Origin of the sequence: Sulfitobacter sp. CB2047, assembly GCF_000735125.2 — a bacterium.
GTDB lineage: Bacteria > Pseudomonadota > Alphaproteobacteria > Rhodobacterales > Rhodobacteraceae > Sulfitobacter > Sulfitobacter pontiacus.
Genome location: NZ_CP072613.1, coordinates 859516 through 915550, shown reverse-complemented (window position 1 = coordinate 915550; position 56035 = coordinate 859516). Strand labels below are relative to the sequence as shown.

The window sequence follows — 56035 nt, the reverse complement described above, 5'->3', positions numbered from 1 at the left end:
AGTAAAGAACACGTTCCAGATCGCGCAGGGTCATGTCCAGCATCAGGCCGATGCGCGACGGCAGCGACTTGAGGAACCAGATGTGCGCAACAGGCGACGCCAGCTCGATGTGGCCCATACGCTCGCGACGGACCTTTTGCAGCGTGACTTCAACACCACATTTCTCGCAGACAACGCCGCGATACTTCATGCGCTTATATTTACCGCACAGGCATTCGTAGTCTTTGATCGGGCCAAAGATACGCGCGCAGAACAGGCCGTCACGCTCTGGCTTGAACGTCCGGTAGTTGATGGTTTCTGGTTTCTTGATTTCACCGAACGACCACGACAGGATCCGCTCTGGCGATGCCAGAGAGACCTTGATTTCGTCGAACGTCTTCATCGGCGCGACGGGGTTGAACGGGTTGTTTGTCAGTTCCTGGTTCATCTTAAATCCTTAGATAAGTCTCGAAAGCGGAGGGAGAAAGGTGTTTCCTGCTTCAGGAAACGGTCCGGGGTTTATGAAAACCCCGGCGCGTGCCTCACTCGTCTTCCTCCGCATCCAGGAGTTCCATGTTCAGGCCAAGACCGCGTACCTCTTTCACAAGTACATTGAACGATTCCGGAATACCGGCTTCGAAGTTGTCTTCGCCTTTGACGATGCTTTCATAGACCTTGGTCCGTCCGGCCACGTCATCCGATTTCACAGTCAGCATCTCCTGCAGGGTGTATGCAGCGCCGTAAGCTTCCAGAGCCCAGACCTCCATCTCACCGAAGCGCTGACCACCGAACTGCGCTTTACCGCCCAATGGCTGCTGGGTGACCAGCGAGTATGGACCAGTTGAACGCGCGTGAATTTTATCGTCCACAAGGTGGTGCAGTTTCAGCAGGTATTTGACGCCGACGGTCACCGGACGTGCAAACTGCTCGCCCGTGCGGCCGTCAAACAGGACCGACTGACCGGAGCTGTCGAAACCGGCCCGTGTCAGGCTGTCGTTCACATCCGCTTCTTTGGCACCATCGAATACCGGCGTGGCGATTGGGACACCGCGCGCGACGTTCTTGGCTGCGTCCAGCAATGTTTCCTCGTCCATACCCGAGATGCCTTCTTCGTAGACATCGTCGCCATAGGCGTGGTGCATTGCTTCGCGCACAGGTGTCAGATCACCGGAGCGTTTGTATTCCTGCAGCGCCTCGTCGATGTTGATGCCCAGGCCACGTGCGGCCCAACCCATGTGGGTTTCAAGGATCTGACCGACGTTCATACGCGACGGAACACCCAGCGGGTTCAAACAGAAGTCGACCGGCGTACCATCCGCGAGGAACGGCATGTCTTCCATAGGTACAACCTTGGAAATAACGCCTTTGTTGCCGTGACGACCGGCCATCTTATCGCCCGGTTGCAGCTTGCGCTTCACCGCAACGAAAACTTTGACCATCTTCATCACGCCCGGGGGCAGATCGTCACCACGACGGACTTTTTCGACTTTGTCCTCGAAACGTGCATCCAAGGTCCGTTTCTGGATCTCGTACTGCTCGTTCAGGGCTTCGACGATCTTGGCATCATCTTCGTCGGCCAAAGCCAACTGCCACCACTGACCGCGCGACAAGGATGCCAGCAGGTCTTCGGTGATCTCAGAGTTTGCCTTGACGCCTTTCGGGCCTTTGACAGCCGTCTTGCCGATGATCATCGACTGCAGACGCGCGTAGATGTTGCGGTCAAGAATGCCAAGTTCGTCGTCCCGGTCACGGGCCAGACGTTCGACTTCTTCACGTTCGATCTGCAGCGCACGTTCGTCTTTTTCAACGCCGTGACGGTTGAACACGCGGACTTCAACAACGGTACCGAAATCACCGGGCTTCACACGCAGCGATGTATCGCGCACGTCCGAGGCTTTTTCACCGAAGATGGCGCGCAGCAGTTTTTCCTCTGGCGTCATCGGGCTTTCGCCCTTGGGTGTGATCTTGCCGACGAGAATGTCACCGGGTTCAACATCCGCACCGATGTACACGATGCCCGCCTCGTCGAGGTTGCGCAGCGCTTCTTCACCGACGTTCGGAATATCGCGTGTGATTTCCTCTGGCCCCAGCTTTGTGTCACGGGCGGCGACTTCGAATTCCTCGATGTGGATCGAGGTAAACACGTCGTCACGCGATACACGTTCAGAGATCAGGATGGAGTCTTCGTAGTTGTAGCCGTTCCAAGGCATGAACGCGACGACCACGTTCTTACCAAGCGCCAGTTCACCCATGTCGGTCGATGGACCGTCCGCGATAACCTGACCCTTTTGAACCGTCTCGCCCACTTTCACCAGCGGACGCTGGTTGATGCAGGTGTTCTGGTTCGAACGCTGGAACTTGCGCATGCGGTAGATGTCTACGCCCGCGTCGCCCAGTTCAAGGTCTTCGGTGGCGCGGATAACGATACGGCTGGCGTCGACTTGGTCGATGATACCACCGCGTTTCGCCATATAGGCAGCACCGGAATCCCGTGCGACGACTTCTTCGATACCTGTCCCCACCAGTGGTGCTTCGGCTTGAAGCAAAGGCACCGCCTGACGTTGCATGTTCGAGCCCATCAAGGCCCTGTTCGCATCGTCATTTTCAAGGAACGGGATCAAGGACGCAGCGACCGAGACCAACTGTTTCGGCGAAACGTCGATCAGATCGACATTCTCGGAAGGCGACAGCGTGTAGTCACCGGATTTCCGTGTCGACACCAGATCGTTGACGAACTTCATGTTCTCATCAAGGTTCGCGTTCGCCTGCGCCACGGTGTGACGCATTTCTTCGGTCGCGGACATGTACTGCACGTCATCGGAAACAACACCGTTCGTTACTTTACGGTAGGGTGTTTCGATAAAGCCGTATTTGTTGACGCGGGCGAATGTTGCCAAAGAGTTGATCAGACCAATGTTCGGACCTTCGGGCGTTTCAATCGGACACATACGACCGTAGTGGGTCGCGTGAACGTCACGCACCTCAAAGCCGGCACGTTCGCGTGTCAGACCACCTGGCCCAAGCGCGGACAGACGACGCTTGTGCGTCACCTCGGACAGCGGGTTGGTTTGGTCCATGAACTGCGACAGCTGGCTGGAGCCGAAGAATTCACGTACCGCAGCAGCCGCTGGTTTCGCGTTGATCAGGTCTTGTGGCATGACAGTGTCGATCTCGACCGAGGACATACGTTCCTTGATCGCGCGCTCCATCCGGAGCAGGCCGACGCGGTACTGGTTTTCCATCAGTTCGCCAACGGAGCGTACACGACGGTTCCCAAGGTGGTCGATGTCGTCGATGTCGCCACGGCCGTCACGCAGATCAACCAGCGCCTTGATACAGGCGACGATGTCGTCACGGTCCAGCGTGCGCTGCGTGTCTTCTTTGTCGAGCGCAAGACGCATGTTCATCTTCACGCGGCCAACCGCCGAAAGGTCATAGCGGTCCGCATCAAAGAACAGCGTGTCGAACAGGTTCGACGCGGCTTCGACTGTGGGCGGCTCGCCCGGGCGCATCACACGGTAGATGTCCATGAGCGCGGTGTCGCGGTTCATGTTCTTATCCGCCGCCATGGTGTTACGCATGTAGGGGCCGACGTTGATGTTGTCGATGTCGAGAAGTGGGATCTCGGTGATGCCCGCGTCGATCAGCTCTTTCGCTGTACCGCCGATGAGCGTGCCGTCTTTATCGTGCTCGAGCGTCAGCTCGTCGCCCGCTTCGACATAGATCGCGCCGGTTTCTTCGTTGATGATGTCACGCGCGGCGAATTTGCCAACGATGTGACCGAAGGGCAGCAGCAGTTCTGTCACTTTGCCTTCGTCGATCAACTGCTTAACGGCACGAGGTGTAACCTTCTTGCCCTTCTCGAACAGGATCTCGCCTGTTGCGGCGTCAACCAGATCATACGATGGACGTGTGCCCCGCACACGGTCAGGGAAGAAAGGTGCAACCCAGCCTTCGCCGTCTTTCAGCGTATAGTTCACGGTGTTGTAATACGCGTTCATGATCGCTTCTTGGTCAAGGCCAAGCGCGTAGAGCAGCGTTGTTACAGGCAGCTTACGACGACGGTCGATGCGCGCGAACACGATGTCTTTGGCGTCGAATTCGAAGTCGAGCCACGACCCGCGGTATGGGATGATGCGGCAAGCAAACAGCAGCTTACCCGAAGAGTGGGTTTTGCCTTTGTCGTGGTCAAAGAAAACGCCGGGCGAACGGTGCATCTGGGATACGATAACACGCTCTGTACCGTTGACAACAAAGGTACCGTTTGGCGTCATCAGGGGCATGTCGCCCATGAACACGTCTTGTTCTTTGATGTCTTTCACCGATTTCGCACCGGTGTCTTCATCCACATCAAATACGATGAGGCGCAGCGTCACCTTCAAAGGCGCGCTGTAGGTCATGTCGCGTTGCTGACATTCCTCGACATCGTATTTGGGTTTTTCGAGCTCGTACTTGACGTATTCAAGCACCGACGTCTCGTTGAAGTCCTTGATCGGGAAAACCGATTGGAACACGCCTTGGATGCCGTCACCGTCTGTCGGTGTTTCCGCATCGCCGGAGCGCAGGAACAAATCATAAGAGGATTTCTGAACCTCGATCAGGTTCGGCATCTCCAGCACTTCGCGGATTTTGCCATAGTATTTACGTAGACGTTTCTGGCCAAGGAAGGTTTGCGCCATGTGTCTGTCACCTTTCGTATCTCTTGCCGAGCTCGCCATCACCGGGGCCGTGATGCGCGCCCATAAGAGCGGTAAATCCTGATCAATTCTTGAGGCACGTCCCACCGTACCTCTTCCGACCACTAGGACCTATCCAGAGAAGTATTTCGCGCGAAATACTTTTCAAAACAGATCAGGCTGGACAGGGAATTCCCCGTCCAGCCTTAATTTTTATGGGCTTGCCCAAAGCTTTACAAACTTCGGTCTGCTTTCATCAAGCAAAAACAGCACCCAGATCTAATGGCTTAGGCCAGTTCGATCTCTGCGCCAGCTGCTTCCAGCTTGGCTTTGATGTCTTCGGCTTCGGCTTTGTCGATGCCTTCTTTGATCTTGCCGCCAGCTTCAACCAGATCTTTGGCTTCTTTCAGGCCCAGACCGGTGATGCCGCGAACTTCTTTGATCACGTTGATTTTGGATGCGCCGGCGTTCTTCAGAACGACGTCGAATTCAGTTTTCTCTTCAGCAGCCGCGCCTGCATCGGCAGGGCCAGTCATCATCACTGCGCCGCCAGCTGCGGGCTCGATGCCATACTCGTCTTTGAGGATGGTTTTCAGTTCTTGTGCTTCCAGCAGTGTCAGACCAACGATGTCTTCTGCCAGTTTTTTCAGATCAGCCATGTTTAGCTCTTTCCGTTAACGATATGTGTGTTCCAACGCGAGTGTTCAACCCTGCGCCAGCTTGACGATATTGCTTTACGCAGCCGCCTTGTCCTCGATGGTGGACAAGATGGAAGCGATGTTGCTTGCAGGTGCGCCAATGGCCCCGGCGATGTTGGAAGCAGGTGCGCCCAGCATACCCGCGATGGTGGAGATAAGCTCCTCCCGCGAAGGCATCTTGGACACGGCTTCAACACCGGCGACATCCAGTGCGTTCTCACCCATTGCGCCGCCGAGAATGACAAACTTTTGATTCTCTTTAGCGAATTCCTGAGCGACCTTGGCAGCTGCCACGGGGTCTTCGGAATAGGTCAGAACGGTCATACCCGTCAGGAGATCTGCAATGCTTTCGCATGGCTTTCCGTCTAGGGCAATTTTGGCGAGCCTGTTTTTGGCAACACGCACGGCCCCGCCCGCAGCGCGAGCGCGCGCACGAAGGTCCTGCATATCAGCAACTGTCAGGCCGACGTAGTGGCTTACCACAACGACGCCAGAGCTTTCGAAGATTTGGCCGAGCTCTTCGACCAACTGTTCTTTCTGGGCTCTATCCACAGTTTCACTCCAAATCTGGGGGTTACCCCCCGGCTCAATTAAGTCCGCTTACGCGAACAGTCTTGGTCCATTTTACGGGAATAAGCCAAAATAGCCCCACGCTTACGCGAACGGTAATTCTTGCATCTCCCATCTCAGAAAGGAATTAAGGCTTGCGCCACCCTTCGTCTCGGACAGAAGACTCACCATGCGATGCATAGTGAATCGAGGGCTTCTTAGGGAATGCAGCGCGGAATGCCAAGGGGAAACTCGACTTTCTTGCGCCGAGTTTAGGCTAATCTGTTTCAAACGCCGTCAGACCGGGTTTATCCGGCCGGTTTGCGCATAAAAAAATCCCCGCATCGGATGACCAATGCGGGGACCTGATAGCAAGCGCAGGACTGCGCCTATCGCTGAACCTTACTCGGTTACAGCGTTGTCGACTTCTACAGTCACACCTGGCCCCATTGTGGAGCTCAGCGCGATCTTTTTCATGTAGGCACCCTTGGAGCCGGTAGGCTTGGCTTTGGACACAGCGCCAACAAAGGCACGTACGTTTTCAACCAGCTTGGCTTCGTCAAAGGACAGTTTGCCGATGCCAGCATGCACAACGCCGCCTTTTTCAGCTTTGAACTGAACCTGACCGCCTTTAGCAGCTTCAACAGCTTCTTTGATGTCCATTGTAACTGTGCCGACTTTTGGGTTTGGCATCAGGTTACGTGGGCCGAGAACCTTACCAAGACGACCAACGATGGGCATCATGTCAGGTGTCGCGATGCAGCGATCAAAGTCGATCTTGCCGCCTTGGACAGCTTCCATCAGGTCTTCGGCGCCAACGATGTCGGCACCTGCTGCTTGTGCTTCGTCAGCCTTGGGGCCACGGGCGAATACAGCAACGCGAACGGATTTGCCGGTGCCGTTTGGCAGGCCGACAACGCCGCGAACCATTTGGTCGGCGTGACGGGGGTCAACACCTAGGTTCATCGCGATTTCGATGGTTTCGTCAAATTTCGCGGTTGCGTTGGCTTTGATCAGGGCGACTGCTTCTTCAACGGTCAGATCTTCTTTGCCTACGAATGCTTCGCGTGCGGCGCGGGTGCGTTTTCCGAGTTTTGCCATCTTACTTAACCTCGATGCCCATGGAGCGGGCAGAGCCCAGAATGATTTTCATCGCGGATTCAACATCCACAGCGCTCAGATCGGCCATTTTGGCTTCTGCGATTTCGCGCAGTTGCTTGGTGGTCACGGTGCCGACGGTCTCGCGGCTTGGTGTTTTCGCGCCGGAGTTAACCTTGGCAGCTTTCTTCAGGTAGTAGGACGCAGGAGGCGTCTTGATGTCCATGGTGAAGGACTTGTCCTGATAGTAGCTGATCACGGTCGGGCAAGGGGCACCTGGCTCCATGTCCGCTGTCTTGGCGTTGAACGCCTTACAGAATTCCATGATGTTGATCCCGCGCTGACCCAATGCGGGGCCGACGGGTGGGGATGGGTTCGCTTGACCCGCTTTAACTTGCAACTTCATCGTACCGACGAGTTTCTTGGCCATTGGCCTTCTCCTTTTAATGTCGGTGAACTTTCGTTCACCCTATACAACCACATCGCGATGTGGCCGCTTGCTAGCGTGGTGCGGTTGGGCGGCGCGCCGCTATCCCCTCCCACAAACGAACGGTGTTGCCACCGTATGGCGGGTCGCCCCGCCGATCGCTCAGACCTGTTTATTGACCTGAGTGAATTCCAATTCGACCGGTGTTTCCCGGCCAAAGATCGACACAGACACCTTGAGGCGCTGGTTCTCGTCGTCGACTTCTTCGATCATACCGTCGAAGTCTTCGAACGGGCCGTCCGCCACTTTGACCTTCTCACCCACTTCGAAGTGGATCAGCGTGCGTGGTGCTTCTTCGCCCTCTTGGACGCGGCCCAGGATCGCGGTGACCTCGGCGTCACGCATCGGCATCGGACGGCCCTGCGGACCCAGGAAACCGGTGACGCGGTTGATCGAGTTGATCAGGTGATACCCGCGATCAGACATCTCCATATGAACCAGGACATAGCCGGGCATAAAGCGACGCTCTGTCGTGACTTTCTTGCCGCGCCGGACCTCGATCACCTCTTCGGTGGGGACCAGCACTTCGTCGATTTGGTCCTCAAGCTCTTGCTCGGCGACCGTGGTGCGGATTTGCTCGGCAATCTTCTTTTCGAAGTTCGACAAAACACTGACCGAATACCATCTTTTCGCCATCTGAACTTGGTCCCTGTCTTGTGATGCAGCAACGGCCACATCTAATTCTCGTAAAAACCAGCCTGTCGCAACATGCCGGCGGTGAACAAAAAATCGGCGCGCAACACGAATCGCCGCACGCCCCTCTTGATCAGGTCTGCGGGATAGCCCGCAATCGCACATGTTTCAAGAGGGCCACGGCGTTTTAAGGTGCCGCGCCCCTGGATCAGCCGAAGGCGGCCAGGATGTACTGCAATCCGCCACGAATGAGGATATCGACAATCGCAAAGAACACCGCTGTCAACGCGGCAAGGATGAACACCATAACCGTGGTGAGCATGACCTCGCGACGGGTGGGCCAGACGACCTTGGATACTTCGGAACGCACTTGCTGGATGAACTGAAGCGGGTTGACTGTGGCCATGTCGGTTTTCCTGTATACGAACGATTGTGGGGATGTATCTGTCAAAAGCGCTGAATTCAAGGCTTCATATCAAGCTCGCCTACTGGCGAAGCTGGTACACCAAAGTGCGCGTTCTCACATGTGTTGAGATTGGCAGGGGCTGAGGGACTCGAACCCACGACCCTCGGTTTTGGAGACCGATGCTCTACCAACTGAGCTAAACCCCTATGCCGAGTGGTGAGGTAGTCGATATTCGCTGGGGGATCAAGGGCAGATAGACGCATTGCGCAGGAATAATGTCGCCCGCCCCCAAGCCACGAAAAAGGCCGCCCCGATTGGGAGCGGCCTTCGTCTTGTTGCCGGTGCGCGGGGTGACCCGCGGGTTGGCTTACTCGGTGATTTTGGAAACCACGCCCGCGCCAACGGTACGACCGCCTTCGCGGATCGCGAAGCGCAGACCGTCTTCCATCGCGATGGGGGCGATCAGTTCCACGTCGAACTGCAGGTTGTCGCCAGGCATAACCATTTCAGTGCCTTCTGGCAGCTGAACGGTACCGGTGACGTCTGTGGTCCGGAAGTAGAACTGTGGACGGTAGTTCGCGAAGAACGGCGTGTGACGGCCACCCTCTTCCTTGGTGAGGATATAGGCTTCGGCTGTGAACTTGGTGTGCGGCTTGACCGAACCTGGCTTACACAGAACCTGACCACGCTCAACGCCTTCACGGTCGATACCGCGCAGCAGGGCGCCGATGTTGTCGCCAGCTTCCCCACGGTCCAGCAGTTTGCGGAACATTTCAACGCCGGTACATGTGGTTTTCTTGGTGTCGCGGATGCCAACGATTTCGATTTCGTCGCCAACGTTGATCACGCCACGCTCAACACGGCCGGTCACAACTGTACCACGACCGGAGATCGAGAAGACGTCTTCCACAGGCATCAGGAACGGCTGGTCAACAGCGCGCTCTGGTGTCGGGATGTAGTTGTCGACTTCTTCCATCAGCTTGCGGATGGAGTTCTCGCCGATGTTCTCGTCACGGCCTTCCATCGCCGCCAGAGCGGAACCTGGGATCACAGGGATGTCGTCGCCTGGGTAGTCGTAGGAAGACAGCAGTTCGCGGATTTCCATTTCAACCAGTTCCAGCAGCTCTTCATCGTCCACCTGGTCTACTTTGTTCATGTAGACAACCATGGCGGGGATGCCGACCTGACGGCCCAGCAGGATGTGCTCGCGGGTCTGTGGCATGGGGCCATCAGCAGCGTTCACAACCAGGATCGCGCCGTCCATCTGCGCCGCACCGGTGATCATGTTTTTCACATAGTCAGCGTGGCCTGGGCAGTCGACGTGGGCGTAGTGACGGCCTTCGGTCTCATACTCAACGTGTGCGGTCGAGATGGTGATGCCGCGTGCTTTTTCTTCGGGCGCGCCGTCAATCTGGTCATAGGCGCGGAAGTCGCCGAAGTACTTGGTGATCGCCGCGGTCAACGTGGTTTTGCCGTGGTCAACGTGACCAATGGTACCGATGTTAACGTGTGGTTTATTACGTTCAAACTTTGCCTTAGCCATGGAGCAGCCCTTTATATTAATGAGGGCCTGAACCCAGACCCAAACCTATCTGGCGGGCGATGTATTGGGTCTGGCGCATAAAATCAAGCACCTGTTCGCCTCACACCGCCGCAGAATTCATGTAAATGCGCACTAGTTCGCTGTTACCGCCGGCGCAGAGGGGATTTCAGCGCGCTCGATGACCGCGTCCGCCGGGCGTTCGAACCAGCCTTCGGCCTTATTTTGCTTGACCAAATAGGTCTCGATCGACTTTGCCGCATTCTGGCTGAGGTTCTTAAGCTGTTCTTCAGCAGTCTTGGTGTAGCCAGACCCCACGATAGGCCCCTGATCAAGGGATTCGAAAACGGTGATCTGGTGCGGTTCGTCCGTAAGCTTCTTACCCGCGGCGTCGTCCCAAACGGTAAGGTTCAGGATCATGATCGACTTGGGCGCAAGCACAAGCGGAATACCCGGAGGGGCAAGAACATAGCCTTCGACACTGACGCCAAAGTGGTAATTGCGCGCGCCTTCATAGCGGTCAAAACGTTCGGCAATGGCTTCTTTGACAGCCGTCGTCAGCACCTCTTCACTGACTTCACGGCTGATCGGCAGTTTCTGTACCTTCGGCGCGACGACGATGTTGTGGTATAGATTAAAGTCACCCAAAGGCACCGCCGGCTTGTCGAGGTCGGATGCCCCGTTACACGCAGAAAGGACCACGATACTGATCAAAGCTGATAAAATTCGAACCATTTCATGCCTCCTCGGCGCATTTATGCCCTTTGCGATACCCTAAGGCTGAATAGGGTGCAACGTTTGCTAAAGTGGCACGCACGGGGTGGCGTGCTACCCTATATCCGTCTGATGAAGGATAATTGCCATGGATCGCCCCCTGCCCGCCCGCGTGGCCTTGGTTAACCAACCCCTAGGCCTGTTTCGCAGCCTCGCTATGGCGCGACGTAATGTGCTTAGCATTATTCCTGAAATAGCTGTCAAACAGCCGATGGTCTCTGGTAAAATGGGCAAGCGTTGGCACATGGTTATGGACCCGACTGCCATCCGCGAGATGCTGTTGGATCGGGTTGACGACTACCCTAAATCCTTGGTGACAAAAAACCTTTTGCGCCCCGCGATCGGAGACTCCCTTTTCATTGCGGAGGGTGCGCATTGGCGCTGGCAACGCCGCGCGGTGGCACCGGCCTTTTCGCACCGCAATATGCTGAACCTGTCGCCCATCATGACCGCAGCAGCGCAAAGGTCGGCCGACCGGATCGCCGCCGCTGGCCCGCGGGCCATCAATATGCTGGACGAGATGGTCACGTCGACATTCGACGTCATCTCGGATGTCACATTCTCGGGCGGCGATGGATTTGACCGCGACGCCGTGCACCGCGCCATTGACGACTATATCGCAGAGGCCGGGAAACTGAGCCTTTTCGATATTCTTGGCTTGCCAGACTGGCTTCCGCGCCCAGGACGGGCGATGTCGGGCCGTGCCCTGAAAGACATGAAACGCATTGCCGACGGCGCGATAGATGCGCGGGCCGAACGGGGGCCCAGCGATACGCCGGACCTGCTGGATCTTCTCCTTGACGGCACCGACCCCAAGACCAAACGTCAGATGAATACGGCCGAGCTACGGGACAATCTGTTAACCTTCATCGTCGCAGGGCATGAGACGACGGCCCTTACCCTGTCTTGGGCGCTCTATCTGATGGGCTTTGATCAGGCCGTGCAGCAAAAGGCCCGCGCCGAGGCGCAAACCGTGTTGCAGGGCCGCGCGGCGACGGGTGCAGACGTCGAAAACCTACCATACATCCGCCAAATTATCGACGAAACCCTGCGCCTGTACCCGCCGGCGGGGGTGATTTCACGCACCGCGCAGAGAAACGACACCTTATGCGGCAGGGAAGTTCGGCCCGGCGATACTGTCATGGTGCCGATTTATGCGCTTGGCCGCCATCAGCAGCTTTGGGATCAGCCCGACGTTTTCGATCCCGACCGTTTCAAAGATCGCAAAGCGATCGACCGATACGCCTACCTGCCCTTTGGCGATGGCCCGCGTATCTGCATCGGAGCGTCCTTTGCGCAGCAAGAGGCGGTGATCATCCTTGCGACCTTGCTTTCGCGGTTTCGTTTCACACCTGTCGCCGGGAAAAGCCCTGAACCGGTTATGATCCTGACCCTACGCCCCGAAGGCGGAGTATGGTTAACCGCAACGCCTGCCTAGTCGCAAATCCGCCGCAAGTCGCCCCAGGCGTCCGCGTCGACAATAGTTGAGTATTCAGACTGCGCGCGCGCCGCATCTTGCGCGGCAGTGATGCGGTCATCGAATGATGGATGGCTCAGGAAATGGGCCATCAACGGGTTCGCTTCGCCTTGGGTCTGGCGCATGCGCTCGAACATGGCCCCCATCGCTTTCGGAGACACGCCCGCAGTCGCCAGAAGTTTATGCCCGAACGCGTCTGCCTCTGTTTCGGCCTGCTGGGTATAGGTCGCGCTGATCAAACGCTCTGCCAGAAACAACACCACGGCACCGCCTGCGAAGTCACCGAACAAAAGCCCCAACACGCCAATCGATCCGGCGGACCGCAACGCGTGGCGTGTCGGGTCACGACTGACAACGTGACCAATTTCATGCGCCAACACAGCGGCGACCTCATCCGGGGACTGGGCTTGTTGGATCAGTCCGTCGAACAGCACGACAATCCCGCCGGGCAGCGCAAAAGCGTTAACCATCGGGTGGTCCAGCACCAGGACATTCAAATCCTGCACCGCCCCCTCGCCCGCGTTAAGCGCGGTGATCATGCTGGTGAGCGCCGCTTCGCCCGCCGAGGCGTCGCAAATGGCGAGGGGCTGCATGCCGGTTTCGTCCAAGGCCCTGCGAATTTGGCCCAATGTCGCCTCACCCAAGGCGGCCTCTCCTGCTGGTGGGATGAAATTCGCCAAGCGGTCCGCCAAAAATGGCACCAGCACTGTAATCTGAAGCGCAACAGCCGCGACAGCTGCCATCGCCCAAGCGAACAACCTGCGTCGCCCTCGGGCCGGCGCAGGGCGGCGAGCGGCAGGAAGATGTCGTAGCAGCGTCTTATCCGCAACGATAAGCCGCGCCAGCGGATCGGTAACCGAGCGCAGGGTATAGTCTTTCCCACGCGACTGATCGGGCACCAACCGAATATCGCCAAGCCGCCAGAAGATAATATCTTCGCTATCCAGTCCAATCTGCAGATTATCGTTCGCAATATGCAGGCTGACATCTTCGGCGACCGGACGATCACCGTCAAAATATGCCGCCCCCATGCCGTCAAATCCGACGCTCATATCGCGGCTCCCAGGTCCAACGCCTCTGCAAACCCTTCGGCTTCGGCGAAGTCATCCCGCCCTGACTGGCTGATGCTTTGCAAACCGTCATACCGCGGAAGCGCACAGGTTATGGCCATGTGACGCATTAACGGAAAGGTGACGAATGTGTTGTAGCAAACGTTCCACATCAAAAAGACCGAGAGGTAAAAACCCGCCAACACCACGATCGCCAAAGCCCGAGGGATCGGAAGCGTTTCAATGTCGATCCCCAAATCAAACCCCATAAAGGCGCTTGGTCCAATCACGACAAATGCCCCTAACACTAGCAAAATCACCCCCAGAACGAGGACCGAATATGCGATAAAGCTGCCGAAGACGTAGATGAACGCGATACGCGGTGCGCTTAGCCTCGACGTTATGGCGATACCATTCGTTGACTTGTGGTTTGCCATTAGCCTTTTCGAAACAAAGCGATAGTGCACTGCACCGTAGACCATGCCTAACAGGCTCACGGGGAAAAGGAGCAACCACCAAGCGCCTTGCATAGAAAATGGTGCGCCTTGCCCGTCAGCCAGCGTTTCGAGCATCTTCGAGGCAAAGCCAGATGTGTCGAAAGTCTGGGACGCGGCAGATATGTACGCGTGGGCCACGCTACCAAGAAGCAGCAAGGTGAATAAAGCAAACGGAATCGCGGCACGATAGAGCATGCCCCAACGCCCCCCTTGATGCAGCTGTGCCGATCCGAAAAAGGTGCGGTCGGTCGTGTATTTCTCAAGGTAGAAGGTCATACGTGGCCAAAGCAGCCCTAGCGAGAAAATGGTGACCAGCCAATGCAGCATAGCGCGCCAGACATACCCCCATGCACCTTTATCAAGGCCAAACCGCACCCCGCGCCATCGCGTCCGTCCCAAGACGTACCGTCGCGCACGATATCGGGCATAGAACCACAAAGGAACAACCCCGAATCCCGCTGCGAAGTACCCTAAGGTCGCGCTCGAAAACACCGAGAAGCTGACGAACATCAGAATCAGATTAATGATTCCGATGTAGAAGGTGAGGATCACAACGGCGATGAAGAAGCCCAATAGCTTTTCAATCGGATCGCCGACGTATTCCATCGGATGCCCGCACGGCCGGATTGCGGACCAATACCATCGCCGCAAACGGGTCTTCATCCAGAACCGGTAGAACCCAAGCGTCATAATCGTGAGAAAACCAGTTTTGAACGCCAACCAAAAGAGCGCGCCGCGCCCCCCGACGAATTGAACCGACATCGCGGGTGCCGAACCACTGGGGTATGACAGCTCGGCGTCATTCACGTCGTTTGCGATCAACCGAAGCGGTTATCACGCGGGAACCCACGCGGTGCCATGCGCCCCGCTGTCGCGCGCTTGCCAGTCCATTCGGTCAGGTCAGCTTCGGTACGTGTCCGTCCCGCGGGATCCAGCCAGCTTAGCCCGTTCTCGCGGCTAAACGTGATCGCATCAGACATGCCCCCGTCTTTGTACTTTTGCAGCCGCACACCTTTGCCGCGTCCCATTTCGGGAAGCTCGTCCAAGCCGAACACCAAGACTTTGCGATTCTCACCCACAACGGCAACGGCATCCGCATCGCCGGTCACCGGCGCGCAAATCATTGCTTTCGCGTCGCCGCGCACGTTCAGCACCTGTTTACCGCTGCGTGTCTGCGCCAGAACATCATCCTCCGGCACGATAAATCCATCCCCGGCCGAGGAAGCCACCAAGAGCTTGCGCCCCGCCTTGTGGATCAAAATATCGACAATTTGAACTTCGTTGGGCAGATCCACCATCAATCGCAATGGCTCCCCCATGCCGCGCCCGCCAGGCAAGGTCGATGCAGACACCGTGTAAAAGCGCCCGTTCGACCCGAAAACCAGCAGCCTGTCTGTTGTCTCTGCATGGAAAATAAAGCGGGGGCCGTCGCCATCCTTGAACTTCAACTCGCGGTTCAGATCGATATGTCCCGTCATCGCACGGATCCAGCCCATCTGCGAACAGACAACTGTAATCGGTTCGCGGTCGATCATCGCCTCCAGCGGGACTTCCTCGATCACGCCGGCTTCGGAGAAGCTCGTTCTACGACGACCGATATTCTTACCGTCCAGCGACCAGTCCTTGCCGAACTGCTTTTTCGTCTCGCGCAGCTGGTCGATGATCGTATCCCATTGGGTACCTTCATTTTCCAGCAGATCTTCGAGGCCCGAGCGCTCCTCCATCAAGGCGGCTTGCTCGCGCAGCAATTCGATTTCTTCCAACCGGCGCAACGACCGCAGGCGCATGTTCAAAATCGCGTCCGCTTGAACTTCGGATAGCGCGTTTTCTGTGGAGGGCGCTGGCGGTACATAGCTTGCCTCGTCCATCGCGCGCACGTGATCCTTACCCCAATCCTCGGCCATCAACGCCGATTTCGGGTCCTCATCATAGCGAATGATATCAATCACGCGATCAAGGTTAAGAAACGCGACGATAAAACCTTCCAAGACCTCTAGGCGGTGGTCGATCTTCTCCATCCGGTGGGTCGAGCGCCGCTGAAGCACCTCGCGCCGGTGATCAAGAAATGCGCGCAGCACTTCCTTCATCGAACATACTTTAGGCGTCACCCCGTCGATCAAGACGTTCATGTTCAACGAGAATCGCACCTCAAGATCAGAGCTGCGATACAGCATCCCCATCAGGACCTCGGGATCAACGTTCTTGGAACGCGGCTCTATGATCAGGCGAATATCGTCGGCCGATTCGTCGCGCACATCGCCCAGAATCGGAATCTTCTTGGTCTGAATAAGCTCTGCGATCTTTTCGATCAGCTTGGATTTCTGCACCTGATAGGGAATTTCAGTGATGACAATTTGCCAAGCACCGCGCCCCAGATCCTCTGTTTCCCACCGACAGCGCAGACGGAAACCGCCCTTACCCGTACGATAGGCATTCGCAATGTTTTCAGGGGGTTCAACGATAATACCGCCGGTCGGAAAATCGGGACCGGGAACGTATTTAAGCAAAGTATCATCGCGGGCATCGGGCGTTTTGATCAGGTGGATACAGGCGTCCACCAGTTCCGAGATATTATGCGGCGGGATGTTGGTGGCCATACCGACAGCAATACCCGACGACCCGTTTGCCAGAAGGTTCGGGAACTGCGCGGGCAGAACGGCAGGCTCGGTCAGTGTGCCGTCGTAATTCTCTCTAAAATCGACAGCATTTTCATTCAGACCTTCCAGCATGGCCTCGGCCACGGCGGTCATGCGCGCTTCGGTATATCGGCTCGCAGCGGGGTTATCCCCGTCGATGTTGCCAAAGTTCCCCTGCCCGTCAACCAACGGATAACGCACGTTAAAATCTTGCGCGAGACGCGCCATCGCATCGTAAATCGCAGCGTCGCCATGCGGGTGATAGTTCCCCATCACGTCGCCAGAAATTTTCGCAGACTTCCGGAATCCCCCGGTGCTGTTAAGCCTCAGTTCACGCATCGCGAATAGAATCCGACGGTGAACGGGCTTTAACCCGTCGCGCGCATCGGGCAGCGCGCGGTGCATAATAGTAGACAGCGCATAGGTCAGATACCGGTCGCCCAATGCACGGCGCAAAGGCTCTGACGAATTGCGAGAATCTGGATCGGCGGGGGTGGTTACATCTGACATCTTCATTGTTTAGCCAAGGCCGCGAGACGCGGCAAGCGACTGTTTGGGGCGCAGCGCCCCAGCACGGCGTGCGGTGTCTCTGTCATGCAACTTTGCAAACATATTGGAACGATTAGGCAGCATTTTATGTTATACTTGATATTACAGCCTTGGGGAGACCTGCTGCGGGTCTAGGCTGTCTGCTATTTCGAGGAATGTGTGATGAAGCGGTTTATTTTGTTAACCTTCGGGTTTCTTGGTTGGGCATTCTACGAGATGAGCGGCGGGGCCGATTTTCAACCCGCGAGCGCTCGGATGGCTGCGAATGCAGACCAGATGCCAGCACAAGAGAATGAAATCACCGCTGAAACCTCAAACGAACCAGTCGAGACGGCAAAGGTCATCCCGGCGGTCGCGACGGCTCCGGTTGATACGACCCCGCCGGGTTTTGAAAGCACCGCGCAAGCTGATGATGCCGAACGCGTTTCTGTCACCCTCACCACCGCATTGAATACCGCGGACACCGGTGCTGCGACTGACGTATCGTATGTGCCTGTCGCCCAGAATATCGCGGCGAACGGGGCGGACACGCCAGCAATTATTCCCAGCCTGATCGTTCCGAACGACAGCGGTGCCGCGATCGTAGAAGCCCGTGCTGAAACGAACCTGAGCAGCGAAGCGGATATTCGTTCTGTATCCGGCAACCGTGTGAATGTCCGTGGTGGCCCGGGCACCGAGTTTCAGGTCGTGACCAAGCTAGGTCGCGGCGATTCGGTCGAGATTATTCAGGATAACGGCGATGGATGGGTAAAGATGCGCCCCGTGGACGGTGGGCCAGAAGGCTGGATGGCCGATTTCCTGTTGTCGAACGGGTAACTCACCCAACTTTTTCCGAGACCGACTGTTAATGCAACAACGTACAATTTTAATTACCGGCTGCTCCTCCGGGATCGGCTACGCGGCTGCGCATGCCTTGCGCGAACGCGGCTGGAGGGTTTTCGCCTCATGCCGCCAATCACGCGATTGCGAGAGGCTAGCCGCCGAAGGATTTGATGCGCCCCAGCTCGACTATACGGATGCCAGCAGCATCGCCGCTGCGGTGGATCATGTACTTGAGCAAACCGGTGGCACGCTCGATGCCCTTTATAATAACGGTGCCCATGCGACACCCGGTGCCGTCGAAGACCTTCCCACCGGCGCGCTGCGCGAGATATTCGAAAGCAATTTCTTCGGCTGGCACGAGCTTACGCGCAAGATCATCCCTGTGATGCGGGCACAGGGTCACGGGCGCATTATTCAATGTTCATCCGTCTTGGGATTTGTCACAATGCCGTGGCGTGGCGCTTACAATTCTACAAAATTCGCGCTGGAAGGCTTAACGGACACGCTTCGTATTGAGCTGCTCGACACCCCCATCCACGTGACCCTGATCGAGCCCGGGCCCATTACATCCAACATCCGCGCGAACTCTATCCCGCACTTCGAGCGCTGGATCGATTGGAAAAGCTCTGCCCGAAAGGTGCAATACGAAAGCGCGTTGTTAGACAGGCTATACACTGCGAGAGGGCCCGACAGGTTCGAGCTTCCGCCACAAGCAGTCGTTGACAGGCTTATCCATGCGCTGGAGGCCGACCGCCCACGGCCGCGGTATTATGTCACGACGCCGACGCGCATCTCGGGCATTTTAAAGCGTATTTTACCAACACGTGCCCTAGACTGGGTGCTCTCTCGATAAATTCGGGTTGCGCTACTGCATGACCCCGCTACATCTTTCAGCAACACAAAGGATGCTTATGTTCGCTGATCCGTTATATATCCTGACCGTCGTTGCCGTGATTGCGGTGGTTGTCGTATTGATTTTTGGGCTTGGGGGCTTCGCTGGTGGCGGAGAATTCAATAAGCGCAATTCAAATAAACTTATGCGCATGCGCATCATCGCACAGTTCATCGCTGTCGTTCTCATCGTCATATATGTGTACCTGCGAAAGGACGCTGGCTGATGGTTGTTCTTAATAAAATCTACACCCGGACCGGCGACAAAGGCGAAACCGCGTTGGGAAACGGGGACCGTGTGGCCAAACACGACCTGCGGGTCGAGGCATATGGCACATCCGACGAATTGAACTGTTTTGTTGGTGTCGCGCGGCTTGAGGCGAAAGGCGAAACCGACGCCGCACTGTCGCGTATCCAGAACGACCTGTTCGACCTGGGCGCTGACCTGTGCCGCCCCGATATGGAAGCGGATGCAGACGCCGAATACCCGCCTCTGCGCCTCGCGGCGGCGCAGGTCGACAGGCTTGAACGTGAGATCGACGTGATGAACGCTGATCTGTCCCCGCTGAGAAGCTTTATTCTACCCGGCGGCACCGCACTTGCCGCGCATTTGCACGTGTGCCGGACAGTTGCTCGCCGCGCCGAACGGCTTGCGGTGCATTTGGCTGACAGAGATTCTATTAATCCGGCCGCCGTCAAATATCTGAACCGACTAAGCGATTGGTTTTTCGTCGCGGCGAGGGCTTCAAATAACGGCGGTAAGGACGATGTATTATGGGTGCCCGGGGCAAATCGCTAAGGCCGTCAGTCAGAAACGCCGCGTCGAAAGACAATAAATTACTATTTTTGACTGTTTTGCATTCGATTGCTTCGTTACACCGACGAAGAGTTCACATGATCGGGGCCGAACCGGCCCGGATCGTCAACTGAGGAGAGAGAACGCTCATGAAGGTACTGGTACCTGTAAAGCGCGTGATCGACTACAACGTGAAAGTACGCGTCAAAGCGGACGGCACGGGTGTTGATCTTGCCAACGTAAAGATGTCGATGAACCCGTTTGACGAGATTTCCGTCGAACAAGCGATCCGCATGAAAGAGGCCGGCCAGGTCGAAGAAGTTGTGGTCGTCTCTATCGGCGTAAAACAGGCGCAGGAAACACTGCGCACAGCGCTGGCAATGGGCGCGGACCGCGCGATTCTGATCGTGGCCGCCGACGATGTGCACAATGATATCGAGCCTTTGACCGTTGCCAAAATTCTGAAAGGCGTCGTCGAAGAAGAGAAGCCCGACCTTGTTCTTTGCGGTAAGCAGGCGATCGACAACGACATGAACGCCACTGGCCAGATGCTGTCCGCTCTGCTGGGGTGGTCGCAAGCGACCTTCGCCTCCAAAGTCGACATCGATGGCGACAGCGCTGTTGTGACACGTGAAGTCGACGGTGGTTTGCAGACTATTAAGGTTTCCATGCCTACAGTCGTGACTGTGGATCTGCGCCTGAACGAACCACGCTATGCGTCGCTACCCAACATCATGAAGGCAAAGAAAAAGCCTTTGGATGAAAAGACACCTGCCGATTATGGCGTCGAGGTTTCCAACCGTTTGGAAATCATCAAGACGGCTGAGCCAGCAGAACGTGCTGCGGGCATCAAGGTCGAGTCGGTCGATGAACTGGTTGCGAAACTTAAAGAAGCGGGGGCTGTGTAATGGCTGTTCTACTCCTTGCAGAAGTAACTGATGGCGAACTGGCACTTGACGCGACATCCAAAGCCGTTGCTGCGGCCAAGATGCTCGGCGATGTTACTGTTCTCTGCGCTGGTGGTTCCGCCGCTGCGGCGGGCGAAGCGGCGGCGAAAATCAACGGTGTTTCCAAAGTTCTGGTCGCCGAGGATGAGACCCTTGGCCACCGCCTCGCGGAATCCACGGCGGCATTGATCGTATCGCTCGCCGGTGATTACGACCACATCACCGCACCAGCGACCACAGACGCTAAAAACGTGATGCCACGTGTTGCTGCGTTGCTTGACGTCATGTTGCTGTCCGATGTGTCCGCTGTTGTCGACGCGGACACGTTCGAGCGTCCCATCTATGCGGGCAACGCGATCCAGACGGTCAAATCCTCGGATGCGAAAAAGGTTATCACCTTCCGCACCACGACGTTTGACGCCGCGGGCGACGGTGGCTCCGCCTCTGTAGAGACGGTATCCGCTGCGGCCGATCCCGGCCTGTCTTCCTGGGTTGAAGACCACGTTGCAGAAAGCGATCGCCCCGAGCTGACATCGGCTGGCGTGGTTGTTTCCGGCGGCCGTGGCGTTGGCTCCGAAGAAGACTTCGCCTTGATCGAAAAGCTGGCTGACAAGCTGGGTGCCGCTGTTGGCGCTTCGCGCGCTGCCGTTGATTCGGGCTATGCTCCGAACGACTGGCAAGTTGGCCAGACCGGTAAGGTTGTCGCGCCCGAGCTTTATGTGGCGGTTGGTATCTCCGGTGCGATCCAGCACTTGGCCGGCATGAAAGACAGCAAAATCATCGTCGCCATCAACAAAGACGAAGAAGCGCCGATCTTCCAGGTCGCCGACTATGGTCTGGTGGCAGATCTGTTCGAAGCCGTTCCCGAGCTGATCGAGAAACTGTAAGCCTTTAAGGTTTTCACGGATAAGGCCCGCAATCACCTGCGGGCCTTTTTCTATTTCAGGTGTTCAATCGCCTGCGCGACCGCCTTCGCAATCTCTTGATGTGCCCGAACGCCGGAGAGCTGTAGCGCCCGCTCCTTCTCTATCGCAGGGAACACCATCCCCGCCGTCCCCTCGGACATGGCCGCGTGTGACGGTGTCACATATACCACTCCGGCCGCCAGCCGACTCACCTGAGAAACCATAGCTTTGGTCACTAACAGAGGCCCCGCACGAGCCTGCGCCCCCATGTCCCGCGTGGGCTTTTCGGGACCAAGGTGAAGCAGCACGCATGGTCCCGTCATCCGGCCAAGCAGCAGGGTCATTCGTGCGATCCAGGCCTGCTGAAGCTCACGCACCACCATCGCGAACCGAGTGGGCGAGACTTGCTTGAGCGCTTCCAATAGGTGGCGTGTGAAATGAAACTCCGCAAAATCAACCTCGGGGTAGATAGAGCAAAGCAGTTTCGACGGAGCGATAAATCTGTCGTTTCGACGCGGGTGTACTGAATAGTAGCGATTCGACATGTTGTGTGCGCCCAACACTTGCACCACGGTCACATGCGCCCCGGCGGCAATTTTCATGACGTCGGCATCATGTAGAAACACATCCAGACCCGCATTTTGTAACCCGAAATTGATGCAAGGGACCCCGCTAGACAGTTCTACCAACGCGGGGAACGGAGTTTCGACGTAGCGGCCAAACGTCTGGGTGCCGCCAACAAAAACCACATAGGGCGAGGAAGTTCCCCGAAGAGGTCCGCGAAACAGTAGTTTCGACGTGCCATAGCGGCACAACGCGTAGTCCAACCGCCGCCTGCCATCATCCGTAGCGCCCATACCGTTCACCCTGTTCCACCGCTTTACGGACGCAGAATCGCCATAAGTATTTTCGATTTCCTTAATGTTCGGATTTGAGAAAAGCTGTCGTGAATTCCGACCCTTGCGGCTGCTACCCCGCCCGCTTTATGCTGCGGCGAAACAAAAGGGGACAGCGCATGGATATCCAGACAATCGGCATCGTTGGCGCAGGCCAAATGGGCAACGGCATCGCCCATGTTATGGCCTTGGCGGGCTACGACGTGCTGTTGAACGATGTAAGCGCTGAAGCACTGCAAAAGGCGGTTGATACCATTACTGGCAACCTCGACCGTCAGGTTGGCCGCGGTAAGGTAACCGAAGCAGACCGTGACGCGACGCTCAAAAGAATCGTGACAACCCAAACACTTGCAGAATTGGGCCAAAGCGATCTGGTGATCGAGGCAGCAACCGAACGCGAGACCGTCAAGCAAGCGATTTTTGAAGATCTGATCCCCCACCTCAAACCGACCACGATCCTGACGTCGAACACGTCGTCGATTTCGATTACACGGCTCGCCAGCCGAACCGATCGCCCTGAAAAGTTTATGGGATTCCACTTCATGAACCCGGTGCCCGTGATGCAGCTGGTGGAGCTGATCCGCGGGATTGCGACGGATAAGGAAACTTTTGAGGCCTGCCGCGGCGTCGTTGATAAACTGGGCAAAACTGCGGCTTCTGCCGAAGACTTCCCGGCATTTATCGTAAATCGTATCTTGATGCCGATGATCAATGAGGCTGTCTATACACTCTATGAAGGTGTGGGCTCTGTCGAATCTATCGATAGTTCGCTTAAACTGGGGGCCAACCACCCGATGGGGCCGCTGGAGCTTGCAGATTTCATCGGTCTAGACACCTGCCTGGCGATTATGAACGTGTTGCATGACGGGCTGGCCGATACGAAATATCGTCCCTGCCCGCTTCTGACAAAATACGTCGAAGCGGGCTGGCTGGGGCGTAAATCTCAGCGGGGTTTCTATGACTATCGCGGCGATGTGCCTGTGCCCACGCGATAAAACTGCGGCGAGCAGCGGGGGCCAGCCCCCGCGCCCCCGGGGATTTATCCCATTTGGAAGATAGCGTTAGTCTTTAAGCGCAAGTGTATGCGCCCGTAGCCACGCCATGAAACCGCGCGGGTCGTCCGCATGAGCGGCCATCTGCTCTGGCGAAAGCGGCGCGCCTACGATCGGGCCCTGCGGCTTGTCGCATGCGTGCACAATCTCGTGGAGCAGAAGCCCCTGCCGCAAGATGGGCGAGATTCTATTCGCAATTTGATAGGCTCTGCTATTTTGCCCTGGAAAGCGCATTGGCACCACTTGCGCGCCCGAGCGCCGGATCATTTTCGCGGTGAAAACATTCCATTCCGCCTCTATGGCAGGGCCGAACATGGTATCCGAAGCCGCTACGACCCCAGACGGAAACAGCGCGACAACACCGCCATCCTTCAGATGCGCCATCGCTTTGGCGCGCATTTCGACACCTTTGCGCTGCGCATCAGGGTCGTGGGGAAACGGAACGGGGATCATATAACTGCCCGCGACCTCATCGATAGAGGTCAACAAAGAGCGCGTCAGGATCCGATAATCAGGGCGTACCCGTCCGATCAGATCGGCGAAAATCATGCCATCGACCATCCCGTGCGGGTGGTTCGCAACAACGACCACTGGACCCGTTTTCGGAATTCGATCCAGCTGTTCCTGCGGGGTCGTCAGGTCGATACCCATCGTATCAAGTGCCGCACGCCAGAAGCCCTGCCCTGTGGGCGCGCCCTGTTTCTCGAACTGTCGGATCAGGCGCAGAACCTTGAGCTTGCCGGTGAAAAGTTCGATAGCGCTGATGATCCCCGATTTGACAGGATGATCAAACGTGGAGGCATAGGACAGGCTGCGGCGGTCATACTTCGTGAAGGTCACCGGTTCGCCGCTGCCATCGTTCAGCAGGGGCGCAGGGCCGGTTGGCGCATTCTCCGTCATGTGGTTAACCCTTTACGCATCACAGTGACCACCGGCCGCATTGCAAACACCCCCGTTACTGGCCTTCGCCGAACTTGTCAGCCACCAAGGCTGTCAACGCATCGGCCAATGCGTCCTGATCCGGGCCGGAGGTCTGTACATCAATCGTACACCCTTTGGACGCCGCGAGCATCAGCAGCCCCATAATGCTATCACCAGAGGCGGACATCCCGTCCTTACTGACTTCAGCGCGCGCATCAAAAGCCTCGACGACCTCAACCAGCTTGGCGGAGGCGCGGGCATGCAGGCCTTTTTCGTTTACGATTTTCAATGAGACTTGGGTCATACAATAGGGGCCTTGCTATTCCGCACTAACATTCTGGCTATCAATATATTTTCTGCCGGCCGCCAGGGCCGCGCGCACCGCCTCGGGCACTTCCAGATCACGTGACTTTGCCAGCTTGATCAACATAGGAAGGTTTGCGCCGTAAAGGATCCGACGGTTTTCAGGACGGCATGCAAGCAAACTGAGGTTCGACGGGGACCCACCGAAAAGGTCCGTTACGACGACAACACCATTGCCCGTATCCACGGCATCCGCTGCCTCGCAGATTTCCCGCTGCTTTTCGGTACGATCATGGTCTGCATGGATCGCAATAGCGCGCACGCCGTTTTGCGACCCAACAACATGTTCGATCGCAGCCAAATATTCTTTGGCCAATCCACCGTGTGCAACAATCACAATACCAATCAACGCGATGTCTCTTCCCGTTTACTACGATCCAGTTCGCGGTGTCTGATGGACACCTGCCAGCCGTCGTTCGAAAGTTTGAACGCCAGATGTTCGGCCAAAGTTACGGAACGGTGTTGCCCCCCTGTGCAGCCAAACGCAAGAGAGATATGCGATTTACCTTCAGTCTTGCAGGCTGGCAGGATCAATTGACACAGAGAGTTTACCTGTGCGGCAAAGCTTTCGAACAGCGGGTCGGCATGCACGTAATCGGCGACCTCTTTTTGTGTGCCGTTCATACCACGCAGCGAGGGTTCCCAATAGGGATTGCGCAAAAACCGGCAGTCAAACACCATATCCGCACTGCGGGGTAAACCGCGCTTATACGAGAAAGACTGTACGGATACGCTGAGGTGATGCTCCCCATCAAGCGCGAACCAGCGCTCCACTTCCGCACGCAACTGGTGTACATTCAGCTCGGACGTGTCGATCAGGACATCCGCCAGCGCCAGCACCGGTTCAAGCAGCTCTTTCTCGCGCACGATCCCCTCGACAGGCGTAGCGGTGGCCGCCATGGGGTGACGCCGGCGTGTTTCGGAGAAGCGCCGAAGCAGGACGTTGGTCGCACAATCCAGATATAACAATTCAATATCTACATCGGGACGAGACCGCATGTCCAACATCAGTTCGATCACGCGATCGGTCGAAAAATCGCGGTTCCGCAAATCGACACCAAGAGCCATCGGGCGCAGTTGGCCCGGTGCTTCGAGCAATGCGCGCAGCATCCGCATGGGAATATTGTCGATCGCTTCAAAGCCTGCATCCTCCAACACATTGAGCGTTGAAGATCGCCCTGCCCCCGCGGGGCCGGTCACCAGCACCATACGCCGGTTGGGTGTTACATCATCAGTCATCTGCTGTGTATTTCATCATCTTTGCCATCAAGTAAACAGTGGCAGCAAAATGGGGCCCGTCGCATCTTTTCAGGCAACGGATTTGGATGCCCATCACGCTCTGGTATGTGATTTCGGGAAGACGGTCGGGCTCATCTTGGTCAAGGTCTACGATAAGAAAGATCGGTATCGCACTGCGATGTTTCAAGGTCAGCAAGCCGACGCCACGCGCCTCGATCAACCCTTTGATCGCGGCGGGTGGGTGTGCGATAACCTGGGCATCCTGAACGATCAGATCCGTGCGATCATCGGCAACCAGCTCGGCCCCCATCGCAATCATCTGCAGCGCCAGCGAGGACTTGCCTTGACCCGAGCCCCCCCTGATCATCACGCCACGCCCATCAATCGCGACGGTGGTGGCGTGGATCGTGCTTTTGGTCATGGCCGGTTCAGGTTGGCAGGCCGACCACAAAGCGCGCGCCAAGGGGATCAGAGGAGATATCGGCATCCGTGGGCCGGATATTTTCTGCCCAGATCACGCCGCCGTGCGCTTCGACAATCTGCTTCGAGATCGCCAGCCCGAGGCCGGAGTTATTGCCAAAATGCTCTTCCGGGCGCTGCGAATAAAAACGCTTAAATATCTTCGACAGAGCTTGCTCTGGAATGCCGGGCCCCGTGTCTTCGACGACCACAAGAACGCGATTTTCACGTTTACGTGCCCAGACCCGAATGGCATCGCCGTCTTCACAGAACGAGACGGCATTGCTGATCAGATTCACGAAAACCTGTGCCAGGCGTGCTTCCAAGCCATGCACGATGATCGGCTGTTCGGGCAGATCGGTGATAAAATCGATGCCACGTTTGCGCGCATCTTCGCCAAGATACTGACCCAGATTGCTGATCATCATCAGCAGATCAAACGGCTCTTCCTCTTCCTTGACCAATTCGCTGTCCAGACGGGACGCATTCGAAATATCACTCACCAAACGATCCAACCGGCGAACGTCATGATCGATGACATCCAGCAGTTTTTCGCGCTGGTCCTCACGCTTGATCAGACGCAGCGTGCCTACCGCAGAACGGAGCGACGCAAGCGGGTTCTTGATCTCATGCGCGACATCGGCGGCAAACTGTTCGTTTCCGTCAATGCGGTTGTATAATGCGGAAACCATCCCGCGCAGCGCCCCCGACAAGCGCCCTATTTCATCAGGACGCGCCGTCAAATCAGGGATCCGAATGCGGCCCGGGTTCATCTTACGCGCATCTTTATCACGCCCAAGCTCTGCCGCGGCAGCAAGATCGGACAACGGATTTGCGATGGTCGAGGCCAGCACGAGGCTCAACCCGATCGAAACCAGCGTCGCGATCACGAACATCTGGAGCACCCTCTCCCGTTCGCCGCGAACCAGTTTGTCAATTTCACCCGCAGCCGAGGTGACGGCGACAACCCCGACGGGCAATCCGTTCTGCACGATCGGCGTAGCAACGGAGAAAAGCGTGCCGCCAGTGCCGACAAGATCGTTCCGCACCTTGGTCCCACCTACCAATGCCCCCGAGACCAACGGCTGCAACTGTTCCGCCAACGGAGCAGGATCTGCCGTGGCGTCGCTTTCGAACGGTCGGGAGAGCAGCCCCCAAAGCCAGCTCAACCCATCGGAAATCAGCGCCGTGTCATCTTCGGCACCGACGTTATTTCGCGCGGCAGCACCCGCGTTCTGCGCAACAAGGCTTTCGGTAGAATCGAATACAAACACCTCGATCCCGCTGCGCAAATCAAGCCGGCCAAGGCTTGCATCTACATCCATCGCGTCGCTCAGGCTGTCAAGCGCACCCGCCGTTGCCAACTGCGCCTCAAAAACGTCAGCGATCAGTTCAGCTTCCGAAACCAGTGACGCACCACGCTGCACGGCCAGACTATCGCGAGAAGAGTTAAGATAAAGAATACCGGCGGCCAAAACATTCAACGCAATCAAGTTAAATGTGATGATCTTGCGCGTCAGCGGCGACGCACGCAGAGAGAAGAGCCCCCGCCGCGCGCGTTTGCTGCGCAGTTCATCTGTCGCGGTTTTGTCCGGAGCGACCCAATCGTCGCCCAATACAACATCACCGTCCCGATAAGGTGTGGTCATGTCTCGCACAAAATTCCTTTCGACAATGGCCATGGCTCAGGTCACTCTTCGTTGTATCTGTAGCCGATGCCATAGAGTGTTTCGATCGCGGAAAACTCGTCATCCGCAGTCCGCATTTTTTTGCGCAACCGTTTGATATGACTATCGATTGTACGGTCGTCGACGTACACTTGATCATCATATGCCACGTCCATCAACTGGTCACGCGACTTCACAAAGCCGGGGCGCTGTGCAAGCGCTTGCAGCAGCAGGAATTCTGTCACCGTCAGGGATACGTCCTTACCCTTCCAGCTGACTGCATGGCGCAACGGATCCATGCGCAAATCACCACGTTCGATCACTTTGGTTTCTTCGGTGTCGCCGACCTCATTGGTTTCCACCGCATCCTGACGGCGCAACAGCGCACGGATACGTTCAACCAAAAGCCGCTGACTAAAGGGTTTTTTCACGTAGTCATCAGCCCCCATCCGCAGGCCGAGCACCTCGTCAATCTCGTCATCTTTGGATGTCAGAAAGATCACGGGCATCGCGGTTTTCTGGCGAAGCCTTTGCAGCAAATCCATGCCGTCCATGCGAGGCATCTTGATGTCCAACACCGCCATGTCGGGCAGCTTTTTATTGAACGCATCCAACGCGGCTTGCCCGTCATTATATGTCTCGACTTCGAAACCTTCGGCTTCCAACGTCATTGAAACCGACGTCAGGATATTCCTGTCGTCATCCACCAATGCAATTTTAGACATTGCCTGTTCCTTTTATATGCTGCTCAACTGCCATAATATTTTTTCTTTCATTGATCATCAATTTACGCGGCCGAATCAATCGGAAACTGCGAATCGCTCCTCATCTTGGCCATAATCACGCCACAATTTGCTAATGAATGGCTAAATTGCCGCACATACAGGGTGCAGACGCCACGTTACCCCATAGCACTTTACGTTCAATTAACGACAGTTTCCGCAAACAGTTACATGGTGGCGCTAACTGCGACTAACCTACCTGTTCATACTGTAAATCAACGTGCTAAGAGGCGGACACGACCCCTTGGGTCGAGCCATTTGTGCAAGAATTGGCACCTTTTCTCGGTGCAGCTACAGGAGACATCACATGACGTTAGGCCGCGTAAATCCGCAATTCCGCCTCGAAGACCAAGGCATAAGCGGGCTTGGTGATGTCTATTACAACATGATCGAACCCGCGTTGGTCGAAGCCGCGCTGAAACGGGAAGAGGGCACGTTAGGCAAGGGCGGCGCGTTTCTTGTGACGACGGGCAAATTCACCGGACGCTCCCCCAAGGATAAACATGTCGTAAAAACCGACAGCGTTGCCGATAAAATCTGGTGGGAAAACAACGCCGAGATGTCGCCTGAAGGCTTTGATGCGCTTCACAAGGACATGTTGGCGCACATGCAGGGGCGTGATTACTTCGTCCAGGATCTGGTCGGTGGGGCCGATCCGAAACACGCGATCAACGTGCGTATGGTGACCGAGTTGGCTTGGCACGGTCTGTTCATTCGCCACATGCTGCGCCGCCCCGAGCGCGACGCGCTGGATGATTTCATCGCAGACTTCACCGTGATCAACTGCCCGAGCTTTTCGGCTGATCCAGCCAAACACGATTGCCGCTCGGAAACCGTCATTGCGATGAACTTCGACAAAAAGATGATCTTGATCGGCGGCACAGAATACGCAGGTGAGAACAAGAAATCTGTATTTACGCTGTTGAACTACCTGTTGCCGGAAAAAGGGATCATGCCGATGCACTGCTCGGCCAACCATGCTACCGGCAATCCCGTTGATACCGCTGTATTCTTCGGTCTGTCAGGCACAGGAAAGACCACGCTATCCGCCGATCCGGGCCGCACATTGATTGGTGACGATGAACACGGCTGGTCGGATAACGGGACCTTTAATTTCGAAGGTGGCTGCTACGCCAAGACGATCAACCTCAGCCGCGAGGCAGAGCCCGAGATTTACGCGACTACCGAAAAATTCGGCACCGTGATCGAGAACATGATCTTTGATGAAGACACCAAAGAGCTTGATTTCGACGATGACAGCCTCACCGCCAACATGCGTTGCGCTTACCCGCTTCACTACATTTCTAACGCCTCGGCAAAAGCGACGGGTGGGCACCCCAAGAATATCATCATGCTAACCTGTGATGCGTTCGGCGTTCTTCCCCCTATCGCGCGCTTGACCCCGGCTCAGGCCATGTACCACTTCCTGTCTGGCTTCACCTCCAAGGTTGCCGGTACCGAACGTGGCGTGACTGAACCCGAGCCTACATTCTCGACCTGCTTTGGTGCGCCCTTCATGCCGCGTCGCCCCGAGGTTTACGGGAACCTTCTCCGCGAGAAGATCGCGGCGCATGGCGCAACCTGCTGGTTGGTAAACACTGGCTGGACTGGAGGCGCTTATGGCACAGGCAGCCGCATGCCGATCAAAGCAACGCGCGCGTTGCTGACCGCGGCCCTGGAAGGGTCGCTCGCCGGGGTAGAGTACCGCAAAGATCCAAACTTTGGCTTTGACGTTCCTGTGGCGGTTACGGGTGTTGCTGACATCCTGCTGGATCCACGCCGGACATGGGACAACCCTGAATCCTACGATCGTCAGGCTGACAAGCTGGTAAAGATGTTTGCAGAAAACTTCGAACAATACCTCCCTTACATTGATGACGACGTGAAAGCCGCCGCCATCGGCTAAAGCTTACCAGAGCCGCGCCAATGCGCGGCTCTTTTTCCATGCGCAGACTATGCCGCTTTCGAAGCTCGGCCCGAGAGCGGCATATCCAGAATAAAGCGCAAATCATCGCGCCCCATATAGGCCATGAACCCCTCGACCGGCGCATCCATTCCGTTGATGAACCACCGCAACGTGCCTGGCTCCGTATGCATATAGCCGTGCCGCGCTGGAAAGCCCTTATACACGACCGAGTTGGTCATAAACGCGATGACATGGTCAGGATCCCAATGCTGCATCGCCTGCCAGAATGCATAGCGCCCCAGCACAGAAGATAGACCTGCGTTTCTGAACTCTCGCGGCGTTGCGCCCACCCAGAACTCCCCATGATAGCACACGTCGCCAGCGATGCGCTGCGCACCCGGCCCCGCGCGATACCGTGATCGGAGAAAATCGATGTCAACGCCGGGCGGCGGAAACTCGATAAATGAACGACGAAGATATTCGGCTAGCTTGGCTCCTTTCAAATCCAGCATACGCATTGCCTGCGTATGCATAACATCGCCTTTGGCATTTCGGCCGACAATCCAAAAGGCATTGGTTTCGTTCAGGTCGTGCGTTTCAGGGTCGAACGGCAGCCCTAGCAAGTGATCCGGACGCGCGTCCTGCAATATCGTCTTATACTCAGCAAAATCATAACCGACCGTTAATGTGATCCCGGCCTCATGCAAAAGTGCGGAACTGCTGGCGATAAACCGTTCGCCGTCTTGAAAACTCAACAACGTCATACTGAACTCTCCTTTGATGCAAGCTGATCAAAGGGTAGCTTATTTATCGGGAATTTTCTTCGATTTTTAGGTAACCGGCTAGAAGCCGACGATTGCATCCTCCGGCATGCCAACCATCGCGTCTTGATCCAACCCAGAGATGGTGACGTGACGTGATCTATCTACCGCGGATATCAAAGCAAAGCTTCCGTCAGGGAAGCGGCTCGCCATCAAAAGTCGTTTATAGGCCAATGGGATAAGCTCGCCGCCTGCCGTGTTCCTCGGCATTTGCGTCACAACCTCGTCAAGGCGGACCCCGCCATTCGCCTGAACCTCACGAAAGGGGAAATCCAGCATCGCCTCAAACTCGGGACCGCCCGGAAAATTGCCGAGAGGGCGGCCAATACTGCTGCGCGCATTCTCCCAACCCCACCAACTTGTGTAAAATGATTCTTGTCCGACTTCGATACAGATCCAACCACTGGGTGAGTCGCGATACACTAGGACATATGGGCGAATTTGTTGAAAATTCTCATGTTCCAACCGGCCCTCGCTCTGCACCCAGGCCGAGAATGCCTCCTTGATCATTTCAGATTCACCGTCCCAAATCTGGGTAAGTGGCCGTTGCTGCTGATAAAAATTCCATCCGTTGGGTGTTTCGTGGGACAGCCGTAAAAGCCCACCCGTGCTCCGCGTGTTGCCCTTGATCCAGACCTTGCCCCGCGCGAGAAACTCACGCGCTTCTGGCAAAGCTTCTTCACCACGCTGTGTTAATTTGTACCGGCGCTCATCAACCTCAAACATCGGAGCCCCCAAGAACTCCTCAATTTGGGCGATATGGCGCCGAACTGTCTGCCGCGTACTTCCCAACAAGCGCACAGCTTGACTGAGGTTCAACGTATCCGCGAGGACGGTAAAAGATCTAACCATTTCATATAGTAACGGCGGAATTCGGTCCGCGTCAAAATCAACTGGCTTTGGGCTGTCGACAGTGTTCATTCGTCACCAATGGTAAATTAATCATACATTAAGGCATTATTCATAATACACCCTTGGCCACTTTGTAACCACAAATTGAATAAATCTATCCAATTGAACGGAAAGAGTGATTTGGGGATGACTAGTTCAACAACAACCGGAGGTAATTAATATGTCGCATCCAGTGGACATCCACGTCGGCAAAAAACTTAAACAGATCCGTACGCTGCGTCGGCTTTCCCAAACTGATGTGGCCAAGCGGTTAAACCTGTCGTTCCAGCAAATCCAGAAATACGAAATCGGGTCAAACCGGGTCGCGGCAAGCCGCCTGTTTGAACTGTCCCAGATTTTAGACGTAACGCCCGCATATTTCTTTGAAGGTCTGCATGACAACACGAATGATGCGCCCAAAGCCGACCCGAGCATCGAGATTGTCAGCGCCTTGGCCGCAATAAACGATGACGCGCTCAAAACACGTATTGTGACGTTTATCGAAGATGTGTCTGGGCTGACGGTCGCGCGTCAGGGCTAAGCCTTAACCAAACACCCCTCGGCGCACCAAGTTTGCGCCTGCAATCAATAGGATGACCAGCGTCGCTTTCTTAAAGGACGCTTGGTCAATCTTATCCATGACTTTGCTGCCAAGCCACATACCGGTGAGCGACGGCAAGATCATGACGGCGGAAAAGGGCACGGTTTCAGCGCGAAGCACGCCAGATCCGAAGTGTGAAAACAACAATAGCACCGCGCCGAGTCCGTAGATGACACCCTGAACCCGCATTTGGTCGTGCTTGGGCGTGCCCAATGCGGTCAGGTAGGCGACGGTAGGCGGCCCCCAAACGGCCGATACGCCACCGACCGCCCCGGCGAAGGCACCTATAAATGCTTCTAGTTTTGTAGATCGGTGCGACAGGGTGAAGCTACGCCCCGTGACCTGCCACAGCGCGAACAATGTGATCGGAACACCAATCACCAGCAGCATCGTATCGGCGGCGAGAAAACGCACGGTCTGCGCTGACAAGCTAAGCGCTATGCCGCCCGCAATCAGGAAAACCTTAAACATTTTGATGGAGTCCCAAGCCGCGGCCACCCCCTGCCTTAGTGCCTGAAACATATTGGTAATTACAGTCGGGAAGATCAGCCCGGCAAGGGCAAGCTCAGGCGACAAGAACATCGTTAGCCCTGAGATTAGCACCAGCGGCATCGCGAACCCCACGACGCCTTTAATGAATCCCGCCACAAGGCCAATTCCAAAGGCGAACGCCCATTCTGACGGCGTCAATAAACTGAAAAACATGTCCATATCGCACGTCATACCAAGATTGCAGCGGAGCGCACGCGAAATCCTTAGCGTAATTTTAAACCAAATTGACGCAGCAAAACGTATCTTTATTGTGCTGCACCTGCGAAAAGGTTATGCCGTGCTTAACCAAACAAGGGAGCTTACAGATGGCACATGATGGACAAGACGTGATTTCTGGCGCGGACATCGTGATCGATGACCTGCTCGCAACCACCAGATCAACGCTGGCCCCGGTAGACCGCCTTTTAGAAGCCGCTAAATCCGCGGTTCGTGCGACCGTTTCTCAAGACGGGAAAGTGTCGAATGCACTGGTCGAAGAAAACCAAACCGCCGCACATGGTCTTGCGTGGCTTGCAACCTACGCCCAATCGCTTCACCAGATGCAGCTATGGGCAGAGAAGCTCGACGCAGATGGCAAGTTTTCAGAAACAGAACAGCTGATCCATCAAATTGCATTCGGCGAATACCTGTGCCAGATTTCCGGCGGCATTCAGATGAACCAAGGGGAAATTCTGCGCTTGCACGATCTTGGCGTCTCTACCACAGATCAAAACGCGTTTTCCAATGCTGGCATCACGACACTGCAGCAACGAGGCAATTCGCAGGCTGCACGCACGCGCCTTGTCGAACTCATGCAAGAGCAAAGCGCCAACATCACCGTCGGGCGGTCCGGCCTTGACGAAGAGCTGGAGATGATCCGCGAACAGTTCCGTCGTTACGCTGTTGAAAAAGTTGAACCATTTGCCCACGAATGGCACCTGAAGGACGAGCTGATCCCGATTGAAGTCATCAATGAATTGGCAGAAATGGGCGTTTTCGGCCTGACGATCCCAGAAGAATTCGGTGGCTTTGGGCTGTCCAAAGCCTCTATGTGCGTCGTCTCGGAAGAGCTGTCGCGCGGCTATATCGGCGTGGGCTCGCTCGGCACGCGGTCTGAAATCGCGGCCGAACTGATCATCGCAGGCGGGACGGACGCCCAAAAAGAAAAGTGGCTCCCGCGGATCGCCAGCGCCGAGACCTTGCCCACAGCCGTCTTCACGGAACCGAACACCGGCTCTGACCTTGGTTCTTTGCGCACGCGCGCGGTGAAAGATGGCGACGATTATAAGATAACTGGCAATAAAACCTGGATCACGCACGCGGCCCGGACCCATGTGATGACGCTGCTGGCGCGCACGGATCCGCAGACGTCGAACTACAAGGGCCTGTCGATGTTCTTGGCCGAGAAAACGCCGGGCGACGACGCGAACCCTTTCCCTTCCGAAGGCATGACCGGCGGCGAGATCGAAGTGCTCGGCTATCGCGGCATGAAGGAATACGAGCTCGGTTTCGACGGCTTCCACGTCAAAGGTGAAAACCTGTTGGGCGGCGAAGAGGGCAAAGGGTTCAAACAGTTGATGGAAACCTTTGAAAGCGCGCGCATCCAGACAGCCGCGCGTGCCATCGGGGTCGCGCAATCCGCGCTCGACATTTCGATGCAATACGCAATTGATCGCAAGCAGTTCGGCAAGTCTCTCATCAACTTCCCTCGCGTGTCGTCCAAACTGGCGATGATGGCGGTCGAAATCATGATCGCCCGCCAGCTCACCTATTTCTCGGCGTTTGAAAAAGACGAAGGCCGGCGCTGTGATGTCGAAGCGGGCATGGCCAAACTGCTCGGCGCACGGGTCGCTTGGGCGGCGGCTGACAATGGCTTGCAGATCCATGGCGGCAACGGTTTTGCACTCGAATACAAAATCAGCCGTGTCCTATGTGACGCACGTATCCTCAACATTTTCGAAGGCGCGGCAGAGATTCAGGCGCAGGTCATCTCGCGCCGTTTGCTCGGATGAAGTTCGGGCAGCCTGACGCGTGAAATCGTCGGGCTGCCTATCCGGACCCCATGATCAAGCTGACCTCACTCTTTCTGGCCATAGCCCTGACAACCCAGTGCAGTCAGGACGAAACTCTGCGGGCGTATGGGGCCGCCGATCGCCTATGGCGCTTGCAAGAACTAAACGGGGTCATGTTCTCAGCAAACACACAGATGTCCTTTCCAGAAAAAGAACAGGTTACCGTTCAAGGCCCCTGCAATCGGATGTCCGGCACGAACAAGCTGCCCTACCCCTGGTTTTCTTTCACGCTCATATCCTCCACCAAAAAGGCATGTCCTGATCTCAGCCAAGAAAACATTGTTATCGACGCGCTCAACAACGCCACCCTCGTCGAGATTCTGAATGACGTCATGATTCTGTCTAACACCGAGAACCTTAATATGGTGTTTCGCGCCGTTGACTAAATGCCTCGACGTAGCGCGCGCGCGCCTCGGGTAGGGGCTTGTCCCCTAGATCGCGCGCCAGATGCCGCTCTAGGAAATATCCCGTGGTTTTGAACGCCAGCGCAATATCCGCATCGCTCGCATCCCCTTCCCCACGTAAAACGGGCGACAATGGCAGCATTTTATCAACCCACTCCCCCGCCCCTTCTCGGGTCACGGCACGCCCCGTTTTCGGAGATACAAAGACCAGCCCGCTGGTCCGTCCGGTCACCGCACAGGCGCTCAGATCAAGCCCATAGCCAAGCTCGTCTAACAGGCTGATTTCCCATTGAAGATAGGCCAATGGCCACAGGTCCCCCTGCCCCAATAGATCCAGAAGCGCTTCAGTTCGACGATATAATGGCGGATGCGCTTCGCGTTCGGGCAATGCAAAGGCAAGCAGCCCCGTCACCGCATTCAACCCCGCAAGGCTCAGCCGATCATGCATTGCCAATGCGGCGCGGCTGCGTACGGGCTCTACAATAAACGCGCCGATATGATCCTCAAGCCGCGCGCGCCATGCGATGTCTAACTGCGCACCCGGTTGCAGAACTGGGGCAATCTTGCGACTGGTACCGCCGCGCACGATTCCGGCGTGGCGGCCGCGCTCGGGGGTGAACACCTCGATGATGGCCGATGTCTCACCATGGCGGCGCGCGCTTAGCAAAATGCCTTGATCGCGCCATTCCATCAGCTCAACCCGTCCTCATGCAGCAGATGCCGACCCTGCCTGTCTTCCACCTCGATCACCCAGAGGTCTGGATCAAAACTGCGCTGTCGGCTGATCGACGCATCAACCTCCTGCTCCTGTCCACTTGTCATTTCGACCCAGGTCCGCTCACCACTGATCAAATCGAAACTTTTCTGAAAAAGCTGTGCATTTCCATCGAGCGTTGCAAGCTTCACCAGAACAGCGCCGCCGGTGTCATCCCCATGCGCGACCACGAAGGCAGGAATATCATAGACCCGCAGCCGCGCCAGATAGGCATCGACCCAGAACCGCGCGGTCAGCCGGGCCATGACAGGCCCGTCGTTCCAAATGGTGTAAAATCCTCCCCGAAGGGTCGGGCCGCACCAGATCTAGACATTGCCGTCTTTGAACTCCAACCCCATCTCGGAGTAGCGCTCCGCCTCGTCCAGCCAGTTCGGGCGCACTTTGACCTGCAAAAACAGGTGCACTTTCCGCCCGAGAAATTCTTCAAGCTCCTCGCGAGAGGCTTTGCTGACCGCCTTGATCGTCTCGCCCTTGCTGCCAAGCACGATCCCCTTGTGACCGTCGCGCACCACATAGATCAACTGATCCACCCGGGCAGAGCCGTCTTTACGCTCTTCCCAGTTTTCCGTCTCGACCGTCAGCTGATAGGGCAGCTCCTGATGCAGACGCAGGGTCAGTTTCTCACGGGTCATTTCGGCGGCGATCATGCGCATAGGCAGATCGGCAATCTGATCTTCGGGATAGAGCCAAGGCCCCTCGGGCAATTCGCCCGCCAGCCAGTGGCGCAACGTATCCACACCATGCCCTCGCTCGGCCGAAATCATGAATGTTTCGGCAAAATCATAGCGGTCGTTCATCTCTTTGCTCAGCCCCAACAGGACCGGTGCCTCGACACGGTCGATCTTGTTGATCGCAAGCGCGACCTTGCGCCCCTGACCGATGTCAGCGAGGCCTTCCAGGATACGTTCGACCCCTTCGGTGATCCCACGGTTGGCCTCGATCAGCAGAATGACAACATCCGCATCGGCAGCGCCCCCCCAAGCCGCGGCGACCATGGCGCGGTCCAGACGGCGACGGGGCTGGAACAGACCGGGCGTGTCCACGAACACAAGCTGGCTTTCCCCTTCCATCGCGACGCCACGAATACGGGCACGTGTGGTCTGCACCTTATGGGTCACGATCGACACTTTCGCGCCGACCATGCGGTTCAGCAACGTCGATTTGCCCGCGTTGGGCTCGCCGATCAGGGCGATAAATCCGGCGCGCGTGGTCATGAGGGTCTCTCCAATTGGGCCAAGAGCGTCTTGGCAGCGGCCTGTTCGGCCTGACGTTTCGATGGGGCTGACGCGACGGCGCTGGCCCCGTTTTCAATCCGGGCGGTGATGGTAAACACCGGGGCGTGGTCTGGCCCCTGCCGGTCAGTCTGAACATAGGCGGGGGGCGGTAATCCGCGCGCTTGCGCCCATTCTTGCAGCGCGGTCTTGGCGTCGCGGGCGTCTTGCTTGACCTGCATCACGCGGTCACCCCACAATCGCAGGATCAACGCTTTGGCCTCGTCAAATCCGCCATCCAGATAGACAGCCGCGATGATAGCCTCGATCGCGTCCCCCAACAACGCCTGCTTGCGGCGGCCGCCAGACAACATCTCTGACCGGCCAAGCTTCAGCACCGCGCCCATGTCGATCTCGCGCGCGACCTCGGCGCAGGCTTCCTTGCGCACCAATGCGTTGAACCGAGGGGCCAGCTGCCCTTCGGTTGCGGCCGGATCAAGTTTCAGCAGCGCTTCGGCCATCACCAGCCCCAGAACACGATCCCCCAGAAACTCGAGCCGCTGGTTGTCGTCACGATTTGCCGACGACATAGAGGCATGGGTCACCGCGCGGTTCAACAGCTCCGGCTTGGCAAAGTGGTACCCGATGCGGCCTTCAAAGGCCCGGAGATCAGCATTTAACTTCACTTGATCGCCTTAAAGAAACGATCGCTGCGCCATGTCCAGAAGAACAACATCGACCGACCGGCCGAGCTGAACATGATCCGGTCCGCGCGGCCGATCAGGTTTTCGTACGGCACGAAACCGACGCCACCGGCCTGCTGTGCCAGACGGCTATCGGCAGAGTTGTCGCGGTTGTCACCCATGAAAAAGTAATGCCCTTCTGGCACCGTGTAGACACCGGTATTGTCCGACGCCTGATTGCCAATGTTCAGGATCGCATGTTCGACCCCGTTAGGGAGCACTTCGATCTGACGGGATTTTTCACATACACCACCGGCACCGACGGCACCGTTCTCGCAACGCGGACGCATACCCTGCGGGCCCTGACGGTCCATCACCTCTTCGAAGACACCATCGTCACGCAGTTCGACCGCCGTGCCATTGATGCTGACCACACCGTCGGTGATCTGAACCTTGTCCCCCGGCAAGCCGATCAGACGCTTGATGTAATCGCGACCAGACACGGGGTGACGGAACACCACCACATCGCCGCGCTCGGGCTCTGACCCGAACAAACGCGTGTTGTCGCCGTCAAACACACCGCAGACGTCTTTCGCGTCAACCTCAATGCCGAACCGCGGCATCATCACGCTGGGACAGGACGCGTAGGAATAGCCATAGGCCATTTTGTTCACGAACAGGAAATCCCCGATCAACAACGTCTCTTTCATCGACCCCGAAGGGATCCAGAAAGGCTGGAAAAACAGGGTCCGAAAGACCCCTGCGATCAACAGCGCATAGACGATTGTTTTGATGGTTTCGACAAAGGCGTTGCCGGTTTTCTCTTTGGCGGCCATTTTGGCGCTCCTGTTCATGCGTTCGAGCGTTACATGCGGGTGCCATTGACGCAAGTCAAGCAACCCTGCCCCCGATCCATCGACCGAATGGGCTATGATCTGCCGTTAGGTCTGAATACCTGCCTTGGGGCGGGCTTCGATGACGACAAAGGCCTGTGCCCAAGGGTGATCATCTGTCAGCGTGACGTGAATGATCGCCTCGTGGCCGTCGGGTGTCATCTTGGCCAAACGCTCCGCCGCCCAGCCGGTGACCTCCATCACGGGCTGGCCGGTGCGCAGGTTGCTCACCGCCATATCGCGCCAAGCAATCCCCATGCGCAGACCGGTGCCAAGCGCCTTTGAACATGCCTCTTTCGCGGCCCAGCGTTTGGCGTAGGTGCCCGCGACATCACGGCGACGTTCGGCCTTTAGCTGTTCGACCTCGGTGAACACGCGATTGCGGAAACGGTCGCCAAAGCGGTCCAGCGTGCCTTGAATCCGTTCGATATTCGCGAGGTCGGTGCCGATGCCCAAAATCATGCCGCGCCCTCAGCCCTTGCGGGCGTCATCCATCAGTCGGCGCATCTCGGCGATGGCGGGGCCGAGGCCCAGAAAGATCGCCTCGCCAATCAGGAAATGCCCGATGTTCAGCTCTTGCACCTCGGGGAAAGCTGCGACGGGGCTGACGGTATCATAGGTCAGGCCGTGGCCCGCGTGCACCTCAAGCCCCAGACTATGGGCGAATTTTGACATCTCTTCGAGCTTTTGCAGCTCCTTTTGCGCTTCCTCCCAATGTCCTTCGGCATAGGCGTCGCAATAGGCACCGGTGTGCAGTTCGATCACCTCTGCCCCGATGCGGTTCGCCGCCTCGATCTGGCGCTGATCGGCGGCGATGAAGATGCTGACGCGGCTGCCCGCCTCGCGCAGAGGAGCAATGAAATGCGCCAGCCGGTTTTCCTCGCGTGCGACTTCAAGCCCGCCTTCGGTTGTCCGCTCTTCGCGCTTTTCCGGCACGATGCAGACGGCATGGGGTTTGTGGCGCAGGGCGATGGCCTGCATCTCTTCCGTGGCGGCCATCTCGAAGTTGAGCGGCACGTTCAACACCTCTTGCAGTCCTTCGATATCCGCATCTGTGATGTGGCGTCGATCCTCTCGCAGGTGCGCAGTGATGCCATCAGCGCCTGCCTCTTGCGCGGCGCGGGCTGCGCGCAGCGGGTCCGGATAGGCACCGCCGCGCGCATTCCGCACAGTCGCCACGTGGTCAATATTTACGCCAAGCCGAAGCTTACCTTGTGCCGCCATGGTCTTTCCCCTCCAGAGCCGCCTGCTCTGCCTTGCGTTTCGCCTCGGCCTTGGCCGAGGCTTTCTTTTTCAACAAATCGAACTTGGCCTTGATCGCGCCCTTGCGCCGCTTTTGATAGGCCCGCAGCAAGGGCACGGCCAGATAATAGGCGATCGTGGCACAGATCATGCCGGGCACGATCCCCCCGATCAGATACGGATAGAACACCTGATGCCAGAAGACCTCAAGCCCCGACCAATCCATGTCGCGGCTGGTAAAGATCGCCACAAAGTTGGCCAATAAATCGTGACCGGCGTCAAAGAACTTGCCCCCGAAGGACCGATGCTCCCCCGTTCGCATGTGGGAACCGAGAATCCAGTGCCCCATAGACAGCGATGACAACCCGATCGGGACATAGGTCAGCGGGTTGCCAAAAAACGTCCCCATCAATGCGGCCAGCAGATTGCCTCGCATGACTCGCGATACCAGCGCCGCCACGATAAAATGCATGCCGTAGAAGGGCGTAAACGTGGTAAAAACACCGGCCCAGATGCCACGCGCAATGCGTTCGGGCGTGTCGGGCAAGCGGCGCATCCGGTGTTTGACATAGTGAAACGCCCGCGTCCAACCACCCCGAGGCCACATGAATTCAGCCATCGCGCGCACTGTCGGCTTTGGATCGCGGCGTTTGAAAATCAACAGTTCGTCCTTGGGTCAGTGCAGTCCGGGCGGATCATGCGTCTTTGGTACCTGCCTTGAACAAGTCGGGGTTCCGGTATCGGCTGATCTCGGCGACCTCGCTCTCGGCCTCCAACATCGGGATCAAAGAATGTAGATGCGCAATGTCTCGCAGCTCTACGTAGATCAACAACCGGTAAAAGTCAGGCTTGCGGTCCAAAAATTCCAGATCGGCGATATTGGCAGAGGATTGGCCGATCAGCGTACAAATCCGCCCCAGCACGCCCGCCCCATTGCCGATGGTCAGATCCAGTGTCGCCCCATAGATCGCGGGATGTGGCCCGTCGTGCCAACGCAGATCCAGCCAGCGTTCGGGCTGGTCCTCGTAATGCGACAGACGCTCGCAATCGATGGTGTGGATTTTGACGCCCTGCCCGCGGAAGGTGATGCCGACAATGCGTTCCCCCGGCAGCGCCTGACAACAAGGCGACCGGTCAAAGGATTGCCCCGCTTCCAGCCCCACCACCGCGCGCTTGCGGTCGACATGTTCGCCGGGTTTGGGGCGCAGGTTGGGATAGACGGCCTGCACAACCTCTTGGCCCGTCAGTTCGGCAGAGCCAAGTTGCGCCAAAAGCTCCTCCGCGCTGGAGAGGCGCAAGTTGCGCGCCGCGGTGCGCAGCACTTTCTCCGTCGCCGATTTATTCATCTGCTCGAAGGCAGAGCGGGCAAGTTCGCGCCCGAGGCTGACAAAGCGCGCGCGATCCAGTTCACGCAGCGACCGACGGATCGCCGTCTTGGCCTTGCCCGTCGTTGCGATATCCAGCCATGTCGCCTGCGGTGTCTGACCTTGTGCGGTGATAATCTCGATCGACTGGCCGTTTTTCACCCGCGTCCACAAAGGCACGCGCATCCCGTCGATCTTGGCACCGACGCAGGCAGACCCGATTCGCGTGTGGATCGCATAGGCGAAATCAATCGGCGTCGCCCCACGCGGCAGCTTGACCACCTCGCCCTTGGGGGTAAAGCAGAACACCTGATCGGCGTACATCTCAAGCTTGACCGCCTCGAGGAAATCCTCGTGATCCTCCTCTGAATCAAGCTGCTCTGTCAGTTGCGCGACCCATTTGACCGGATCAACAGCAAAGGGGTTCCGCGACCGTACGCCGTCACGATAGGACCAATGCGCCGCCACACCGGATTCAGCGACATCATGCATCTGCCGCGTTCTGATCTGCACCTCGACCCGTTTGCCGTCACGACCAGAGACGGTGGTATGGATAGACCGGTAACCGTTCGTCTTGGGCTGGCTGATATAATCCTTGAACCGGCCCGGCACGGCCCGCCAGCGCCGATGGATAGTGCCAAGCGCGCGATAACATTCATCCTCCGAGGTGGTGATAACGCGGAAACCGTAAATATCCGATAAACGGGAAAAGGATTGCTGCTTTTCCTGCATCTTGCGCCAGATCGAATACGGTTTTTTCGCCCGCCCAAAGACTTCGGCCTCGATCCCGGCTTTCTCAAGCTCGTGCCGCATGTCGCCGGTGATTCGCTGGATGACATCGCCCGTTTCGCGCTGAAGGGTGATAAAGCGCCGGATGATCGACTGCCGCCCTTCGGGGTTAAGCACGCGAAAGGCCAGATCCTCAAGCTCTTCGCGCATCCATTGCATCCCCATACGCCCCGCAAGAGGCGCATAGATATCCATTGTTTCACGAGCTTTCTGGATCTGCTTGTCAGGGCGCATCGACTTGATCGTGCGCATATTATGCAGCCGATCCGCCAACTTGACCAAAATGACCCGCAGATCTTTCGACATTGCCATGAACAGCTTGCGAAAGTTCTCGGCCTGTTTTGTCTCGTTGGAATTCAGTTGCAGGTTGGTCAGCTTGGTCACACCATCGACCAGTTCAGCGACATCATGTCCGAACTTTTCATCGACGCTGCTATAGGACGCTTTCGTGTCCTCGATCGTGTCGTGCAGCAATGCGGTGATGATGGTCGCGTCATCCAGCTGCTGTTCGGTCAAAATGGCCGCGACAGAGACCGGATGCGTGAAATAGGGCTCTCCGGAATGGCGGAACTGGCCCTCGTGCATCTGCTGGCCAAATTCATAGGCCAGCCTGATCTGATTTTCGTTCGTCTTAGGGTTATAGGCGCGCACAAGCGCGATAAGGTCGTCAGCCGTAATGTCGGCGGTATTCATACCTGTCCTGCCTATAAGCCCCGAAGGGCGCGGGCCTTAGCCCTGCCCTTGTGCCGCCATCAACTGCCGCAGCAGCATTTCTTCGGACATGCTGTCCTCTTCGGGCTTATCTTGCTCAGCCCCCATAAGAAGCGCCATTGCGTCCTCTTCGGGTTCATCAACCTCGATCTGGTTCTGGTTGCTTTCGATCAGACGCTCGCGCAGCTCATCGGCCGATTGGGTTTCATCCGCAATCTCGCGCAGGGACACGACAGGGTTTTTATCGTTATCGCGATCAACAGTAACCGTAGAACCAGCCGCAATTTCACGCGCACGATGCGCGGCAAGCATGACAAGCTCGAACCGGTTTGGCACTTTATCTACACAATCTTCGACAGTGACGCGGGCCATGGGGATGCTCCAATCATGAATGCTGCAAGAAGCCGACTATTTAGAAGCCATCGGCGGAATTTACAAGGGCCTATTCCAGCGGCCATACCCCCTTTTTATCTGCCTCTGGCAGGTCATTCAACATCTCGCGAACGGTTTTGCCGATCAGGGGGTGACACCAGTCCGGCGCGATGTCCGCCAGCGGCACCAAAACAAAGGCACGATCCTGAAGCCGTGGGTGCGGCAGGATCAGCTGGTCAGGCGCTTTGGCCATTTGCTGTTCAAGCGGAATCTCCCGCCAATCGGTCTGGGTCTGTACATCCGGCAACACCACATCCCCCATCGCGATGAGATCCAGATCGACCGTCCGAGGTGCCCAACGGCTTTGCCGCTCGCGCCCAAGCTCTGCTTCGACGGCATGAAGAATAGCTAAAACTTGATCCGGCTCCCCTTCTACCCTTATACTAGCGGTTGTATTTACGAAATTCGGACCTGACCCCGCAGGAAACGCATAGGTTGAGTAAAATGGGCTAAGAGCGACAACCCGCACGCCCATACCAACCATAATATCAAGGGCCCGTCGCAGAGTTTCTGCCGGCCCTCCCGCAACTGATGATTGATTGCTCCCGAGGGCGATCAGCGCGCACTTGCCGATTTCACCCCCCTTGGGGTCAGGGATGGCCAATGTCTTCACTTGCTGCCTCTCGAAAAAACCTTAGTTAGTATTGTATTCATAGTCGGAAACTAAATTTGAAACATTTCGTTTTATAGCGGCTCTACACGACGCAAATTTCCGAACGACGTGTATTAGGAAGGCACTTCATGTTCTACAAGGACGAACGGCTCGCTTTATTCATCGACGGCTCCAACCTTTATGCAGCTGCCAAGAACCTGGGTTTTGACATTGATTACAAGCTACTGCGGCAGGAGTTCATGCGCCGCGGCAAACTGCTGCGTGCCTTTTACTACACCGCTTTGCTGGAAAATGACGAATACTCTCCCATACGCCCGCTGGTCGACTGGCTGAACTATAACGGGTTCTCCATGGTGACCAAACCGGCCAAGGAATACACCGACAGCATGGGCCGCCGGAAGGTCAAGGGGAACATGGATATCGAGCTTGCGGTCGACGCGATGGAGCTTGCGCCACATCTTGACCACATCGTGATCTTCTCCGGTGACGGCGATTTCCGCCCGTTGGTCGAAAGCCTTCAACGCCAGGGCGTGCGCGTCTCTGTTGTCAGCACGATCCGCAGCCAACCGCCCATGATCTCGGACGAGCTGCGCCGCCAAGTGGACAACTTTATCGAACTCGAAGACCTGCGCGACGTTATTGGCCGGCCTCCACGTGAAACATCTGACGAATAACCCGCGACGGCGCGCCTAAATCTCCGCATCCCTCATGCCCCCGCAATAACTGCGCGCGCATTTGAAGCATCAGACTGTGCCGCCGCTGGTCTGGACGATGCGCCGCGCAACCCTTACCTATGGCCCATGCCCAAGGAGAGTGTGATGACCAAACCGCCTTTGACCCTGTATCTTGCCGCGCCACGCGGGTTCTGCGCGGGCGTCGACCGCGCGATCAAGATCGTCGAAATGGCCATCGAGAAATGGGGCGCGCCGGTCTATGTGCGCCACGAGATCGTGCACAATAAATTCGTCGTCGACGGGCTGCGCGAACGGGGTGCGATCTTTGTCGAGGAACTGTCGGAATGCCCCGATGACCGGCCCGTGATCTTCTCGGCGCACGGCGTACCGAAAGCCGTTCCCGCCAAGGCCGAGGCACGCAATATGGTCTATGTAGACGCGACCTGCCCGCTTGTCTCCAAGGTGCATATCGAGGCGCAACGCCACGCCGACGCGGGGCTGCAGATGATCATGATCGGCCACGCGGGCCACCCCGAAACCATTGGCACCATGGGGCAGCTCCCCCCGGGCGAGGTTTTGCTGGTTGAAACGCCCGCCGATGTCGAAACCGTCGAGGTGCGCGACCCGACCAAGCTGGCCTATGTCACCCAGACAACGCTAAGCGTTGATGACACAGCCGAGATTGTCACCGCCCTGAACAAACGTTTCCCGCAGATCATCGGGCCGCACAAAGAAGACATCTGCTACGCCACGACCAACCGTCAAGAAGCGGTGAAGGCAATGGCGCCGAAGTGTGATGCGATGCTCGTTGTGGGCGCGCCAAACTCATCGAACTCCCGCCGACTTGTCGAGGTCGGATCGCGTGCGGGCTGCGATTACGCCCAACTGGTGCAGCGCGCGACGGACATCGACTGGCGCAGCCTCGAGGGGATCAAAAGCATCGGGATCACCGCCGGTGCCTCGGCCCCCGAACAGCTTATCAACGAGGTCATTGACGCGTTCAAAGACCGATACGATGTAACCACCGAAATGGTCGAAACCGCGGTAGAGAATGTGGAATTCAAAGTCCCCCGTGTGCTGCGGGTACCCGCATGACCGGCATCCCCCGCGCGCCGCTTTGGCTTGGCCTTGCCGGGCTTACTCCCTTTGTCTGGGGGGCCCTGACCGGGCTGGTTGATCCCTTGGCGAACTGGGGCGCGGCGACGTTCGGCGGCCGTTTTGTCGGGCCATATATACAGTTGTTCTACGGCACTGTTATTCTTTCCTTCATGTCCGGCGTGCTATGGGGATTCGCAACCAAGACCAGCGGGGCGAAGGCGACGGCCGGCTATATCCTCGCCGTGATCCCGGCGCTTTGGGCGTTCTTCATGACAAGCGGCGGCCCCGTGGGTGCGGGGCTGAACCTGATGTTCGGTTTTGCGGGTCTACTGGTCCTTGATGCCGCCTTCTGGCACTGGCGTCTTGCGCCGCGCTGGTGGCTAAAGCTGCGCACGCTTCTGACCGCCGTCGTGCTGGCGTGTCTGGCTGTGGGCGTCTTTCTGTAGCATCGAAACTTGCGGGCGGGGCTTAGATTAGGCTGGACGCCCCCACGCCAGACTGGATAAGGCAGCCCCATGACCAAGCTGATTGCATATACTGATGGTGCCTGTTCCGGCAATCCCGGCCCCGGTGGCTGGGGTGCCCTGATGCGGGCGATGGATGGCGACAAGATCGTTAAGGAGCGCGAGTTGAAAGGCGGCGAACCCGCCACCACCAACAACCGGATGGAGCTGATGGCCGCCATCAGCGCGCTCGAAGCGCTGGCCCGCCCGACCGAGATCACGATCGTCACCGACAGTAACTATGTCAAAAATGGCATCACCGGCTGGATCTACGGCTGGAAGAAAAACGGCTGGAAGAATGCCGCTAAAAAGCCCGTCAAAAACGCGGAGCTTTGGCAGCGGCTGGATGCGGCAAATGCGCGGCATCAGGTCACCTGGGAATGGGTCAAAGGCCACGCCGGCCACCCCGAGAACGAGCGCGCGGATGAACTGGCGCGGGCGGGCATGGCCCCGTTCAAAACCAAATGAGCCTGATCACCCTGCTGGAATATGCCTCCGTTCTGGTCTTTGCGATTACGGGGGCGCTGGTCGCCAGCCGCGCCCAGCTTGACCTTGTAGGCTTCGCCTTTATCGCCTGCCTCACGGCCTTGGGCGGCGGCACACTGCGCGACCTGTTGCTGGATCGAAACCCGATTTTCTGGATTGCGAACCCCACCCATCTCGCCGTGGGCGTCACTGCCGCGATGGTGGTTTTCTTTACCGCGCATCTTCTCGAAAGCCGCTATCGCGCGCTGCTATGGCTCGATTCCGTGGCGCTCGCCGTGGCGGTTGCTGCGGGTACGGGTGTGGCGCTCTCGCTTGATCAATCCGCTGTGGTCGTGGTGCTGATGGGGATGATCACCGGCTGCATGGGCGGGTTGATGCGCGATGTTGTCGTGGGGGAAGTCCCGCTTGTTCTGCAACAGGGTGAACTTTATGTGACCGCCGCTTTCGCCGGTGCCGCAACCGCTGTCATCATCCGTAGCATTCTGGGCGATGATGCGCTGGCGCTGTTTGCCGGTGCCTGTATGACGTGGATTTTGCGTGCCGGATCGCTGTATTTCGGGTGGCACCTGCCCGTGTACAAAAGCCGCCCGCCGCGGGTGTAACGTTACTTTCTACGCCAGTGAAACGGCACGATGATCAGCGCCCCGATAGAGGACGCGATGGCGTTCATACCGGCCGAACTAAACCCGAAGCCGAACATCAACCGCACGAAATAAAACAGAAAAGCGCCGCCCACGCAGATGATGATCGAGGCAAGGTAGCCGTTGCGGGTAAAGCCTGACTTTTCGGCGAAAAAGCCGACAAGCCCCGCGATCACAACCGTGCCAATAAGCGTCGGAAGCATGATTTACCCTTTGCTTAGAACTGTGCCCGCAGCAATCTGCGCACCACGCTGGAACGTCTGCGCATCTTGCGCCGCTTTCCCCGCACGTTGCAAGCGGATCAGCTGAACCGCGCCCTCCCCGCAACCGACACGCAAAGCTTCATCCAGAACCTCGCCCGCTGCACCCTCGCCCTCGGCAAGCTTCGATGCCAGCACCTTGACCCGCGTGCCGTCCAGATCGAACCATGCACCAGGAAACGGCGACAGTCCCCTGATTTGCCGATCAACCTCTGTTGCGGGGCGCGACCAATCGATGCGCGCCTCGGCCTTGTCAAGTTTACTGGCATAGGTCACGCCCTCTTCGGGCTGCGGTTCCGGTTGCAGGTCAGGCAGTTGCCGAAGTGCGTCGACAATCAACTCTGCGCCCATGGCGCTTAGTCGGTCATGCAGTTCGATCGTCGTCTCGGTGGTGCGGATCGGCGTCGCGGCGCGCAACAGTACGGGCCCCGTGTCCAGCCCCGCCTCCATCTGCATGATGCACACACCCGTTTCAACGTCGCCCGCCATGATCGCCCGATGGATCGGCGCGGCTCCCCGCCATCGGGGCAACAGACTAGCGTGGATATTCAGGCACCCGGATTTCGGCGCATCCAGAACGGCTTGGGGCAAAATGAGACCATAGGCGACAACAACAGCGACATCCGCGCCGAGCGCTGCAAACTCCGCTTGCGCCTCAGCGGTTTTCAACGAAACGGGGTGACGTACCAGCAACCCCAAAGCCTCTGCCCGTTGCTGCACCGGGCTGGGGCGGTCCTTTTTGCCTCGCCCTGCAGGGCGCGGCGGCTGGCAATAGACGGCGGCGATTTCGTGGCCGGCCAAGACCAACGCATCCAACACTGGCACTGAAAAATCAGGTGTTCCCATAAAGATAACACGCATCGAACACTTCCCTTCAAACCGTAGAGGCAGTCAGCCCTTGTACTTGCGCGCCTTGCGCAGCAGCATATCACGACGCGTTTTACTCAGATTGTCGACAAACATTTTTCCGGCAAGATGGTCGATCTGATGCTGCACGCTGGTCGCTTCCAACCCGACGAAATCGCGCGTCACTGTCGCGCCCTGCTCGTCAAGATACTGCACTTTCACACCACGTGGACGCCGGATCTTGGCCGATATTCCGGGCAAATTCGGGCTTGCCTCTTCGTATTCATTCATGATCGCCGAAGCGTCGATGACGACAGGGTTTGCCAATCGAATCCGCTTGTCCCGCGCTTGCGAGGCATCGACAACGGCGACCTGCAGCGACACCCCGATCTGTGGTGCGGCCAGCCCGACCCCCGGCATCGCGTCCATCGTGTCGATCATGTCGTCCCAGAGCGCACGAATTTCATCATTGATTTCTGCCACTTGGGCGGCGGGCGTCCGCAAACAGGCGTGCGGCCACGGAAGAATGCGACGAACGGTCATTGGCTTTGCTCCTGCGCGACACGGTCGTAAATGACGATGCCATCAAGGTGGTCATATTCATGCTGCACGATCACGGCCTCTGCGCCGGTAAACTTTCGTTCGTGGGTGCCATCAGCATCCGTCCACCGCAAGGTTACCTCGGTCGCGCGGGCAATATCCATCGGCACGCCGGGGATCGACAAACATCCCTCTTCGCCAATCGCGCGGGCGTCAGACAGGCTGACAATCTGCGGATTGATACAGGCGACAGGCGTCGGCGTGCCTTCCTTCCAGCCCGCATCGAAAACGAAAATACGCTCGGTCCGGCCAACTTGCGGGGCCGCCAACCCGCGACCGGGCGCGGCATACATCGTCTCGAACATATCAGCGATCAGCTGGTCGATCTCGGGCGTGCGCGTGGCGACAGGCGCGCACACAGCTGTCAGCCGCGCGTCAGGCCAAGTCACGATGTCCATCACGCTCATCCGCGCGCCAGTTCGCGTTTCAGCTTGGTCATTTTGCGCGTGATCATCTGGCGCTTCATCGGTTTGAGATAATCGATAAAAAGCTTGCCATCCAGATGGTCGATCTCGTGCTGCACGCAGGTCGCCCATAGTTTTGTAAAGGTCTCGGTCTGCTCGTTCCCGTCGATATCGATCCAGCGCACGTCCACATCTGCGGGGCGCGTCACATCGGCAAACTGCTCGGGGATCGACAAACACCCTTCTTCATAGGTGTTCAGCGCGTCCGAGGCGGCGATGATTTCGGGGTTGAACATCACCAGCGGCCGCGGCGTCTCCCCTTCTTCCTTTACGCAATCCATGACGATCAAGCGGTTCATCACCCCGATCTGGGGGGCCGCAAGACCGATCCCCGGCGCGTCATACATCGTGGCGAGCATATCATCAGCCAAGCTGCGCAACTCGTCCGTCATATCGGTCACGGGGGCGCATGGCTTTTTCAGCCGCGGGTCAGGGTGTAGTAAAATATTGCGTATCATTTGGTTGATTTAGGCCAACACCTGCGCCGCTGCAACCTCGGGGCTTGCGGTCTGGTCGATTAGGTTTAGCGTGTCGGCCAAATCTGACAGGAGAACCCCATGAGCTTTGACGAAATCATCGACCGGCGTGGCACCCATTGCGCGAAATGGGACAAGATGGAGCCGATCTACGGCGTCCCCGCGGATACGGGCATTGCCATGTGGGTTGCTGATATGGATTTCCGCCCGCCTCAGGTGGTTCAAACCGCGCTGCAAGATATGTTGGACCATGGCGTCTATGGCTACTTCGGCGATGACAGCAAATATCTGGGTGCCATCCAATGGTGGATGGAGCATCGACACGGCTGGAAAGTCGCACCCGAGTGGATTTTCACCACGCACGGCCTGGTTAACGGAACCGCGATGTGTGTCGACGCCTTCACCAAGGCCGGGGACGGAGTTGTCCTGTTCACACCGGTTTACCACGCCTTTGCGCGTGTGATCTCCGCCGCAGGGCGGCAGGTGGTCGAATGCGAAATGGCCATAGAAGGCGGCCAGTATACGCTCGATTTCGATGCCTATGACGCGCAAATGACGGGCAACGAGACGATGCTGGTGTTCTGTTCCCCCCATAACCCGGGCGGGCGTGTTTGGTCCAGGTCAGAGTTGGAGCAGGTCGCAGCCTTTGCCAAACGCCATGACCTTGTCCTCGTCTCGGACGAGATTCACCATGATCTGGTGATGCCTGGTCATACGCATATCCCAATGGCCCTGATCGATGGCGTGGCTGATCGCTTGGTCATGATGACCGCAACGACCAAAACCTTTAACATTGCCGGTTCCCACTCCGGCAACGTGATCATCCCCGATCCGAAGCTCCGCGAAACCTTTGCGGCACGCATTGCAGCGATGGGGCTTTCGCCAAACTCCTTCGGTTTGTTTATGGCGACCGCAGCCTATTCGCCGGAAGGGGCCGCATGGGTTGATGATCTGGTCAGCTATCTGGACGGCAACCGGCAGATCTTTGACGCTGCGATAAAGGACATTCCCGGGCTTCAATCCATGTCGCTTCAATCAACCTACCTTGCTTGGGTCGATTTCAGCGGGACTGGAATGGACAGATCAGAGTTCACCCAACGGGTCGAAAACTCCGCTGGGATTGCTGCAAACCACGGGCCAACTTTTGGCAAGGGCGGGGAAAGCTTCCTGCGGTTCAACATCGCCACCCCGCGCGCCCGGGTAGAAGAAGCCTGCAACCGTCTGCGCGAGGCGTTCAAAGACCTGCAATAAAATCAATGCGGTGCGTCGACGGTGATCAGGCCCGCCGGCGCATCTGCAGCCCGTTCGAAATCCAGCGCCGCAGACTTCGCGACACGGGTCGCGCGTTTGAAATCAAACAGCATTTCGCCGCCTTCTTGCTCTACCGCGACGATCAAACATTGAAACAGATGAGCCCCGCCATCGAATAAATCGACCCGACCGCGCAACTGCGGTGCCGTCTGCGCATCAAGCGAGAAGCCAGTGTCCCAATAACGCAGGACCTTATGCTCCACCCCGTCCGCGTGTACCCGCAGACGCGACGATTTTCGCAGGCTATCCACCCGTGCGGCGTCCAGCCCGGCCTGAATGTCTTTCGGCAATATGGCTTCCACAGCTTCCTCCCTCCAAAGGCTTCCAACATGAAGCGTGACGTGCTGGGATTCAAAATCAAGTGTGCCCCAAGAATTTATTCGACGTGCATCAACGCAGCCCCCCTGTGCGTCGCGTGCTATGGCCTTTCGCCCGTCTGAACTTACCTTGAACACAAACAAGTAAAGGAGTGGTGTATGGGACTGCTGGTCGACGGAGAATGGCGCGATAAATGGTACGATACGGAGTCTACCGGAGGTAAGTTTGAACGCTCCACCTCCAAATTTCGCAATTGGGTCACAGCGGACGGCAGCGCGGGCCCGTCAGGAAAATCAGGCTTTCAGGCACAATCAGGACGGTATCACCTCTACGTCAGCTATGCCTGCCCCTGGGCACATCGCGCACTGATTTTCCGCGCGCTTAAAGACCTTACCGACCATATCAGCGTGTCGGTCGTACACCCCGATATGATGGAAGACGGCTGGACTTTCGCAACAGATTTCGAAGGCGCGACCGGAGACACCCTCTTTGGAAGTGACTTTTTGCGTGACATTTATATCAAAGCCGATCCAAATTTCACAGGCCGCGTCACGGTGCCTGTGCTCTGGGACAAAGCGCAGAACACGATCGTATCGAACGAATCGGCCGAGATCATTCGCATGTTCAACAGTGCGTTTAATGAAATCACCGGCAATACTGATGATTATTGGCCGACTGACCTGCGCGAACAAATCGCCGACATCAACGAACGCGTTTACGAGACCGTTAACAATGGCGTCTATAAAGCCGGGTTCGCGACGTCTCAAGATGCCTATGACGACGCGGTTCATCCGCTTTTTGACAGTCTGGCGTGGCTCGAGAGCATCCTCGAAAACAACCGTTTTCTCGCCGGCGACAAGTTGACCGAGGCCGACTGGCGGCTGTTCACGACCCTCGCGCGCTTTGACCTCGTCTATCACACCCATTTCAAGTGCAACCATAAGCGCCTTACCGATTACCCGAACCTTTGGGCCTATACGCGGCAACTCTATCAACACGCTGATATCGCCGAGACCGTGCATTTCGATCACATTGTTCGGCACTACCATTTCAGTCAGACCACGGTGAACCCGCATCAGATCATCCCGATTAACCCGACGGTCGATTTCACCGCCCCACATGGGCGCGATTAGGGACACGGGCGTTAGGCCACCAGCGTTTCTGCCTTCTTCAAATCGACAGAGACGAGCTGGCTGACGCCCTGTTCCGCCATGGTGACGCCGAACAGCCGATCCATTCGCGCCATGGTGACAGCATGGTGCGTGATGATCAAAAAGCGCGTGTCAGTCTGTCGGCACATCTCGTCCAACAGGTCACAAAAGCGCGTCACATTCGCATCATCCAAAGGCGCGTCAACCTCGTCCAACACACAAATTGGCGCCGGGTTCGCAAGGAACACTGCAAAAATCAGCGCCATCGCGGTCAAGGTCTGTTCGCCCCCCGACAATAGGCTAAGCGTGCTAAGCTTTTTGCCCGGCGGCTGGCACATAATCTCCAACCCCGCCTCCAGAGGATCGTCCGATTCAACCATCACAAGGTTGGCCTCACCACCGCTAAAAAGATGTTTAAACAGCATAGAGAAATTGCTGTTCACCTCTTCGAATGCGGTCAGCAAGCGTTCACGGCCTTCTTTGTTCAGGCTCGCGATACCGCTGCGCAATGTCCGGATCGCCTCGGTCAAATCTGCCTTTTCACCAACCAAAGTGGCGTGTTCCGCCTGAACCTCTTTCGCATCTTCCTCGGCACGCAAGTTCACAGCACCCAAGGCTTCGCGCTGTCCCTTCAAACGGCTCAGCTGGTTTTCAAGAACCTCGACATCTGACATCTCATCTGCATTGATCTCAAGTGTTTCTGCCAGCGCTTCGGGGGTCGTGTCACGTTCTTCATCAATGCGCTCTGCGGCAAGGGTTACCGTTTCCTTCGCCGCATCTGCGCGCGCCTCTGCCCGCGCCCGCGCCTCGCGCGCCTCCGACGCCAAGCGCTCTGCGTCACGCTCAGCCAATGTCGTATCGCGCAAATCGGCTTCCCCGGTAGACAACTCTGCGCTGGCCGCCTGCTTGCGGGTCTCTGCCGCAGAAATTGCGCCCGTCAACTCTTCACGTTTCGCCGCGATTTCGCCGGGGGCAGAGCTCGCTTCGGTCAACTCTCTTTCGGACGCTTCTTTACGCTCAAAAAGCTCGGCGCTGCGTTTTCCCGCCGTGTCCAGGCGGTTCCGCCAGCCGCCCAACTCCTTGGCGACATCCTGGGCACGTCTCTCGCGTGCGGCACCATCGCGACGCAGTTCGTCCAGCGCAGAACGCCTCGTCATCATCGCAATGCGCGCGCCTTCAACGGTCTGTCGCAACATCTCCACATCGGCGCGGGCACTTGATACGTCGTCAAGCGCGGCAAGCGCATTCTCTGCCTCCGTCACCAAACGTCGACCCTCGATCGCCTCTTCCTCGTGGCGGGCGACGGCCAACCCCAAACTGTCCAACCGGCTCTCCGCCAGGTTCCGATCCGCCTCAGCCCGGCTTAGGGCCCGTCCTGCATCCGCAACAGCACGGTCTGCATCGCGCCGCAGCGCCCGCGCATTTTTGTCTGCCTCTGCCTGAGCAAGCAGAAGCTTTTGCAATGTTTCATGTGCATCACGCGCAGCCTCTGCCCGTTGATTCGTTTGCTCTAACCCCTGCTTGAGTACCTCTAAACGGTTAATTTGTTGCAAACGAAGCGCGGCGGCCGAGGGCGCATCCTCCGCCCACGCCCGGAAACCATCCCACCGCCACAAATCGCCCTCTGGCGAGACGAGACGCTGGCCCGGCAGCAGCAGCGGTTGAAGCCGCGTGCCGTCGTCCGCGTCGACCAGACCAATCTGGCTCATCCGGCGATTCAGAACGTCAGGCACCGAGACATGCGCCGTCAGCGGGGTGATCCCCTCGGGTAGAGGCTGGACCGTTGAATAGGCAGGTAAATATGCCCACCCCGAGGGCCCGTCGGCATCGACATCCGGGGCGCGCAGATCATCAGCCAGGGCAGCACCAAGCGCTTTTTCAAACCCGTGCTCGACCTGCAGGCGGTCCAGAATTTGACCACCCTCGGCGGTGTCACGCTCTACCAGCTTCGCCAGCGCGCCAGCTTCGGCGCGAATGGCGTTCAGCTCGCCCTCGGCCTCTGACCGTTCGGCACGGGCATCTGCTTCGCGACTTTGGGTGGCAGCGCGGTCGTCCTCCGCCTTTTGCAAGGCTTCCTCGGCAGCGACAGAGGCCGCATGCGCCTGTGTCTCTGCAGCTTGGGCGGCACTGAAATCGGCGTTTGCTTTCTCGAGTGCGGCGGCACTCTGCGCGACGGCGGCACGCGCTTTATCCGCTTCCGCTTCCGATCGTTGAAGCGTTTTGCGGTGATCGTTCAGCAAGCGTTCGGCAGAGCTGTGACGCGCGACCAAACGGGCGACATCCTCGGTCAGCTTTGACAGATCCGCTTCCTGTTTCTCTAGCACGCCGGCGGCTTCTTTCGCGCGCTCTGCCGCCTCCGCGATCGCAGCTTCATGCCCCTCGCCCGCATCCGATAGGTCACGTTCTTCCCGCTCCAACCGCGTGATCGTTTCTTTGGCGTCGCGGTTTAACTCACCTTCGCGGTCCAGATCACGGGTCAA

The 56035-nt window shown here is 57.3% G+C and carries 61 protein-coding genes and 1 tRNA gene (2 of these 62 running past the window's edge); 19 read left to right on the top strand and 43 right to left on the bottom strand.

From position 1 onward, the window contains the following. The 11 genes from rpoC to IV89_RS04320 form a co-directional block, all read right to left on the bottom strand. Window positions 1-427, bottom strand: partial view of a DNA-directed RNA polymerase subunit beta' gene (gene rpoC, locus IV89_RS04370; RefSeq protein ID WP_005849869.1) — the 5' portion only. Its footprint begins 3821 nt before the window's first position; the window shows 427 of its 4248 coding nt (coding positions 1-427); the start codon lies at window positions 425-427; its stop codon lies off the left edge, out of view. A 94-nt stretch (window positions 428-521) separates the two neighbouring features. Next, entirely contained in the window at window positions 522-4658 is a 4137-nt protein-coding gene (rpoB, locus tag IV89_RS04365) for a DNA-directed RNA polymerase subunit beta (RefSeq protein ID WP_037941633.1), read from the bottom strand. Window positions 4659-4942: 284 nt separating this feature from the next. After that, the gene (rplL, locus tag IV89_RS04360; RefSeq protein ID WP_037941631.1) at window positions 4943-5314 is read right to left on the bottom strand and encodes a 50S ribosomal protein L7/L12; all 372 of its coding nucleotides are present in this window, start codon (window positions 5312-5314) and stop codon (window positions 4943-4945) included. A gap of 75 nt (window positions 5315-5389) precedes the next feature. Beyond that, window positions 5390-5905, bottom strand: a complete 516-nt coding sequence (gene rplJ, locus IV89_RS04355; protein WP_037941629.1) for a 50S ribosomal protein L10 — start codon at window positions 5903-5905, stop codon at window positions 5390-5392. Between the two features lie 399 nt (window positions 5906-6304). After that, window positions 6305-7003 (bottom strand): 50S ribosomal protein L1, encoded by a 699-nt coding sequence (gene rplA / locus IV89_RS04350; protein WP_005849875.1) that lies wholly within the window; start codon window positions 7001-7003, stop codon window positions 6305-6307. A gap of 1 nt (window position 7004) precedes the next feature. Then, window positions 7005-7430 carry a 50S ribosomal protein L11 gene (rplK, locus tag IV89_RS04345; RefSeq protein ID WP_005849876.1) on the bottom strand — a complete coding sequence of 142 codons (426 nt, stop codon included), beginning with the start codon at window positions 7428-7430 and terminating at the stop codon, window positions 7005-7007. A gap of 159 nt (window positions 7431-7589) precedes the next feature. Then, the gene (gene nusG, locus IV89_RS04340; RefSeq protein WP_005849878.1) at window positions 7590-8123 is read right to left on the bottom strand and encodes a transcription termination/antitermination protein NusG; all 534 of its coding nucleotides are present in this window, start codon (window positions 8121-8123) and stop codon (window positions 7590-7592) included. Between the two features lie 205 nt (window positions 8124-8328). Further along, window positions 8329-8526, bottom strand: coding sequence for a preprotein translocase subunit SecE (secE, locus tag IV89_RS04335; protein ID WP_005849880.1), 198 nt, complete (start codon window positions 8524-8526; stop codon window positions 8329-8331). 130 nt (window positions 8527-8656) lie between these two features. Continuing rightward, a tRNA-Trp gene (locus IV89_RS04330) sits at window positions 8657-8732 on the bottom strand. Window positions 8733-8893: 161 nt separating this feature from the next. Next, window positions 8894-10069 carry an elongation factor Tu gene (gene tuf / locus IV89_RS04325; RefSeq protein WP_005849852.1) on the bottom strand — a complete coding sequence of 392 codons (1176 nt, stop codon included), beginning with the start codon at window positions 10067-10069 and terminating at the stop codon, window positions 8894-8896. Between the two features lie 132 nt (window positions 10070-10201). Then, window positions 10202-10801 carry a hypothetical protein gene (locus IV89_RS04320; protein WP_235183667.1) on the bottom strand — a complete coding sequence of 200 codons (600 nt, stop codon included), beginning with the start codon at window positions 10799-10801 and terminating at the stop codon, window positions 10202-10204. Between the two features lie 127 nt (window positions 10802-10928). On the opposite strand from IV89_RS04320, the gene IV89_RS04315 reads away from it, so the two are divergent. Then, on the top strand, window positions 10929-12278 hold the full coding sequence (locus tag IV89_RS04315; protein ID WP_037941321.1) for a cytochrome P450: 1350 nt from the start codon (window positions 10929-10931) through the stop codon (window positions 12276-12278). Here the strand turns inward: IV89_RS04315 and IV89_RS04310 are convergent. The 3 genes from IV89_RS04310 to IV89_RS04300 are packed head-to-tail and all read right to left on the bottom strand — an operon-like array spanning window position 12275 to window position 17009. Beyond that, window positions 12275-13369: a M48 family metallopeptidase gene (locus IV89_RS04310; RefSeq protein WP_037941319.1), complete on the bottom strand. Its 1095-nt coding sequence runs from the start codon at window positions 13367-13369 to the stop codon at window positions 12275-12277. The two genes, IV89_RS04315 and IV89_RS04310, sit on opposite strands and share 4 nt — an antisense overlap. Next, complete coding sequence (locus IV89_RS04305) at window positions 13366-14625, bottom strand: DUF898 family protein (RefSeq protein WP_037941336.1); 1260 nt, start codon at window positions 14623-14625, stop codon at window positions 13366-13368. Before IV89_RS04305 ends, IV89_RS04310 begins: the two co-directional genes overlap by 4 nt. Window positions 14626-14681: 56 nt before the next feature. Next, window positions 14682-17009: a DNA topoisomerase IV subunit A gene (locus IV89_RS04300; protein ID WP_037941334.1), complete on the bottom strand. Its 2328-nt coding sequence runs from the start codon at window positions 17007-17009 to the stop codon at window positions 14682-14684. Window positions 17010-17210: 201 nt separating this feature from the next. On the opposite strand from IV89_RS04300, the gene IV89_RS04295 reads away from it, so the two are divergent. From IV89_RS04295 to IV89_RS04270, 6 genes are all read left to right on the top strand, one after another. Further along, window positions 17211-17864, top strand: a complete 654-nt coding sequence (locus IV89_RS04295; protein ID WP_037941317.1) for an SH3 domain-containing protein — start codon at window positions 17211-17213, stop codon at window positions 17862-17864. A 31-nt stretch (window positions 17865-17895) separates the two neighbouring features. Then, window positions 17896-18723: an SDR family oxidoreductase gene (locus IV89_RS04290; RefSeq protein WP_037941315.1), complete on the top strand. Its 828-nt coding sequence runs from the start codon at window positions 17896-17898 to the stop codon at window positions 18721-18723. Between the two features lie 52 nt (window positions 18724-18775). Beyond that, the gene (locus tag IV89_RS04285) at window positions 18776-18988 is read left to right on the top strand and encodes a twin transmembrane helix small protein (RefSeq protein WP_107277634.1); all 213 of its coding nucleotides are present in this window, start codon (window positions 18776-18778) and stop codon (window positions 18986-18988) included. Further along, window positions 18988-19560, top strand: a complete 573-nt coding sequence (locus tag IV89_RS04280; protein ID WP_037941311.1) for a cob(I)yrinic acid a,c-diamide adenosyltransferase — start codon at window positions 18988-18990, stop codon at window positions 19558-19560. Before IV89_RS04285 ends, IV89_RS04280 begins: the two co-directional genes overlap by 1 nt. 146 nt (window positions 19561-19706) lie before the next feature. Next, complete coding sequence (locus IV89_RS04275; RefSeq protein ID WP_005849900.1) at window positions 19707-20465, top strand: electron transfer flavoprotein subunit beta/FixA family protein; 759 nt, start codon at window positions 19707-19709, stop codon at window positions 20463-20465. Continuing rightward, window positions 20465-21391: an FAD-binding protein gene (locus IV89_RS04270; protein ID WP_037941308.1), complete on the top strand. Its 927-nt coding sequence runs from the start codon at window positions 20465-20467 to the stop codon at window positions 21389-21391. Before IV89_RS04275 ends, IV89_RS04270 begins: the two co-directional genes overlap by 1 nt. Window positions 21392-21441: 50 nt before the next feature. On the opposite strand, the gene IV89_RS04265 is transcribed toward IV89_RS04270, so the two are convergent. Next, complete coding sequence (locus IV89_RS04265; RefSeq protein WP_037941307.1) at window positions 21442-22266, bottom strand: DUF6473 family protein; 825 nt, start codon at window positions 22264-22266, stop codon at window positions 21442-21444. A gap of 158 nt (window positions 22267-22424) precedes the next feature. Here IV89_RS04265 and IV89_RS04260 point away from each other — a divergent pair, with 158 nt between their 5' ends. Continuing rightward, a complete protein-coding gene (locus IV89_RS04260) occupies window positions 22425-23300 on the top strand; it encodes a 3-hydroxybutyryl-CoA dehydrogenase (RefSeq protein WP_005849905.1) in 876 nt (291 codons plus the stop codon). Between the two features lie 66 nt (window positions 23301-23366). Here IV89_RS04260 and IV89_RS04255 read toward each other — a convergent pair whose 3' ends face one another. The 7 genes from IV89_RS04255 to IV89_RS04225 are packed head-to-tail and all read right to left on the bottom strand — an operon-like array spanning window position 23367 to window position 28731. Then, window positions 23367-24257 carry a lysophospholipid acyltransferase family protein gene (locus IV89_RS04255; RefSeq protein ID WP_037941306.1) on the bottom strand — a complete coding sequence of 297 codons (891 nt, stop codon included), beginning with the start codon at window positions 24255-24257 and terminating at the stop codon, window positions 23367-23369. A 55-nt stretch (window positions 24258-24312) separates the two neighbouring features. Continuing rightward, window positions 24313-24582: an HPr family phosphocarrier protein gene (locus tag IV89_RS04250; RefSeq protein WP_005849908.1), complete on the bottom strand. Its 270-nt coding sequence runs from the start codon at window positions 24580-24582 to the stop codon at window positions 24313-24315. Between the two features lie 15 nt (window positions 24583-24597). Further along, entirely contained in the window at window positions 24598-24990 is a 393-nt protein-coding gene (locus IV89_RS04245; protein ID WP_005849910.1) for a PTS fructose transporter subunit IIA, read from the bottom strand. Further along, window positions 24987-25880, bottom strand: coding sequence for an RNase adapter RapZ (gene rapZ, locus IV89_RS04240; RefSeq protein ID WP_037941304.1), 894 nt, complete (start codon window positions 25878-25880; stop codon window positions 24987-24989). Before rapZ ends, IV89_RS04245 begins: the two co-directional genes overlap by 4 nt. Beyond that, window positions 25873-26301, bottom strand: coding sequence for an HPr kinase/phosphatase C-terminal domain-containing protein (locus IV89_RS04235; RefSeq protein ID WP_037941302.1), 429 nt, complete (start codon window positions 26299-26301; stop codon window positions 25873-25875). Before IV89_RS04235 ends, rapZ begins: the two co-directional genes overlap by 8 nt. A 7-nt stretch (window positions 26302-26308) precedes the next feature. After that, window positions 26309-27988, bottom strand: a complete 1680-nt coding sequence (locus tag IV89_RS04230) for a sensor histidine kinase (protein WP_235183666.1) — start codon at window positions 27986-27988, stop codon at window positions 26309-26311. A 41-nt stretch (window positions 27989-28029) separates the two neighbouring features. Next, window positions 28030-28731 carry a response regulator transcription factor gene (locus IV89_RS04225; RefSeq protein WP_005849917.1) on the bottom strand — a complete coding sequence of 234 codons (702 nt, stop codon included), beginning with the start codon at window positions 28729-28731 and terminating at the stop codon, window positions 28030-28032. A 364-nt stretch (window positions 28732-29095) separates the two neighbouring features. Between IV89_RS04225 and IV89_RS04220 the strand changes: the two genes are divergently transcribed. Further along, window positions 29096-30694 (top strand): phosphoenolpyruvate carboxykinase, encoded by a 1599-nt coding sequence (locus tag IV89_RS04220; protein WP_005849919.1) that lies wholly within the window; start codon window positions 29096-29098, stop codon window positions 30692-30694. 47 nt (window positions 30695-30741) lie between these two features. On the opposite strand, the gene IV89_RS04215 is transcribed toward IV89_RS04220, so the two are convergent. Continuing rightward, on the bottom strand, window positions 30742-31458 hold the full coding sequence (locus IV89_RS04215; RefSeq protein ID WP_037941300.1) for a hypothetical protein: 717 nt from the start codon (window positions 31456-31458) through the stop codon (window positions 30742-30744). 78 nt (window positions 31459-31536) lie between these two features. Continuing rightward, on the bottom strand, window positions 31537-32367 hold the full coding sequence (locus IV89_RS04210) for a LysR family transcriptional regulator (protein ID WP_009825327.1): 831 nt from the start codon (window positions 32365-32367) through the stop codon (window positions 31537-31539). A 220-nt stretch (window positions 32368-32587) separates the two neighbouring features. Here IV89_RS04210 and IV89_RS04205 point away from each other — a divergent pair, with 220 nt between their 5' ends. Then, the gene (locus tag IV89_RS04205; RefSeq protein WP_005849925.1) at window positions 32588-32947 is read left to right on the top strand and encodes a helix-turn-helix transcriptional regulator; all 360 of its coding nucleotides are present in this window, start codon (window positions 32588-32590) and stop codon (window positions 32945-32947) included. Window positions 32948-32950: 3 nt separating this feature from the next. On the opposite strand, the gene IV89_RS04200 is transcribed toward IV89_RS04205, so the two are convergent. Next, entirely contained in the window at window positions 32951-33718 is a 768-nt protein-coding gene (locus IV89_RS04200; protein ID WP_037941329.1) for a sulfite exporter TauE/SafE family protein, read from the bottom strand. A 146-nt stretch (window positions 33719-33864) separates the two neighbouring features. Here IV89_RS04200 and IV89_RS04195 point away from each other — a divergent pair, with 146 nt between their 5' ends. Beyond that, entirely contained in the window at window positions 33865-35550 is a 1686-nt protein-coding gene (locus IV89_RS04195) for an acyl-CoA dehydrogenase family protein (protein WP_037941297.1), read from the top strand. Window positions 35551-35600: 50 nt separating this feature from the next. Then, window positions 35601-35996, top strand: coding sequence for an META domain-containing protein (locus tag IV89_RS04190; protein WP_037941294.1), 396 nt, complete (start codon window positions 35601-35603; stop codon window positions 35994-35996). Here the strand turns inward: IV89_RS04190 and recO are convergent. The 11 genes from recO to folK all read right to left on the bottom strand — a co-directional run bounded on the left by recO (window position 35968) and on the right by folK (window position 44727). Further along, window positions 35968-36705: a DNA repair protein RecO gene (recO, locus tag IV89_RS04185; RefSeq protein WP_037941291.1), complete on the bottom strand. Its 738-nt coding sequence runs from the start codon at window positions 36703-36705 to the stop codon at window positions 35968-35970. The two genes, IV89_RS04190 and recO, sit on opposite strands and share 29 nt — an antisense overlap. Then, complete coding sequence (locus IV89_RS04180; protein ID WP_037941289.1) at window positions 36705-37034, bottom strand: DUF1491 family protein; 330 nt, start codon at window positions 37032-37034, stop codon at window positions 36705-36707. Before IV89_RS04180 ends, recO begins: the two co-directional genes overlap by 1 nt. A gap of 60 nt (window positions 37035-37094) precedes the next feature. Beyond that, the gene (era, locus tag IV89_RS04175; RefSeq protein WP_005849932.1) at window positions 37095-38003 is read right to left on the bottom strand and encodes a GTPase Era; all 909 of its coding nucleotides are present in this window, start codon (window positions 38001-38003) and stop codon (window positions 37095-37097) included. After that, window positions 38000-38686, bottom strand: coding sequence for a ribonuclease III (gene rnc, locus IV89_RS04170; protein WP_005849933.1), 687 nt, complete (start codon window positions 38684-38686; stop codon window positions 38000-38002). The genes era and rnc overlap by 4 nt, the downstream gene beginning before the upstream one ends. Beyond that, entirely contained in the window at window positions 38683-39519 is an 837-nt protein-coding gene (gene lepB, locus IV89_RS04165) for a signal peptidase I (RefSeq protein WP_005849934.1), read from the bottom strand. Before lepB ends, rnc begins: the two co-directional genes overlap by 4 nt. A 105-nt stretch (window positions 39520-39624) precedes the next feature. Then, window positions 39625-40038 carry a holo-ACP synthase gene (acpS, locus tag IV89_RS04160; RefSeq protein WP_005849935.1) on the bottom strand — a complete coding sequence of 138 codons (414 nt, stop codon included), beginning with the start codon at window positions 40036-40038 and terminating at the stop codon, window positions 39625-39627. Between the two features lie 9 nt (window positions 40039-40047). Continuing rightward, window positions 40048-40800: a pyridoxine 5'-phosphate synthase gene (locus tag IV89_RS04155; protein WP_037941285.1), complete on the bottom strand. Its 753-nt coding sequence runs from the start codon at window positions 40798-40800 to the stop codon at window positions 40048-40050. Further along, window positions 40784-41479 carry a DUF2062 domain-containing protein gene (locus IV89_RS04150; protein WP_005849937.1) on the bottom strand — a complete coding sequence of 232 codons (696 nt, stop codon included), beginning with the start codon at window positions 41477-41479 and terminating at the stop codon, window positions 40784-40786. Before IV89_RS04150 ends, IV89_RS04155 begins: the two co-directional genes overlap by 17 nt. Before the next feature lie 34 nt (window positions 41480-41513). Then, window positions 41514-43664, bottom strand: a complete 2151-nt coding sequence (locus tag IV89_RS04145) for a bifunctional (p)ppGpp synthetase/guanosine-3',5'-bis(diphosphate) 3'-pyrophosphohydrolase (RefSeq protein WP_037941283.1) — start codon at window positions 43662-43664, stop codon at window positions 41514-41516. Between the two features lie 36 nt (window positions 43665-43700). Beyond that, entirely contained in the window at window positions 43701-44054 is a 354-nt protein-coding gene (gene rpoZ / locus IV89_RS04140) for a DNA-directed RNA polymerase subunit omega (protein WP_005849941.1), read from the bottom strand. Between the two features lie 70 nt (window positions 44055-44124). After that, complete coding sequence (folK, locus tag IV89_RS04135) at window positions 44125-44727, bottom strand: 2-amino-4-hydroxy-6-hydroxymethyldihydropteridine diphosphokinase (RefSeq protein WP_308811045.1); 603 nt, start codon at window positions 44725-44727, stop codon at window positions 44125-44127. A 128-nt stretch (window positions 44728-44855) separates the two neighbouring features. Here folK and IV89_RS04130 point away from each other — a divergent pair, with 128 nt between their 5' ends. The 5 genes from IV89_RS04130 (at window position 44856) to IV89_RS04110 (ending at window position 48090) form a co-directional block, all read left to right on the top strand. Then, the gene (locus IV89_RS04130; protein ID WP_005849944.1) at window positions 44856-45401 is read left to right on the top strand and encodes an NYN domain-containing protein; all 546 of its coding nucleotides are present in this window, start codon (window positions 44856-44858) and stop codon (window positions 45399-45401) included. Between the two features lie 144 nt (window positions 45402-45545). Beyond that, entirely contained in the window at window positions 45546-46496 is a 951-nt protein-coding gene (gene ispH, locus IV89_RS04125; protein WP_037941281.1) for a 4-hydroxy-3-methylbut-2-enyl diphosphate reductase, read from the top strand. After that, window positions 46493-46945, top strand: coding sequence for a DUF3429 domain-containing protein (locus tag IV89_RS04120; protein ID WP_037941280.1), 453 nt, complete (start codon window positions 46493-46495; stop codon window positions 46943-46945). Before ispH ends, IV89_RS04120 begins: the two co-directional genes overlap by 4 nt. 69 nt (window positions 46946-47014) lie before the next feature. Next, window positions 47015-47470, top strand: a complete 456-nt coding sequence (gene rnhA / locus IV89_RS04115; RefSeq protein WP_005849948.1) for a ribonuclease HI — start codon at window positions 47015-47017, stop codon at window positions 47468-47470. Further along, complete coding sequence (locus IV89_RS04110) at window positions 47467-48090, top strand: trimeric intracellular cation channel family protein (protein ID WP_037941278.1); 624 nt, start codon at window positions 47467-47469, stop codon at window positions 48088-48090. Before rnhA ends, IV89_RS04110 begins: the two co-directional genes overlap by 4 nt. A 2-nt stretch (window positions 48091-48092) precedes the next feature. On the opposite strand, the gene IV89_RS04105 is transcribed toward IV89_RS04110, so the two are convergent. From IV89_RS04105 to def (IV89_RS04085), 5 genes are read right to left on the bottom strand one after another with little or no spacing between them, the layout of a single operon-like run. After that, window positions 48093-48332 carry a hypothetical protein gene (locus IV89_RS04105; RefSeq protein ID WP_037941276.1) on the bottom strand — a complete coding sequence of 80 codons (240 nt, stop codon included), beginning with the start codon at window positions 48330-48332 and terminating at the stop codon, window positions 48093-48095. A 3-nt stretch (window positions 48333-48335) separates the two neighbouring features. Further along, entirely contained in the window at window positions 48336-49250 is a 915-nt protein-coding gene (gene fmt / locus IV89_RS04100) for a methionyl-tRNA formyltransferase (protein WP_037941274.1), read from the bottom strand. Between the two features lie 30 nt (window positions 49251-49280). Beyond that, window positions 49281-49778, bottom strand: a complete 498-nt coding sequence (def, locus tag IV89_RS04095) for a peptide deformylase (protein WP_037941272.1) — start codon at window positions 49776-49778, stop codon at window positions 49281-49283. Beyond that, window positions 49775-50242: a peptide deformylase gene (gene def / locus IV89_RS04090; protein ID WP_037941270.1), complete on the bottom strand. Its 468-nt coding sequence runs from the start codon at window positions 50240-50242 to the stop codon at window positions 49775-49777. Before def (IV89_RS04090) ends, def (IV89_RS04095) begins: the two co-directional genes overlap by 4 nt. Continuing rightward, window positions 50239-50757, bottom strand: a complete 519-nt coding sequence (def, locus tag IV89_RS04085) for a peptide deformylase (RefSeq protein ID WP_037941269.1) — start codon at window positions 50755-50757, stop codon at window positions 50239-50241. The genes def (IV89_RS04090) and def (IV89_RS04085) overlap by 4 nt, the downstream gene beginning before the upstream one ends. Before the next feature lie 99 nt (window positions 50758-50856). Here def (IV89_RS04085) and IV89_RS04080 point away from each other — a divergent pair, with 99 nt between their 5' ends. Further along, complete coding sequence (locus IV89_RS04080; RefSeq protein ID WP_037941266.1) at window positions 50857-52026, top strand: MalY/PatB family protein; 1170 nt, start codon at window positions 50857-50859, stop codon at window positions 52024-52026. A gap of 2 nt (window positions 52027-52028) precedes the next feature. Here IV89_RS04080 and IV89_RS04075 read toward each other — a convergent pair whose 3' ends face one another. After that, a complete protein-coding gene (locus IV89_RS04075) occupies window positions 52029-52388 on the bottom strand; it encodes a hypothetical protein (protein ID WP_037941263.1) in 360 nt (119 codons plus the stop codon). Window positions 52389-52562: 174 nt separating this feature from the next. Here IV89_RS04075 and IV89_RS04070 point away from each other — a divergent pair, with 174 nt between their 5' ends. Next, window positions 52563-53537, top strand: coding sequence for a glutathione S-transferase family protein (locus tag IV89_RS04070; protein ID WP_037941260.1), 975 nt, complete (start codon window positions 52563-52565; stop codon window positions 53535-53537). 11 nt (window positions 53538-53548) lie between these two features. On the opposite strand, the gene smc is transcribed toward IV89_RS04070, so the two are convergent. After that, window positions 53549-56035, bottom strand: partial view of a chromosome segregation protein SMC gene (smc, locus tag IV89_RS04065; RefSeq protein ID WP_037941258.1) — the 3' portion only. The gene runs 969 nt beyond the window's last position; only the last 2487 of its 3456 coding nucleotides appear in the window; the start codon falls outside the window, past its right edge — the gene reads right to left on this strand; its stop codon occupies window positions 53549-53551.

What these genes read in the sequence shown, in the direction of transcription:
- IV89_RS04310 (WP_037941319.1), bottom strand. Translation starts at nt 13,369, where the DNA reads ATGAGCGTCGGATTTGACGGCATGGGGGCGGCATATTTTGACGGTGAT.
- IV89_RS04320 (WP_235183667.1), bottom strand. Translation starts at nt 10,801, where the DNA reads ATGGTTCGAATTTTATCAGCTTTGATCAGTATCGTGGTCCTTTCTGCG.
- IV89_RS04265 (WP_037941307.1), bottom strand. Translation starts at nt 22,266, where the DNA reads ATGGGCGCTACGGATGATGGCAGGCGGCGGTTGGACTACGCGTTGTGC.
- def (WP_037941269.1), bottom strand. Translation starts at nt 50,757, where the DNA reads ATGATACGCAATATTTTACTACACCCTGACCCGCGGCTGAAAAAGCCA.
- def (WP_037941272.1), bottom strand. Translation starts at nt 49,778, where the DNA reads ATGACCGTTCGTCGCATTCTTCCGTGGCCGCACGCCTGTTTGCGGACG.
- IV89_RS04280 (WP_037941311.1), top strand. Translation starts at nt 18,988, where the DNA reads ATGGTTGTTCTTAATAAAATCTACACCCGGACCGGCGACAAAGGCGAA.
- nusG (WP_005849878.1), bottom strand. Translation starts at nt 8,123, where the DNA reads ATGGCGAAAAGATGGTATTCGGTCAGTGTTTTGTCGAACTTCGAAAAG.
- rpoZ (WP_005849941.1), bottom strand. Translation starts at nt 44,054, where the DNA reads ATGGCCCGCGTCACTGTCGAAGATTGTGTAGATAAAGTGCCAAACCGG.
- IV89_RS04120 (WP_037941280.1), top strand. Translation starts at nt 46,493, where the DNA reads ATGACCGGCATCCCCCGCGCGCCGCTTTGGCTTGGCCTTGCCGGGCTT.
- IV89_RS04220 (WP_005849919.1), top strand. Translation starts at nt 29,096, where the DNA reads ATGACGTTAGGCCGCGTAAATCCGCAATTCCGCCTCGAAGACCAAGGC.
- IV89_RS04145 (WP_037941283.1), bottom strand. Translation starts at nt 43,664, where the DNA reads ATGAATACCGCCGACATTACGGCTGACGACCTTATCGCGCTTGTGCGC.
- rapZ (WP_037941304.1), bottom strand. Translation starts at nt 25,880, where the DNA reads ATGACTGATGATGTAACACCCAACCGGCGTATGGTGCTGGTGACCGGC.
- IV89_RS04105 (WP_037941276.1), bottom strand. Translation starts at nt 48,332, where the DNA reads ATGCTTCCGACGCTTATTGGCACGGTTGTGATCGCGGGGCTTGTCGGC.
- rnhA (WP_005849948.1), top strand. Translation starts at nt 47,015, where the DNA reads ATGACCAAGCTGATTGCATATACTGATGGTGCCTGTTCCGGCAATCCC.
- acpS (WP_005849935.1), bottom strand. Translation starts at nt 40,038, where the DNA reads ATGATTTTGGGCATCGGCACCGACCTCGCGAATATCGAACGGATTCAA.
- def (WP_037941270.1), bottom strand. Translation starts at nt 50,242, where the DNA reads ATGAGCGTGATGGACATCGTGACTTGGCCTGACGCGCGGCTGACAGCT.
- IV89_RS04305 (WP_037941336.1), bottom strand. Translation starts at nt 14,625, where the DNA reads ATGTCGGTTCAATTCGTCGGGGGGCGCGGCGCGCTCTTTTGGTTGGCG.
- IV89_RS04290 (WP_037941315.1), top strand. Translation starts at nt 17,896, where the DNA reads ATGCAACAACGTACAATTTTAATTACCGGCTGCTCCTCCGGGATCGGC.
- rplK (WP_005849876.1), bottom strand. Translation starts at nt 7,430, where the DNA reads ATGGCCAAGAAACTCGTCGGTACGATGAAGTTGCAAGTTAAAGCGGGT.
- IV89_RS04225 (WP_005849917.1), bottom strand. Translation starts at nt 28,731, where the DNA reads ATGTCTAAAATTGCATTGGTGGATGACGACAGGAATATCCTGACGTCG.
- IV89_RS04110 (WP_037941278.1), top strand. Translation starts at nt 47,467, where the DNA reads ATGAGCCTGATCACCCTGCTGGAATATGCCTCCGTTCTGGTCTTTGCG.
- lepB (WP_005849934.1), bottom strand. Translation starts at nt 39,519, where the DNA reads ATGGCCGCCAAAGAGAAAACCGGCAACGCCTTTGTCGAAACCATCAAA.
- ispH (WP_037941281.1), top strand. Translation starts at nt 45,546, where the DNA reads ATGACCAAACCGCCTTTGACCCTGTATCTTGCCGCGCCACGCGGGTTC.
- IV89_RS04155 (WP_037941285.1), bottom strand. Translation starts at nt 40,800, where the DNA reads ATGGCGGCACAAGGTAAGCTTCGGCTTGGCGTAAATATTGACCACGTG.
- IV89_RS04210 (WP_009825327.1), bottom strand. Translation starts at nt 32,367, where the DNA reads ATGGTTAGATCTTTTACCGTCCTCGCGGATACGTTGAACCTCAGTCAA.
- IV89_RS04080 (WP_037941266.1), top strand. Translation starts at nt 50,857, where the DNA reads ATGAGCTTTGACGAAATCATCGACCGGCGTGGCACCCATTGCGCGAAA.
- IV89_RS04285 (WP_107277634.1), top strand. Translation starts at nt 18,776, where the DNA reads ATGCTTATGTTCGCTGATCCGTTATATATCCTGACCGTCGTTGCCGTG.
- IV89_RS04315 (WP_037941321.1), top strand. Translation starts at nt 10,929, where the DNA reads ATGGATCGCCCCCTGCCCGCCCGCGTGGCCTTGGTTAACCAACCCCTA.
- IV89_RS04235 (WP_037941302.1), bottom strand. Translation starts at nt 26,301, where the DNA reads ATGACCAAAAGCACGATCCACGCCACCACCGTCGCGATTGATGGGCGT.
- IV89_RS04250 (WP_005849908.1), bottom strand. Translation starts at nt 24,582, where the DNA reads ATGACCCAAGTCTCATTGAAAATCGTAAACGAAAAAGGCCTGCATGCC.
- IV89_RS04230 (WP_235183666.1), bottom strand. Translation starts at nt 27,988, where the DNA reads ATGACCACACCTTATCGGGACGGTGATGTTGTATTGGGCGACGATTGG.
- rpoB (WP_037941633.1), bottom strand. Translation starts at nt 4,658, where the DNA reads ATGGCGCAAACCTTCCTTGGCCAGAAACGTCTACGTAAATACTATGGC.
- IV89_RS04300 (WP_037941334.1), bottom strand. Translation starts at nt 17,009, where the DNA reads ATGTCAGATGTAACCACCCCCGCCGATCCAGATTCTCGCAATTCGTCA.
- fmt (WP_037941274.1), bottom strand. Translation starts at nt 49,250, where the DNA reads ATGCGTGTTATCTTTATGGGAACACCTGATTTTTCAGTGCCAGTGTTG.
- IV89_RS04215 (WP_037941300.1), bottom strand. Translation starts at nt 31,458, where the DNA reads ATGACGTTGTTGAGTTTTCAAGACGGCGAACGGTTTATCGCCAGCAGT.
- IV89_RS04205 (WP_005849925.1), top strand. Translation starts at nt 32,588, where the DNA reads ATGTCGCATCCAGTGGACATCCACGTCGGCAAAAAACTTAAACAGATC.
- IV89_RS04195 (WP_037941297.1), top strand. Translation starts at nt 33,865, where the DNA reads ATGGCACATGATGGACAAGACGTGATTTCTGGCGCGGACATCGTGATC.
- IV89_RS04295 (WP_037941317.1), top strand. Translation starts at nt 17,211, where the DNA reads ATGAAGCGGTTTATTTTGTTAACCTTCGGGTTTCTTGGTTGGGCATTC.
- IV89_RS04180 (WP_037941289.1), bottom strand. Translation starts at nt 37,034, where the DNA reads ATGGCCCGGCTGACCGCGCGGTTCTGGGTCGATGCCTATCTGGCGCGG.
- IV89_RS04275 (WP_005849900.1), top strand. Translation starts at nt 19,707, where the DNA reads ATGAAGGTACTGGTACCTGTAAAGCGCGTGATCGACTACAACGTGAAA.
- secE (WP_005849880.1), bottom strand. Translation starts at nt 8,526, where the DNA reads ATGGCCACAGTCAACCCGCTTCAGTTCATCCAGCAAGTGCGTTCCGAA.
- recO (WP_037941291.1), bottom strand. Translation starts at nt 36,705, where the DNA reads ATGGAATGGCGCGATCAAGGCATTTTGCTAAGCGCGCGCCGCCATGGT.
- rplL (WP_037941631.1), bottom strand. Translation starts at nt 5,314, where the DNA reads ATGGCTGATCTGAAAAAACTGGCAGAAGACATCGTTGGTCTGACACTG.
- IV89_RS04255 (WP_037941306.1), bottom strand. Translation starts at nt 24,257, where the DNA reads ATGACGGAGAATGCGCCAACCGGCCCTGCGCCCCTGCTGAACGATGGC.
- era (WP_005849932.1), bottom strand. Translation starts at nt 38,003, where the DNA reads ATGACCACGCGCGCCGGATTTATCGCCCTGATCGGCGAGCCCAACGCG.
- IV89_RS04190 (WP_037941294.1), top strand. Translation starts at nt 35,601, where the DNA reads ATGATCAAGCTGACCTCACTCTTTCTGGCCATAGCCCTGACAACCCAG.
- IV89_RS04200 (WP_037941329.1), bottom strand. Translation starts at nt 33,718, where the DNA reads ATGGACATGTTTTTCAGTTTATTGACGCCGTCAGAATGGGCGTTCGCC.
- IV89_RS04130 (WP_005849944.1), top strand. Translation starts at nt 44,856, where the DNA reads ATGTTCTACAAGGACGAACGGCTCGCTTTATTCATCGACGGCTCCAAC.
- rplA (WP_005849875.1), bottom strand. Translation starts at nt 7,003, where the DNA reads ATGGCAAAACTCGGAAAACGCACCCGCGCCGCACGCGAAGCATTCGTA.
- IV89_RS04260 (WP_005849905.1), top strand. Translation starts at nt 22,425, where the DNA reads ATGGATATCCAGACAATCGGCATCGTTGGCGCAGGCCAAATGGGCAAC.
- IV89_RS04270 (WP_037941308.1), top strand. Translation starts at nt 20,465, where the DNA reads ATGGCTGTTCTACTCCTTGCAGAAGTAACTGATGGCGAACTGGCACTT.
- tuf (WP_005849852.1), bottom strand. Translation starts at nt 10,069, where the DNA reads ATGGCTAAGGCAAAGTTTGAACGTAATAAACCACACGTTAACATCGGT.
- IV89_RS04070 (WP_037941260.1), top strand. Translation starts at nt 52,563, where the DNA reads ATGGGACTGCTGGTCGACGGAGAATGGCGCGATAAATGGTACGATACG.